Here is a 56,583-nt window from a genome sequence, read left to right on the forward strand (position 1 = left end):
GGCCCGAGAGCTTCGCGACCGTCGTCCCGTGCCCCGCAAAGCCTCGAAGGGCCCGTTCCCAGCGAACCATCTCCCGCGCATCACCCAGCGGCGGCTTGCCGAGGTGATCGAGCACCACGACCAGACCCTCGATCTCGCCGGAGAGACAGGTCGCCTGGTCGAGATGCCGGGGGAAGGCATCCGGGACATCCAGCGGAAGGCCTCGGCCGGCGAGCAGCGCCAGGCTCTCCCGGACCTCGGGCCGGTCGAGGAACCCCGGATCCGGATCGTCGTGGACCAGGTGGCGCACGCCCACCACCCGGCGCATCGCCGCGACGTCGTCCAGCAGCGTCGCGGTGCGCACGGGATCGTCGAGTGGCAGCCAGGCGACGATGTCGACCCGGCACACACTCCCCTGCTGTGCCTCGAAGAGCGCCTCGATACGCTCTGCGGAAACGTGCATCGCGCGGGTGTCCTCGAGCGTGTCGTCGGCCTGCACCAGCACGACGCGGGTGGTGCCGAGTGCGCCATGCTGCTGCTCTACGTCCTCCCAGCGGGCGTCGCGACGCAGCCCCTCAGATGCGCTGTCGAGCCATCGGTACCCACCGCCGGAGCGGTCCCACAGGTGCAGGTGGGTGTCGGTGATATGGGGCTTCGTGAGAGGGGTGACCGTACGACGAAACGCTCCCGCCTCAGGCATCGATCTGCTCCCACAGCTCCTCGGGAATGTCCTGGCCGATGCGCTCGATGTTCTGCCGGACCTGGTCGGCCGTACGCATACCGAGCACGACCGAGGAGATCGCCGGGTGCCGCAGCGGGTACCGGATCGCGAGATCGGGCAGTTCGACCCCGTTCTCCTGTGCGAGCCCGGCCAGTTCGCGAGCTCGCTCCAGGGATCTCTCCGGGGCGTCGCCGTACTCGTACATCGCCGTATCGGGCACCACGGAGCGCGAGAGGATTCCGGAGTTGAACACCGAGACCGCCACGACCTCGACACCGTGCTCGAGGCAGGCGGGCAGCAGTTCGGCGGCAGCCGGCTGCTCGAGCACGGTGTAGCGACCCGACATCATGACCACGTCGATCAGGTCTGTGCGGACCGCACGGGAGAGCACGTCGGCGTCCTTGGAGCCGACGCCGATGCGACTGACGAGCCCTTCGTCCCGCATCGCGACGAGTGCGGCGAGCGCCTCGTCCATCGAGTGCCCCTCGGGCGCCTCCTCGGGGTCGTGCAGATAGAGGATGTCCACGCGGTCCAGGCCCAGGCGCTCGAGCGACTCCGCATGGCTGCGTCGGATGCCCTCCTCGGTCATGTCCCAGCGGCGCACGAAGTCGTCCGGCACCGCGAACGCGTTCGCCATGTCGTCACCGTCACCGGGCCCGGGAACCAGGAGCCGGCCCACCTTCGTCGAGATCAGGTACTCCTCGCGCGGGTAGTCCGCGAGCAGCGCTCCGAGACGCCGTTCGCTGGTGCCGACCCCGTAGTGGGGCGCCGTGTCGTACATGCGGATGCCGCCCTCCCAGGCAGCCTCGACGGCTCCGCGGGCCTCCTCCTCGGTGGTGACCCGGAAGATGTTCCCGAGCTGGGCCGCACCGAAGCCGAGCTCCGGCAGGCGTGCCGGTCCGGGACGGCGGTGGCGGTGGCGGTGGCGGTGGCGGTGGCGGGCGGACCCTACGGGGTCGGGAGTTGCGGACTCCATGAGTTTCACTCCTCGAAGATGGTGCCCGGCGGGCTGCTCTGCGCACCGCATGTCTCGCCGAGCCGGAGCTCGATCACCGGCAGCAGGACGTCGGGCCGTCGGATCGGCAGGGTGACGGTCAGCACATCCGGCCCCAGACCGGCCGGGGTCATGTTCATGGCCTGCTGGTCGGGATCGATCGTGCTCAGGACGACCTCGGACCCATCATGCAGGAATCGTGCGAAGCGCACCCGCCCCGACAGGCCGGGAAGGTGGAGGTGCTGCATCGGCCAGGTCGTCAGGTGCACGTACACCCGATCACCACGTCGGGTCAGCACCGTGCCCTGCGGCGCCTCCATGCCCTCGGCGGGCCCGGCGCCGTGGACCGATGCGGCGTGCAGCTCCATCCAGTGCCCGATCCGACGCAGGACCTCGCGATCGGCGGTCGAGATTGCGCCGCGGCCGTCGGGACCGACATTCAACAGCAGGTTCCCGCCCTTGGCCACGGAGTCCACGAGCATCCTCACCAGGAGGTCGGGGCTCTTGTGGTCGTGATTGTCGCGGTCGTACCCCCAGGAGCCGTTGGTGGTCTGGCAGGCCTCCCAGCGCACAGGGTCGCCGTCCGCCGTGGTCATCGGCGCCGCGGGCTGGTACTGCTCCGGGGTGACGAGGTCACCAGGGATCCCGAGCCGGTCGTTGACCACGCAGGTGGGCTGCAGCTCGCGCACCATCGCCAGCAGCACCTCGGCGTCCCAGTCCTCGGGCCCCTTGCCGTCCCGTTCAGGGTTGGTGAAGTCGAAGAAGAGGTAGTCGATCCTCCCGTAGTTCGTGAGCAGCTCGCGCACCTGGGCATGGAGGTACTCGCGATAGCGGGCCATGTCCCGACGGGAGTTCAGCTCCTGGACGTCCTCCCGGTCGCGCAGCGGATGGCTGACATCGATCGTGAAGTCCGGATGCGCCCAGTCCAGCAGGGAGTGGTAGAACCCGACGTGGAGACCTTCGGCGCGCAGGGCGTCGACGAACTCGCGCACCAGGTCACGACCGCAGACGTCCGGCGCCGAGTAGTCCGTGTGCTCCGTCTCGAACAGGCAGAAGCCCTCATGGTGCTTGGTCGTGAGCACGGCGTATCGCATCCCGGCCTCGCGGGCCCGGCGGGCGATGTCCGGGGCGTCGAAGCGGTCAGGGTCGAAGAACTCCGCATAGCTGCTGTAGTCCTCGAGGGTGCGATGCTCGCGTGTCATCGACCATTCGTGGCGCGCCGGGATCGCGTAGAGGCCGAAGTGGACGAACAGCCCGAACCGGGCCTCGTCGAACCAGGAGTGGGGGTCCCCGCCGCCGTCACCGGGGCGGGACGCTGTTGAGGGTGCATCGATGCTGTTCACGGGACGAGCTCCTTCCAGACCGGGCCGTCCGGGAAGCGGTGATCCGCGATCGATCCGGCATGCATACGGGCTCCGATGCCGGGCTTCTCCGGCGGGAGATATCGGCCGCGCTCCAGCCTCACGGGTTCGACGAAGTGCTCGTGGAGGTGGTCGACATGCTCGATACGGCGATCCTCGAGGGAACCGCTGATGGCGACGAAGTCGACCATCGACAGGTGCTGGACCATCTCGCACAGCCCCACTCCTCCTGCGTGAGGGCACACAGGCACCCCGAACTTGGCGGCCAGCAGCAGGATCGCGAGGTTCTCGTGGACTCCCCCGACCCGCGTCGCGTCGATCTGGACGATGTCCACCGCCCCGGCCTGGAGCAGCTGCTTGAACATGACGCGATTGTGCACGTGCTCGCCGGTCGCCACCCGGATCGGCGCGATGCGCCGGCGGATCTCGGCGTGCGCAAGGATGTCATCCGGGCTGGTCGGCTCCTCGATCCAATACGGATCCTGGGGACGGAGGGCATTCATCCAGTGCTCGGCTTCGTCGACCCCCCAGCGCTGGTTGGCGTCCGCCGCGATGGGGAAGCCCTCCCCCAGCACCTCGCGGGCGATCGAGAAGCGCCGGATGTCGTCCTCGAGATCCGCGCCGACCTTCAGCTTGACCATCTCGAAGCCACCGTCCACGGCTTCTCGGAGGAGCCGCTCGAGCTTCTGGTCGTCGTACCCCAGCCACCCGGGGGTCGTCGTGTAGGCCGGGAAACCCTGTGCCTCGAGCTCTGCGATCCTTTCCTGGCGACCGGGAACTGCGCGCTCGAGGATCTCCAGCGCCTCCTCTCGCGTGAGGGCGTCCTCGAGATACCGGAAGTCGACGAGACCGACGAGCTCGCGGGGAGACAGATCCGCCAACAGCCTCCAGAGCGGCTTCCCCTCGCGTTCGCAGCGCAGATCCCAGAGGGCGTTGACGACCGCACCGATCGCCATCTGCATCACACCCTTCTCCGGCCCCAACCAGCGGAGCTGGGAATCGGCAGTCATCGCCGCCCCGGCAGCTCCGAGATCCTCGAGGACGTCGTCGACGTCCCGGCCGAGCAGATGATGGGACAACGCACGGATTGCCGTCGCCTGCACGTCGTTCCCCCGGCCGATCGTGAAGACCAGGCTCACGCCGCTCTCGCCGTCGGAGGTCCTGACCTCGAGATAGGCGGCCGAATAGTCAGGGTCCTTGTTCATGGCGTCGGAGCCGGCGAGCGAGGTCGACGTCGGGAACCGGACGTCGGTGACGTCGAGGGTCGTGAACGTGGGCATCGATAACTTCCTTGCAGGATGTGGGCCCTGCACGTCCGCGACACGAACGCCACCAAGACCTCGGATGTCTACCGAGGCTACCGCAGCACGCCACATCGACCCAAGCTTTCAGGAAACCGCCCCCTTCTGTCAGATTTCCAGGTCACGACACTTTCGTGCGGTGTTTCGTAGATCTAGGCGAAAAACAGGGCCCCAATAATCGGAAACTCTTGCCGCACCCATCGGGCCTATGCCATAGTCCGTGTGTCCCACTCCACAATCGATCAGCGCCGACCGAGGAGCCCTCGTGAACGATCCCGACCGCACCGATCACCCTTCGAGCCCGCCCTCCCTCGTGGGAGACACGGGCACGGACGACCGCGCGGGGAGCGTGGCCCGCCGGACCTTCCTGGGTCGCTCCGCGGCGCTGGGCGGCGCCGCGATGATCACGCCCGCAGCGCTCGTGGGCTGCGGCAGCGAGGACAGCGCCGGCCAGGTCACCGGCGGAGACGACTACACCCCCGGCAGCGCCGACCTCCAGGTGGAGATCGCTCCGGAGATCGACGGGATCCTCTACCCGGACGACTACGTCGGTCCGCGTGCCCGCGAGCTCGAGCCGTTCGGCGACGGGACGATCGACTTCACGATCCTCAGCCAGACCGATCCCGAGCTCGATCTCGCCACGAACTACTACTCGACCCTCCTCGAGCAGACGACCGGGGTGAAAGCGTCGTACGTGACGGTCCCCGCCGGCGAGGACGGCAAGACGAAGGTCAACGCGATCGTTGCCGGCGGCGAACTCCCCCACGCGCTGATGGTCGGGCAAGACATCTTCAACCCGTCGGAGATCAGCATCTACGGCCAGCAGGGGCTTTTCATCCCCTTGGACAAGCTCATCGACGAGAACGCGCCGCACATCCTGGACATGTTCGACTCGTTCCCGAACATGCGTCAGCAGTACACGGCACCTGACGGAAAGCTCTACGGCGTGCCGTCGATGAACGACTGCTATCACTGCAAGAGCGCGAACGTCCGCACGTGGATCAACCAGGACTGGTTGAAAGGGATCGGGGCGAGCTCGCCCGAGACTCTCGAGGAGTACGTCTCCGTGATGGACGAGTTCCGTGCGTTCTCCGGCAGGCCCGACGCCTCAGTGCTGACCACAGCCGATGCGGACACGATGCTCCAGCTGTTCCAGTTCTTCCTGGGGTCGTTCCTCGAGATCCCCGACCTCTGGCTCCGGCGCACCGGATCGACTCTCGAATGGCATCACCGGGATCCCGCCTTCCGCGCCGGGATCGTCTGGATCCAGGAGCAGTTCGCTGCCGGGAACTTCGATCCCGGGATCTTCTCGAACACGGCTGAGCAGTACCAGAAGCTCGGCGACGGACCCGACGGTCCCCGCTTCGGCGTCGGCTACGGGTACTCCACCTACCAATTCAGCGCCGCTGCCGACTACACCGATCCCGACAGCGCCGCCCTGATCATGACACCGCTCGCACCGATGGCCGGTCCTGACGGGGTTCGCACGGCTCAGTGGGATCACTTCTCCTACGGGTACCTCAACTACGTCATCACCCCGGAGTGCCCGGACCCGGTGCAGCTGATCCGGTGGGCCGATTACCAGTTCGAGCTCGGCCTGACCATTTCTGGAGGGCGCGGCGAGCAGGGAGTCGGATGGGACTTCGCCTCCGAGGGGCAGATGGGCATCGACGGCCAGCAGGCGGTCTACGAGGTGCTTCCGACGCCGGAGGACCTCAAGAACACTGCCTGGCGCGAATGGGGTCCTCTGTACAAGTCGATGTCGCAGCGCCATGGCGAGGTGGTCCAGGAGTCCAACCCCTCCGTCGAGCCGATCCTCTTCCGTGCCGCCGAGCTCTACGAGCCCTTCGCCACGCCCGAGGAATCCGGGGTCCCCCCTCTGGTCCTGGACATGGACCAGTCCGCCCAGATCGGCGAGATCACCACCAACCTCGAGAGTCATCTGAAGCAGGCCATGGCGGCCTTCGGGACGGGCGCCAAGGACGCGAGCGACGACGCCGACTGGGACGAGTACATCGCCACGGCGTCCTCGATCGGCATCGACACCTACACCGAGATCCATCAGGCGGCGTACGACGCCCAGAACGGATGAGACCGCTCCGAGCCCCCGCCCTTCCTTCCCCTGCAGATCCCGGCAGAGAGGTTCCCTCACCATGACAGTTCACGCCACCGCAGAGGTGCGCGCCCACCGGCACATCAAGGACCCGCGGTCCGACCGCATCCTGAACGTCGTGCTCCTGGTGCTCCTGACCCTGTTCACGCTGACGATTGTCTATCCCTTCGTGTACATCATCAGCGCCTCGCTCTCGAGCCCGACCGCCGTGTCCTCCGGCGAGATGTGGCTGTGGCCGGTCGGCTTCAGCCTGGACGCGTACCAGGCCGTCCTGGACTATCCGGCCATCACCCGCGGCTTCCTCAACTCCCTGCTGTACTCCGGAGCCGCCATGCTGATCGGCACCGCGGCCACGGTGATGGGCGGCTACGCGTTATCGCGGTCGGATCTCGTGGGCCGGAATGCCTTCACCCTTGTCTTCGTGCTGACGATGATGTTCTCCGGCGGCATGATCCCCACCTACCTCGTGGTGAGGGACCTGGGAATGCTCAACACGATCTGGGCGATGATCCTGCCCGCCGCCGTGAGCGTGTGGCAGCTGATCGTGACCCGCACCTTCTTCCAGACCACGATCCCCCACGAGCTGCTCGAGTGCTCTCGGATCGACGGCGCGAGCGATCTGCGGTTCTTCGCCAGGATCGTGCTGCCGCTGTCCAAGCCGATCCTCGCGGTGAACCTGCTGCTCTACGGCGTGGCCACCTGGAACGCCTACTTCAACGGCCTGATCTACCTCACCGACGAGGACCTCTACCCGTTGCAGCTCGTCATGCGGAACATCCTCCTGGAGAACACCTTCGACCCCTCGAAGATGGCCGGCGCCAACCCCGATCGCATCGCGGAGATGCAGCAGTTGGCCGACAAGCTCAAGTACGCCCTCATCATCATCGCGTCCGTCCCCCCGCTCATCGCCTATCCGTTCGTGCAGAAGCACTTCGTCAAGGGCATGATGATCGGTTCCCTGAAGGGTTGAGAACATGAGCACGGACCAGCAGACATTCGTCGACCAGCTCCGGGTCGAGGACACCCCCTCCGGACGCAGGAAGCACTCGGCGTCCCCGATCGCCGGCCAACGCACCACCCCTCTGTCGAAGAAGCTGAAACGCTCCTGGCAGCTGTACCTGCTTCTCCTGCCTGCAGTGATATGGGTGGTCCTGTTCGCGTACTGGCCGATGTACGGCATCCAGATCGCGTTCCGTGACTTCACCCCGGTCGGAGGCATCACGGGATCGGACTGGGTCGGGCTGAAGCACATCGAGAAGTTCGTGACCAGCTACAACTTCTGGCCGCTGCTGAGCAACACGCTCATCCTGGCCTTCTACGAGCTGATCGCGGGGTTCCCGATCCCGATCATCCTGGCTCTCGCCCTGAATGCGGTGCGGCAGAAATACTTCTCGCGGATCGTGCAGCTGATCACCTACGCCCCGAACTTCATCTCGATCGTGGTCGTCGTCGGCATCCTCGTCATGCTGCTGGATCCGCAGATGGGCATCGTCCCCCACGCCTTCGAGTTGCTGGGGCTGACCCCGCCCGCGTTCCTCACCGATCCCGGATGGTTCCGACACACCTACGTGTGGTCGGGGATCTGGCAGACCGCAGGATTCAGCGCCATCATCTATCTTGCCGCACTGACATCCGTGCCGCCCGAGCTGCATGAGGCGGCCAAGGTCGACGGGGCCACGCACGTCCGCCGCATGTGGCACATCGATGTGCCGGCGATCCTCCCGATCGCCATCGTCCTGATGATCCTCAACGTCGGATCGATCATGAGCGTCGGTTTCGAGAAGGTCCTCTTGATGCAGAACCCCCTGAACCTCGTCACCTCCCAGGTGATCGACACCTACGTCTACGAGGTCGGGCTGAAGAGCCCGATCCCCCAGTACAGCTACGCGACCGCCATCGGACTCTTCCGTAGCGTGATCGGCCTGATCCTGCTGGTCACGGTGAACTCTTTGGCCAAGCGCGTGACGAAGGCCGGCCTGTTCTGACCTCCGCACCAGCCGTCGCCACCCATTGTCACCACCACCACTCCGCTCGACGAGACAAGGAACCATCATGCCCGCCAATCCGCTCCACGTCCCTGACGACGCACTCCATGACCATCCCCTCCGCCGACGCTCTGTCCTCGCCGGGCTCGGTGCCGGGCCTGCCTTGGCTCTGCTCGCGGGGTGCTCGACGGACAGCGGCGAGGGCCCCAGCGAGGTACCGCAGGTCGAGTACGAACAGGGCTCCTCGACGCTCTCGGTCGAACTTGGTCCGGAGATCGACGGGGTTCCCTATCCCGAGGGATATGTGGGACCCAAGGCGCGAGAGTCCGAGCCGTTCGGTGACGGGTCCACGGAATTCACCGTGCTCGCCCGCAGCGAAGCCGGGCTGGATCTCGCGACCAACGCCCATTCCCTGCACCTCGAGGAGAAGACCGGGGTGCGCATCACCTATCAGACGGTCCCACCGGGCGAGGAGGGGTCCCCGAAGGTCAATGCGATCATTTCCAGCGGGGATCTACCCGACGCGATGATGCTGGGGCCGGAATGGATGGGCGGATTCACGAAGAGCCAGCTCTACGTCTACGGCTCGCAGGGGCTCTTCCAGCCTCTCGACAAGTTGATCGACGAGGTCGCTCCCCAGCTGCAGGAGCTCTTCGAGCAGAACCCGGACTTGCGCGCTTCCTGGACGGCTCCCGACGGTGCGATGTATGGGATCCCTGCGGTCAACCAGTGCTACCACTGCGCAGCGTCAGCCTCGCGCACCTTCGTCCACCAACCGAGCTTGGAGGCCGCCGGATGGACCGAGCAGCCGACCACGCTCGACGAGTTCGAGCAGATGCTGCGCGACATGAAGTCCGCGAAACCGGACATCCTGCCGTTGAGCGGCGACAAGGACAATATTCCGTTCGCGCTCATCAGTGCCGCCCACCTCGATCTGGGTATCGATCGGCTCCGCAAGGACGGCGACACCATCGTCTATACCCCGTCGGACGAGAAGTTCCGCGAGGTGCTCGCGGTGGCGGCCCGACTGGTTCGTGACGGCCTCCTGGACCCCAACACGTTCACTCGCGACAATGAGCAGTTCAAGCGCCTCACGATGGATCCGGCCGGTTCGCGTGTCGGGGTGGCACAGATGCCGCACCATCACGCACTGATGGACGTGGACTACTACGACCCGAAGTCCCTCTGGTACGAATTCGTCGCCCTGGCGCCGTTCAGCGGCCCTGGTGGCGACCCTGTCATCCCCTGGAACGAGACCCATGGTGATGCCGTCGGGCTGGTGGTCACAAGCGCCTGCTCCGACCCGGAGACCATGGTGCGATGGGCGGACCATCAGCTCGGTCTCCTGCCGACTCTGGAGTTCGGCCATGGGCGGCAGGGGGAGCAGTGGGACTGGGCCGGCACCGATGAGATCGGGATCGACGGCCGCGCAGCCATGTATGCGACGATTCCCCAGAAAGATGGTGAGGCCGAGAACGTGACCTGGCCGGAGTTCCATCCCCACAACTCCAGCATGGATGTGCGCAACGGGCTGGGAGTGGACGAGAAGACCTCGATCGAGCCCGCGCTCTACAGAGCTGGGAAACTGTACGAGCCCTATCGGAACTCGCTCGAGTCGCTCTTCGCTCCCCCGTTCTTCAGCGCGGATCAGGCGGCGGAGATCGGCGAGCTGCGCGCGAACCTGGACAGCCTGTTCGCCCAGAACTCGACGAAGATGTGCCTCGGGGAGCTGGACCCCACTGACGATGCGGACTGGGAGTCCTATCTCGCATCCTTCGAGGCCGCGGGACTCGACCGATACCTCGAGGTGCTGACCGAGGCTGACTCGGAACGCGCCTGAGCGTAACGACGACGACGAGATGGTGCGCTGGCCGATCTCCTGTCCAGCGGGGAGCCCTGAGAGGGATCGGGCTCTGAACAGCCATGGAGTTCAGAGCCCGGTCGTCGTGTCTCGGGACCGACCACGGGACGACGCAGGCCGTCTCGGTCCCGAGCTCCGCTTCCACCGGGTAGCTACAGCGCCCTCCGAGCGTCCCGGCGATCTCGCGCATCTGCGCGGCGGCGGCCAAAACGCTGCGGTCCCGGCGACCTGGCGGCACGAGGATCATCGGGCACGGCGCCTCAGACGTCCGGACGCTCCGTCGTCGCGCGGTAGGCGATATCAGGATCCGGGGTCGGGGCACCCGTCGCGTCGTGGACGGATGCCGCCACGAGGGCTGCGCCCTCACCGCTGAGCTCGACCACGAGCCCCGACGCCCGCACGGCCTGCTCGAGCCGGTGGATGCGTCGCACGCCGATGGTTCCCCCGGAGGCGAGCACGGTGCCATCCTCCAGGAGGATCCGGTGGCCCGTGACGCGCTGGCCCTCCGCGAGCCGCTCGACGAGCTCGATGTGGTCGAAGTCCGTCTCCGCACCCAGATCGATACGAGCACTCGACCCGGAGGCTGAGAGGGCACCCGAGTGAGGGGAGCCGAAGCGCTGCGCGAGCGCCTCTGCGAACTCGTGCACCCGCGCGGCATCGGCCGGATCGATGCGACCCCGGCGGTCCGGCGGAATGTTCAGGAGCAGGTTGGCGCCGAGCCCGATCGAGCGGTCATGGATCGCCAGCAGATGCGACAGCGACTTGGGCTCCTCCCCCGGCTGCCAGAACCATCCCTTGCGCAGGGAGACATCGCACTCCGGCGGCAGATAGACCGCCTCACCGGACTCGACGACGTCGACGTCGTAATTGTTGAGATCCGTCGAGGTCGTCACGTACTCCACGGGGTCGGCGGCCAGGCCGTCCTCGTTGCCCACCCAGCGAATGGTCGCCGGGCCCATGTTAAAGACCATCGCCTGCGGCTGCAGCTCGGCGGCGAGCGCGCCGATGGCGTCCCAGTCGTATTCGCGACCTGCGGAACCCGCGCCGTCGAACCACAGCTCGCTCAGCTCCCCATAGTTCGTGCACAGCTCCCGCAACTGGGCGAGGTAGAACTCGTCGTAAGCGGCGGGCTCCTCGTACTGCGGGGCGTTGCGGTCCCAGGGCGAGGCGTACAGGCCGAGCTTCATCCCGGAGCGGGCGCAGGCGTCGGCGACCTCGCGCACCACGTCACCCGTGCCGCCCTTCCAGGGCGAGGACGCCACGGAGTAGTCGGTGGTGGCGGTGGGCCAGAGGCAGAACCCGTCGTGGTGCTTGGCCGTGAGCACCACGTACTTCGCGCCGAGCTCGTGCGCAGTGCGGATCCATTCGTCGGCATCCAGCTCGCTCGGATCGAAGCTCTCCGGCGTCAGGGTGCCGTCGCTCCACTCCTTCCCGGCGAAGGTGTTGACCCCGAAGTGGAAGAACACCCCCAGTCCGTCGCGCTGCCACGCCAGCTGGGCGGTGCTCGGGACGAGCGGTCCCTGCTGAGCCTGCTGTGTCTCTGGGTCCTGCGAGACAGGTGTCGTCGCACGAGTGGGCTGCGCGTCGTCGCGCGGAGTCGATGCCATACGCCCAGTCAATCAAAGATCGGGCCTTTGCAGGAGGATCCGGTGGCCATGTCTCGCAGTCGATGCCGGAGCTCGGAAGAATACCGGTCCTCTGCGCCCAGACATCGGGCCTCTTGCGCGGCGCACGGTGGAACAGCTCACAGCTGCGCCCGCTACCCTTTCGTCCATGAGTCGATCCGGAGCGCCCGCGGGCCCGACGCATGTCCCCGCGTGGGTCATGCATATGAACGAGATGATCGAGCACGTCTATCTGGTGCTGCGGATCAACATCGTCTGGACCCTGCTCAGCCTCCTGGGTCTGATCGTCGCGGGCATCGCACCGGCCGGGGCCGCCGCAGCCGACGCCTTCATCGCCTCGCGGCATGGAGCCTCGGTGAAGGTGCTGCCGCTGATGTGGGAGAGCTACCGCCGTCAGTTCGTCAGCGCCAACATCCGGATGCTGCCGCTCATGGTGGTCCAGCTCGGCTCGGCATCGATGATCTGGATCCTGCTGGGCGGGGGCACCGCGGACTCGACGACGGCGGTCGTCCTGTCCGGGATCGCCGTCGTGAGCGCCGCCTGGTCCACGGTCAGCGTCGCCCTGCTGATGACGGTTCCGCGGGTCCGCCGCCAGGACCTCGTGGTGGCGTGGCGGCTGGCGATCCTCCTCCCCGGCGCCCTGCCCCCGCGCTTCATCGCCCTGATCCTCCTGCTGGCCGTGTGGATCACCCTGTGCACGTTCCTCTGGCCGATCGCCCTGCTGGTGGGCGCGGCCACGGGGATCGACATCGCCACGACCCTGCTGAGCCGGCGGGTCGAGCTGCTGCTGGAGGATCTCGAGGCCTCCCGCGCCGTCACGGCCTGACGCCTCCCGGAGTCGGCAGACGGGCAGGGGTGCGCCCTCTCGCCCGGTCAACAAGGGATACCCTGGACGCCACGGCCGCCCCGTCGCGCGCGAGAGTTCACGCAGCGCTCCACGGGTGCGCCTCCCGAGCTAGCTGGAACGGAGAGACATGGCAGACCTGGATGTGACCCGTGCGGATGCGGTGCTGATCGGTGGCGGGATCGCGAGTGCCACCATGGCCGCGATGCTCACCGAACTCGAGCCCGACTGGAACATCGTGGTGCTGGAGAAGCTCGATGCGCTGGGACAGGAGTCCAGTGACGGCTGGAACAACGCCGGCACTGGTCACAGCGCCCTGTGCGAGCTGAACTACACCCCGCAGGATGTCGACGGGTCGGTCAGCCCCGCCAAGGCGACCACCATCAATGAGCAGTTCCAGGTCTCCCGGCAGTTCTGGGCCCACCTGGTCGAGAACGAGCGGATCGGCGACCCCGCCTCCTTCATCCATTCGGTACCGCACATGAGCTTCGTGCACGGGATGGAGAACGTCGACTACCTGCGTCGTCGCCACGAGGCGCTGTCCGTGAGCCCTCTGTTCGACCGCATGGAGTTCACCACCGATCATGCTCAGCTGTCCGAGTGGTCCCCACTGGTCACCGAGGGGCGACCGGTCACCGAGACGATCGCCGCGACCTACTCCCCCGACGGGACCGACGTCGACTTCGGGGCGCTGACCAACCAGATGCTCGACTATTCCGGCCGCGTCGGCACCACCGTCTCCACCGGGTCCGAGGTCATCGACCTGCGCCGGATGGGCAAGGACTGGGGCGTCATGGTCCGCTCCACGGCCGATGGCTCGATCCAGGTCCTGCGCACCCCCATGGTCTTCGTCGGCGCCGGCGGTGCGGCCCTCCCGCTGCTGCAGAAGTCCGGCATCGAGGAGATCCGCGGATTCGGCGGGTTCCCGATCTCGGGGCAGTGGTTGCGCTGCACCGATCCCGAGACCATCGCCCGCCACGATGCGAAGGTGTACGGCAAGGCTGCCGTCGGCGCCCCACCGATGAGCGTTCCGCACCTCGATACCCGCTACGTCGGAGGCCAGCGCTCGCTGATGTTCGGCCCCTACGCCGGCTGGTCCCCGAAGTTCCTCAAGAGCGGCAAGTACTCGGACCTGTTCGCCTCGATGAAACCGTCGAACCTCACGCAGATGCTCGCTGTCGCCCCGCCCAACCTCGACCTCATGGTCTACCTGGCATCCCAGCTGGCCGCGACCCGTCACCAGCGCTTCGAGGCGCTGCGGGAGTACATGCCCGCCGCCCGCGAATCGGAATGGGAGGAGGTCACCGCCGGACAGCGCGTCCAGGTGATCGCCCCCGACGCCGCCAAGCACGGCGTGCTGCAGTTCGGCACCCAGGTGATCACTGCGGCCGACGGCTCCATCGGCGGCATGCTGGGCGCCTCGCCTGGTGCCTCCACCGCCACCAGCATCATGCTGGGCATGCTCGAGCGCATGTTCCCCGATCGCATCGAGGGCTGGCGCTCGACCATCACCCAGATGGTGCCGAGCTGGGGCACCAACCTCTCCGACGACCCCGCGGCCGCGCACCGCTCCCTCGAGCTCACTGCCGCGTCGCTGGGTCTCGAGAAGCACTGAATCGCCCCGGACGTGGGGCGGATCGTCCTCGCCCCACTCCGGAAGTCCTCGAAGACCCCGAAGACCAGGAAGAAGGCCGTCGGATGCGGATCTCGCTGATGACCACATGCTTGGTGGATGTCATGACGCCGGACGTCGCCCGGGCCACCGTCACCCTGTTGGAGCGGCTCGGACATCAGGTCGTGTTCGACAAACGTCAGACCTGCTGCGGGCAGATGCACACCAACACGGGGTACTACTCCGAGGCCGCTCCGGTGGTGCGCAGCTTCGTGGACACCTACGAGCCGGCCCTGGAGTCGATCGACGCGATCGTGATGCCCTCGGGATCCTGCGCCGGATGCGTGCGAGAGCAGCACCAGCTGGTTGCGCAGCACGAGGAGGACAGCGAGCTCGAGGAGCGGGCGGCGGCCGTCTCGGCGAAGACGTACGAGCTCTCCGAGCTCCTGGTCGACGTGCTCAAGGTGACCGACGTCGGCGCGTACTTCCCGCACAGCGTCACCTACCACCCCACCTGTCATTCGATGCGCGTTCTCAAGGTCGGAGCGCGCCCCGTGAAGCTGCTGCGCGGCGTCGAGGGCATCGAGGTCAGGAACCTCCCGGAGTCCGATACCTGCTGCGGCTTCGGCGGCACCTTCTCGGTGAAGAACGACGCCACCTCCGACGCGATGGTCACCGACAAGGCGGCCAACGTGGTCTCCACCGGTGCCGAGTTCGTGGTCGCCGGGGACTCCTCCTGCCTGATGAACATCGGTGGCAAGCTGCGCCGCATCGACGCCGCCCCGCGTTCCATCCATCTCGCCCAAGTGCTCGCCTCCACCCGTGAAGAGCCCTTCCTCCCGTCCGAGACCATCCTGGGGAGGGCCTCATGAGCACCGTCGACCTCGGTATCCCATCCGTCCGCCCGCAGCATGCCTCCCCGTCCTCGAACCTGCGCGGGGAGCAGTCCTTCCCCGACGCCGCGCGTGACGAGCTCGGCAACGAGGTCCTGCGCGGAAACCTCCGTCACGCCACCGCCACCATCAACGGCAAACGCGCCTCGGCGGTGCGCGAGGTGCGCGACTGGCAGAAACTGCGCAACGCGGGCAGTGCCCTGAAATGGCAGGTCACCGATCATCTCCCGGAGCTGCTCGAGCAGCTCGAGGAGTCGGTGACCGCGGCCGGTGGCGTGGTCCACTGGGCCCGCGACGGCGACGAGGCCGGGGAGATCATCACCCGTCTGGCCCTGGAGCGCGGGGCCGAGGAGGTCCTCAAGGTCAAGTCGATGGCCACCCAGGAGATCGACCTCAACGAGACCCTCGCCCACGCCGGGATCCGGGCCATCGAGTCCGACCTCGCCGAGCTCATCGTGCAGCTGGCCGAGGACACCCCGAGCCACATCCTGGTACCCGCCATCCACCGCAACCGGGCCCAGATCCGTGAGATCTTCCTGGCTGCGATGCCGGATCTGGATCCCTCGATCACCGACGACCCGCCGGAGCTCGCCGACGCCGCCCGACGCTTCCTGCGCGAGAAGTTCCTCGACATGCCCGGGTCCGTCGCGATCTCCGGGGCGAACTTCGCCGTCGCCGACACCGGCACCCTGGTGGTCGTCGAGTCCGAGGGCAACGGCAGGATGTGCCTCACCCTGCCCAAGACGCTGATCTCCGTGGTCGGGATCGAGAAGATCATCCCGTCCTTCCAGGACCTCGAAGTGTTCCTGCAGCTGCTGCCGCGCTCGTCGACCGGGGAGCGGATGAATCCGTACACGACGCTGTTCTCGGGCGTCACCCCCGGAGACGGTCCCGAGGAGTTCCATCTCGTCCTGCTCGACAACGGTCGCAGTGCGGTGCTCGAGGATCCCGAGGGCCGCAGCGCACTGCATTGCATCCGTTGTTCGGCCTGCCTGAACGTGTGCCCGGTGTACACCCGCACCGGGGGCCACGCGTACGGCTCCACCTACCCCGGCCCCATCGGTGCGATCCTCTCGCCGCAGATGACCGGTATGGACGGGCCGGACGACCCGAACACTTCGCTCCCGTATGCCTCGAGCCTGTGCGGTGCCTGCTATGACGTGTGCCCGGTGAAGATCGACATTCCCAAGATTCTCGTGCACCTGCGCGCCGAGGACGTCGACCAGCGCCGCGAGACCAAGGGCGAGTACCACGGCACCTGGGACATGGCGATGAAGGGCGCGAGCAAGCTCATGTCCTCGCCGCGCGCCTACGATGCTGCGGTGCGATCTGCCGGGCCGCTGTCGAAGGTGCTGCCGGGCGCGAACATCGGCAAGCTTCCCGGCATCCTGCCGCTGGTGCCCGGGTGGACCGACCATCGCGACCTGCCCAAGCCAGGGCAGTCCTTCCGCAGCTGGTGGGATGCTCGCGAGAAGGATGCTGCGATGCAGCCGGGCTCCGACGACGACGCCACCGCCCCAGGTGCCGGCCCCGCGTCCTCCACCACCGAGGAGCAGTCATGAGCGAGTGGGCCGACCAGCGTCCCGCCCACACGCCCGGGATGAGCGCGAAGGACGAGATCCTGGCTCGTGTGCGCGCGGCGCTGGATGTCCCGCGCCGCGACGAGATCACCGAGGCGCAGGACGTGCCCCGCGCCTATCAACGCGCCGACGACAAGCAGGAGATCTCCACGGATCGGGCGAAAGTGCGTGACGTGCTCGTCCAGCGGCTCGAGGACTACACCGCCGTCGTCCACCGGACCACCTTCGACGGCGCCCCTGCAGCCATCGCGGCAGCCCTGGGCGAGGCCGCACGCGTCATCGTGCCCCCCGGCGTCCCCGCATCCTGGACCGATGATCTCGATCCTGAGGTCACCCGGGACGACGGCACGCTCTCGCCCCGCGGGCTCGATGCGATCGACGCAGTCCTCACCGGCTGCCACACCGCGATCGCTCTGACCGGCACGATCGTGCTGCGGGGCGACGACCTCGGGGGGCGTCGCGCCGTCTCCCTGGTCCCGGACCATCACGTCGTGGTGGTCGAGGCGGAGCAGGTGGTGCTCGGCGTGCCCAAGGGCATCGAGCGTATGGGCACCGATCCCGGCGCCGCCTGGACGATGATCTCCGGTCCGAGCGCCACCAGCGACATCGAACTCAGTCGGGTCGAGGGCGTGCACGGGCCGCGTCGACTCGACGTCGTGCTCATCGAACCCGCCCCGGAGCCGACCCCCGAGCAGGACACCGATCCACGAGCCCAGGAGCAGACTGCATGAGCGAGCACGCACCCACCGACAGCACCAGCACGCCGGACCCCGGTGCCGCGCGGGACCGTGGCGACCTGTTCACCCTGGTCGCCGGTCCCTATCAGGCCGAGGTCTCCGTCGTGGGCGCGATCCTCGAGTCGCTCACGATCGCCGGCCGCGATCTGCTCGTGCGCAATCCTGCCCAGGGACCCATGCAGTTCTATCGGGGTGCTGTCGTCGCTCCCTGGCCCAACCGCATCGGGGACGGGGCCTACACGTGGGACGGCCAGGAGATCCAGGCCGCCCTCACCGAGCCCGAGCGAGGAAACGCCCTGCACGGCTTGGTCTCCTTCGCACCGTTCACCCCGGTCTCCATCGCCGCGGACGAGATCACCCTGCGCCTCGAACTCTTCCCGAGCCCCGGATACCCGTTCCACCTCCTGTTGACGGTCCACCACGCGCTGCACCCGGACTCCGGGCTCACCACCACCGTCGCAGCGCGCAACATCGGCCGCCAGGACGCCCCGTACGGAGTGTGCCCGCATCCGTATCTCGTGGCCGGACCGGAGCCCTTGGACGAGTGGTCGCTGCAGGTCGACGCGGGCACCGTGCTCACCGTCACCGAGGACCGCCTGCTGCCCACAGGAACCGAGCCCATCGCACCCGGCAGTGCCTTCGACTTCCGCTCGGCCCGCGTCATCGGCTCGCTGTTCATCGATCATGCCTTCACCGACCTCGGCCGGGACCGGCACGACCAGCTGTCGGTCGCCGTCACCGCCCCTGGCGGCACCGGTGTGGAGCTCACGGCCGGTGACAAGTGCGGCTGGCTGCAGGTGCATACCGGAGATCGGCCGGAGCCGGAGAACAACCGCCTCGGTCTCGCCGTCGAGCCGATGACCTGTCCCCCGGATGCGTTCCGCAGCGGCACCGACGTGGTGCGCCTGGCCCCCGGACAGGACCATGAGGTGGCCTGGTCGATCCGGGGCTGGTGAGCCGCCGCCGAGCCTGAGACCGGCTCCTTCCGGACAGCGTCGCAGCCGGGCCGCGCGCCGAATCCCGTGCTCGTGCCCCTGCCCCAGCACACGCGAAAGCCCGTCGCCAGCAGTGGCGACGGGCTTTCGTCATACCGGGGATCGGCCCCGGGAACGCTGCGCGATCAGTTCGCGTGGGCGTCCTCATAGGCCTTGCGGATGGTGCCCGAGATACGGCCACGGTCCGGAACCTCGTAGCCGGCCTCACGGGCCCACTCGCGGATGCGCGCGGAATCGTTCGAACCGCCCGCGCGAGCCCCCGAGGTGCCACGGCTGCGACGGCCACCGACGCGGCGTGCCTTGCGGACCCAGCTGCCGAAGTCCTCACGGAGCTTCTGCGCGTTGTCCTCGGACAGATCGATCTCGTAGGCGACGCCGTCCACGGCGAAGCTCACGGTCTCGACGGCCTTGTCGCCATCGAGATCGTCGACGAGCTCCACATAAGTCTTCCGTGCCATAGGGGTACTCCCTCGCTGGTCTGGGTATTTCACGTGTGCGATGTCGGAGTGGCATCGCAGGCTTCACCTAGTATCAGGTGTGCACGCGAGAATATCAATCAGGAACACACAATCAGTTCCGGACGGTGATCCTATTCATCCGCAGCATGCGCTTCTCGATAATCCTGTTCTGCCTGTCGCTGGGCCTCACGTTCACGTCGATCCGCGCGCAGAATGGCGCGCATCGCGAACCAGAACAGCAGCCCCACTCCGATCGACGGCAGCAGCGATCCTGCCTCGTAGAAGAATCCACTGTCCATGTCAGGCCTCCGGCTTCACGAACGGGAACAGGATGGTCTCCCGGATACCGAGACCGGTCAGCGCCATGAGCAGACGGTCCACGCCCATGCCCATGCCGCCCGTGGGCGGGAGCGCGTACTCCATCGCCTCGAGGAAGTCCTCGTCCAGGCGCATCGCCTCGTCGTCGCCCTGCGCGGCGAGGGCCGCCTGCTGGGCGAAGCGCTCCCGCTGGATCACGGGGTCCACGAGCTCGGAGTAGCCGGTGCCCAGCTCGAAGCCGCGCACGTACAGGTCCCACTTCTCGACCACACCTGGAGTGGAACGATGGGCCCGCACCAGGGGGCTGGTCTCGACCGGGAAGTCACGCACGAAGGTCGGCTCGTAGAGGTGATCGCCCACCTGGTGCTCGAACAGCTCCTCGATGAGCTTGCCGTGCCCGAATCGAGGGTGATCCAGATCCAGGTCCAGGGAGCGCGCGATCTCCCGCAGGCGCTCCGGGGTGGTCTCCGGGGTGATCTCCTCACCGAGCGCCTCGGAGAGGGAGCCGTAGACGGTGATCTGCGCCCACTCGCCGGAGAAGTCATATTCCGTCCCGTCGGCGAGAGTGACGATCTGAGATCCGGTGGCGTGTTCTGCGGCTTCCTGCACGAGAGCCTGGGTGAGATCTCCGATCGTGTCGTAATCCCCGTACGCCTGATACGCCTCGAGCATCGCGAACTCGGGCGAATGAGTGGAGTCGGCACCTTCGTTGCGGAAGTTCCGGTTGATCTCGAAGACCCGCTCGAGACCGCCCACGGCCGCCCGCTTCATGTACAGCTCGGGCGCGATCCGCAGATATACATCGAGGTCGAACGCATTCATATGGGTGACGAACGGGCGCGCCGCGGCGCCCGAAGGGATCACCTGCAGCATCGGAGTCTCGATCTCGAGAAAGTCCCGTTCGTGGAATGAGGCACGCAGGGCATGCATCACAGCGGCTCGCTGACGCACACTGTCCCGGGCCTGCTGACGCACGATCAGATCGACATATCGACGACGGACCCGCGACTCCTCGGACAGCTCCGCGTGGAGCACCGGCAGCGGGCGCACGGCCTTCGCGGCCATCTGCCAGATGGACGCGAACACGCTGAGCTCTCCGCGGCGGGAGGCGCCGACCCGGCCCTGGAAGAAGACGTGGTCGCCGAGGTCGACGTCGGCCTTCAGGTCGCTCAGGCGCTGCTCGCCGATCTCCGCGAGGGAGGCCATGATCTGGAGGCGCTGGCCGGCACCGTCCTGGATGGTGATGAAGGCGAGCTTGCCGGTGTTGCGCTGGAATACGACACGACCTGCCACACCGACGACGTCCGCGGTCTCCTGGCCTGCCTCGAGATGGCCATAGGTCGAGCGCACCGCAGCGATGGAGGTGGTCACCGGGACCGAGACCGGATAGGCCTCCTCCCCGCGTTCGAGCAGTCGCTCCCGCTTGGACTTGCGGACCGCGACCTGGTCGGAGGCGTCCGTCGGGTCGAAGGCAGGTTCGTTCTCACTCATGGGTGCATTCTCGCATCACTGCCCAGCAAATCGTCCGTCCCCTCAGGGGGCTGTCGCCACCACCACAGCTGCGTCCAGCAGACGGGTGCCCTCGACGCGACCGGCGAGGGCCACGAGCACCTCGCCGCGATGGTCCGGCCCGATCTCCTCGAGCGTGGTCGGATCCAGGGCCAGCGCGTAGGACCACTCGATCTCGGCGCGGGTGAGGGCGTCCGTGAGGGCTGCCTGGATCGCCCCGCGCGAGGGTGCCGCCGCCTCGACCGCGGCGAGGGTGCGGGACAGGGCCAGCGCCTGCTCGCGGCCCGAGTCGGTGAGATACGCATTGCGACTGGATCGAGCCAGCCCCGTGGGCTCGCGCTGGATCTCGACGGGCTCGATCCGAACCGGGAGGTCGAGGTCCGAGACCAGGCTCTGGATGATCGCGAGCTGCTGGGCGTCCTTGCGCCCGAACACCGTCAGATGAGGGTCGGTCAGCTGCAGCAGCTTGGTGACCACCGTGACCACACCGTCGAAGTGCCCGGGACGGTCCGCCCCTTCGAGGATCGTGCCCGCGCGGCCTGCGGTCACGGAGACCGTCGGGGGGAGCACGGGGTACATCTGCGCCGTCGACGGGGCGAAGACGAGGTCCACGTGACCGTCCACGAGGGCGAGATCCTCCTCCAGCACCCGTGGGTAGGCCTCGAAGTCCTCGCCGGGCCCGAACTGCAGGGGATTGACGAAGACCGACAGGATCACGTGGTCGGCGAGTTCGCGGGCGCGGGCGATCAGGGTCAGGTGCCCTTCGTGCAGGGCGCCCATCGTGAACACCGCCGCGACGGTGCCGACCATCTCGGCCCGGCGCGCCCGCAGCTGCGCCTTGGTGGTCACCAGCGTGGTGCGTCCCTGTGCACCGTGCTCACCGGCGACGGCCAGGGCGGGGTCGGTCCCACGATCGTGGTTCTGGGTCATGCGTCCTCCGTCGTCGGGCGGTCCTCGAGCAGGTCTCGGATCTGTGCCCGGGTGCTCTCGGGGAGTGTGGCACGGGACAGGGCGGCCAGGGCCAGCGCGCGGTAGGTGTCGCCGGTATCGCCCCGCTCCCCCGCGACCCCGGTCAGGTCGAGGTCGTCGAGCGCCTCCAGGTGCGCGGTCACAGTCCCGGCGTCCCCCCTCATCACCGGGCCGGTCAGGGCCTTCGACCCGTGGCGCAGGGACTCCTCGAGCGCCGCCTCCAGCAGGGGGCGGAGGTAGGCGCCGGGATCGTCGATGCCGAGGCGGCCGAGCGCCTCGCGGGCCTGGTCGACGAGCACCACGAGGTGGTTCGCCGCGTGGGCGAGGGAGGCGTGGTAGAGCGGCCTGTCCCCCTCGGCGAGTACGACGGCCTCTCCTCCGAGCTCGACCACGAGCGCTCCGGCGACCGGCAGGAACGTCGGCGCTGCGGTGATCGCCATCGGGCAGCCGATCAGCCGGGACAGGTCCGCGCGGGTGCCGGTGAACGTCATGGCGGGGTGGATGGCGAGGGTCGCGCTCCCGGAGTCGGCCAGCGGCGCGAGCACCTCCGTGCCGAAGCGACCCGAGGTGTGGACGACGAGCTGGCCACCCGGGGCGAGCCCGGTGGAGGCGATGCCGGCCGCGAGAGGGCCCAGCTGGTCATCGGGGACGGCGAGCAGCAGCATCTCGCTGCGCTCCACGATCGCGGGGAGGTCCAGGAGGGGAACGCCGGGCAGCAGCTCCTCGGCGCGCTCGCGGGAGGCGTCGGAGACCGCGTAGGCGCCGGTGATGGCATGCCCCTGAGCACGCAGGGCGGCGCCGAGGACGGCGCCCACCCGCCCGGCGCCGATCACGCCGATGCCGAGCCGGGGCGGGGTCATCGAACCTCCTGGGAGTCGGCTCCCGTGGAGTTCGTCGTCTCGCTGCCGAGGAGCCGCAGCGCGGGCTGCGGCCAGTGCTCGCGGTCCTGGTAGCGGCGCAGTCGACGGGCGTCCCGTGCGAGCACTCCGTGCAGAGCGAGCGCGTCTTCGCGGGCGAGGCTCCCCAACGCCAAGGTGTACCCGGCGATCCCGACTTTCAGGTCGAGCACGCCGAGCTTGCGACCGAAGGGATCGTCCTCGAGCGTGAGCTCCTGGATCCGTTCACGGGGCACGATCTGCACAGTCCTGCTGACGATGCCGCTGCGGTGGATCAGAGCGCCGGGCAGCAGCACGGTCACCTGGGTGCGGCGTGCGATCCACCAGGCCCTGATCGGGGTCCTGACCCCGGTGATCTCCCGGGCCGGCGCCGTGAGGAGATGCTCGAGGGTTGCGAGATCGTCGGCCGTGCCCAGCGGCGCGGCGAGGTGACCGAGCGTCGACCACAGCTCCTCGCGGGTGCCGACCGGCAGGGCGCTCTGGGCCCCGTTCTCGCTGTCGTCATCGATGCCGGCGACGGTCACCGAGACCGCCGTCCAGTCGGGCGTGCGCCACAGCAGGGGGCGGCGCAGTTCGAAGCGCTGGATGCGCCCGGAGGCGATGTTGTCGGTGCGGGTGTTCGCCAGCCCGCGGCGCATCCGCAGCCCCCTGTCGGTGATGCGCGAGATGAACCCCCACCCGGACTCGATACGCCCGAACACATACTTCGGAACGGCGATCGCCGTGGGCAGCAGAGCGATGATGACGGCGAAGGAGAGTCCGTCCTGCCAGATCGCGAGGATGATCGCGACCGCGACGCCGACGATGCTCACGACGATCCCGAGCAGGAAGCCGACGTCGCGCAGCAGCGAGCGCACGAGGCGCTCCGTGGGGATCTTCGCGATCAGCTCGCCATCGGTGACACCGTCGTAGAGGACCTCCTGGAGGGTTCCTCCGCTCGTGCTGGTCGCGGTGTTCCCCGCACCGTCCGAGCTCGCCGCGCCGGTGGCGCCTCGCGCGGTGTCGACGGATTCGTCGACGTCCGCCTCCTGGGCGCGGTCTCCTGCGCCTACAGCACCAGCACCTCCGGCGACGGCCGTGCTGGTCGACGTGGCGACTCCGAGGATCCGTCGGCGCAGGTCCTCGGCGTCGGCGGATTTCACGTACTCGATGTCGAGGTAGGACTCGCCGCCCCCGGCGACTTCGACCCGCACCTTTGCCAGTCCCAGGATCCGCGCGAGCAATGGGCGTTCGACCGAGACGGATTCGATGCGGGCGCGCGGGGCGTACTCGCGGGACTTGCTGATGACCCCCATGTGCAGGGACACCCCGTCCTCGTCGACCATGTAGGTGGTGAACCACCAGACCAGCGCGGAGAAGGCGATCGCCACCACGATCGCGGCCACCAGCACACCGGCGCCGATGAGGGCGCGGGTCACCGTGAAGTCGTCGATCAGTCGGGCGATGTTCTGCGCAGAGATCACCGCGACGACGCCGATCACGATCTTCCACCCGGTCACCAGCGGGGTGATGGGGTGCGTGCGACGGCGCTGCTCGGACGGGGCGACCGAGCCCGTTTCCGCGGGCGAGGCGTCGGCGTCAGGCACCGCGGGCGAGGGGGCGGGACCGAGCGCCTGCGACGTCGCATCGACGTCCGGCGCCGTCTCGGGGCGCTGCTCCGGCGTGCTCATAGGGCGGCCATGGTCGAGATGCCGCGGTCGGTCAGCAGTGCACGCAGCCGCTCCGCTTCCTGTTTGGGCAGGCCCGGCAGCACGACGGTGGATCCGTCGGCGGCGGTGCTCACCGTGAGCTTGGCGAGTCCGTAGCGGCGGTCCACGGGGCCCTCGTCGATCTTCACGGACTGCACGCGGCCGTACGGGATCGTGTGGACCGAGCGGAACATGATGCCGCTGGCGATCGTGAGGTCCTCCTCGGCATCGAGGTAGCCGATCGCGCGCACCCGGCGCGGGGTGAAGGCGAGGCTCTGCAGCAGGATGAGCAGCGGCAGCACGCCGATCGCCGCCATCCACCACCAACCGGTCAGCACGGCCACGACGATCGCACCGGCGATCATCAGCACCCAGATGACATAGGCGACGATGCTCGCCACGTAGCGCGCTCGGATCAGCGTCGCGGAGACAGGGCGCAGCGCGTCGGCGCCGAGGAGTCCGTCCCGGTCGTCGTGGAGCGTGGATCCGGTGGGTTCGATGTGCGCCGCCGTCGCGGAGCGCTCAGCGGGATCAGGATCGGATGTCATGGTCACCATCGTGTCACCTCGACGGCCCGACGCGCTCCGACGAGAGTGGGCGGCGCCAGCGCCGAAAGTCGGGCACCCCGGGCGCGGATCGAGATCTGCTCTCCGTGCGCCCTCTCCGCGCCTGCTCCCGGGGCACAGATTCCCTATCGGGTCTCAGGGCCCCGAGTGTCCTGGCTCGGCGCCTTCGGTCGCGCCGTCGCCATCGTCCGGGGGCAGCTGGCCCCAGCGTTCGACGAGCACGCCGAGCACGCCGAGCACGATCCCGGCCAGCGCCGCCGCGCCCGTGGGCAGGATCCCGCGGAGGGGGTCCCCGGTTCCCGAGAGGATCAGGAACAGTGTCTGACCCAGGAAGATTCCACCCACCACGGCGCCGGTGTAGGCGCAGGCCCGGGCCAGCAGCACCGTGCGGAACGCCGTGGGCAGGTCGATCTGGTGCCGTCGCGGGGCGAGGCTCGGATGGACCCGGCGTTCCTCGGACTCGTTCATGTATCGGCGCAGCGAGAGCCCATAGGTCAGCAGCACCGCTGCCAGGACCAGCAGCACCACCGTGGTGAGCCAGCCGGCGATCGGCAGGGAGTGACCGCGGGCGGCAAGCGTCTCCAGCATCTGCGCCCCGAACCCTGCACCGACCACGAGGATCAGCAGCAGGACCGGCAGATTGAGCGGTTTCACGGGCGATCGAATCCCGGGATGCTCGGTCCTGACCGCAGACCGTCACGATCCTCGGCGCCACCCAGCAGCGCGGCGATGGGGCCGTGACCGGGAAGTTCTGCGCCGGGACGGGCCGCGTGCCACGGACCGAGCACGAAGGCGCGCTCGTGGGCGCGCGGGTGCGGGAGAGTGAGCTCCTCGTCCTCGCTCGTGTACCGGCCGTAGGTGATGAGGTCGACGTCGAGGGTGCGCGGGCCCCAGCGGACCACTCGCTCGCGTCGGGCGTCACGCTCGGCGCGGCGTGCGACCTCGAGCAGGTCGAAGGGCCCCAGGACGGTGGCCACCTCGACCACGGAGTTCAGGAAGGCCTCCTGACCTCCCGGGCCGCCGATCGGAGCGGTCTCCAGGACCGGGCCGGTCCATTCCACCTCGACCCCCTCGGTCCGCGCGAGCTGGTCGAGGGCGCGCGCGAGGTGCGCCTCCCGATCGCCGAGGTTCGTCCCCAGGGCGAGGACGGCCCGCACGGGGGGTGCGTCGCGTTCGATGCTGATCACGACGTCCGCCACGGGCAGGCCGACCGGCGCCGAGGGCTTGTGCACCCTCACGCCGATCCGGCGCACCAGCGGATATCCGACGTCCTCGAGGATGCGGCGCGCGATCTGCTCGGCCAGCGCCTCCACCAGATCGTGGGCACCGGTGCCGATCTCCTCGTGCACCGCCGCGGCGACCACGGCGTAGTTCACGGTGCGCGAGAGGGCATCGGTGCGCCCGGCCGGCGCGGTCGACAGATGCAGCGTCACGTCGACGAGGAACTGCTGACCGAGCTCCTTCTCCTGGGTGAGCACTCCATGGCGCCCCCAGGCACGGATCCCGGCGACCTCGATGCGGTCCAGCCGCCCGATCGGGCGGAGGACGGCGTCAGCGGGGTCGAGGTGTCGCGGTGCGGCGTCGGGGGTGGTCATCGGCGAGCATTCCCCCGCAGGCGGTCCCCGACGCGCACGGCGGCGAGGGAGGAGGGGACATCGTGCACCCGCACGGCCCAGGCGCCGTGCTCGGCGCTGTACGCGCTGATGGCGGCCGTGGCGGCGTCGCGATCGACCCCCAGGGAGCTGACGAACCGCTTGCGGGAGGCCCCGATGAGGATCGGCAGCCCGTGGGAGGCGATCCCCTCCCAGTCCGCGAGCACGTCCCAGTTCTGCTCTCCGGTCTTGGAGAAGCCGAGACCGGGGTCTGCCACCAGGAAACGGTCCTCGACCCCGGCCTCGCGCAGCGCGGTCAGCCGGTCCTCGAGCTCCGTCGCGCTGTCGCGCGCGGCGTCCTCGTAGACCGCCAGCTCGTTCATGACGTCGCTGTGTCCGCGCCAGTGCATGGCGATGAACACCGGCGGGGTGCCCAGGCGGGTCCGCAGTCGTGCGGCCTCGCCGCCCATGTCGATATCCGCGCGACCGGCGGAGACATCGTTGACGATCAGGGCGCCGGCCGCGACGCTGGCGACCGCCACCGAGGACCTCATGGTGTCCACGCTGATCACGACGCCCTCGGCGGCGAGGGCTTCTATCACGGGGATCACCCGCCGCAGCTCTTCGTCCTCGTCGACCCGGGGTGCGCCGGGGCGAGTGGACTCCCCGCCGACGTCGACGATCGCGGCTCCCTGCTGGGAGAGCAGACGGCCGTGCGCGACGGCATCCGCGGTGTCGAAGTGCTCACCACCGTCGGAGAACGAGTCGGGGGTGACGTTCAGGACGCCGATCACCAAGGTGCCCTCCCCGGCGAGACGCTCGGGGAGTCCGTCCGGGCGGGGCCGCGTCGTGATGCTCACGTGCTCACGCCCGGTGGATGAGGCTCATGGCCTCGGCCCGGGTGGTCGAGCTCTCGCGCAGCATGCCGCGCACGGCGCTGGTGACGGTTCGAGCGCCCTCGGCGCGCACCCCGCGCATGGACATGCACATGTGCTCAGCCTCGATCACGACGATCGCCCCGGCGGCGCCGAGCTCGCTCATCAGCGCGTCGGCGATCTCGAAGGTGAGTCGCTCCTGCACCTGCGGTCGACGGGCGTACACGTTCACCAATCGCGCCAGCTTGCTGAGTCCGGTCACGGCACCGCCGTTGGGGATGTACCCCACGTGGGCGACGCCGACGAACGGCAGCAGGTGGTGCTCGCACATCGAGTGGACCCTGATGTCGCGCACCAGGACCAGCTCCTGATGGTCGATGTCGAACGTGGTCGACAGCGGCTCGCGTGCATCCTGTCCGAGTCCTTCGAAGACTTCGTCGTACATGCGCGCGACCCGGGCGGGGGTCTCCTGCAGCCCGTCCCGGTCGGGGTCCTCGCCGATCCCGGCGAGGATCTCCCGGACCGCGGCCTCGACCCGCGCGTGATCGACCGTCATGTCAGCGGCCCGTCCCGTCGTCGTGCGGGGAGCTGTCGTGGCCGGGGTAGCCGTAGCCGTCGTTCCCGCTCTGGCTGTCGGTCGAGCCGTAGCCGCCGGACCCGTAGTTGCCGGACCCGTAGTTGCCGGGTCCATAGCCGCCGCTGCCGCCCGGGGCGTCGCCGTGCGGCGCTCCCGGGATCGAGGGCCCGTCACCGCCGGGATGCGGGAGCTCCGGGGCGCCGGGGCTGAGCGGCTCCCCCGCATCGGAGGACTCCGCCCCCGTCGCGGTGGTGGTGGCGCCGGCCTGCGGCGCCGCCAGGGAGGGACGCTCATGGCTGGACTGCCACACCTCGCGCAGCGGGCGCTTGGTGACATCGGTGAAGAGAGCGGCGAGCTCGTGCTCGTTCAGGGTCTCCTTCTCGAGCAGCTCCTCCACCAGACGGTCGAGCACGTGGCGGTTCTCCACGATCACGGACCAGGCCTCGTCCAGGGCGGTGTCCAGAAGGACGCGCACCTCCTGGTCGATGATGCTCGCGGTCTCGGCGCTGAAGCGGGGGGCCTGCCCCTGCTGCATGCCCACGAACACTTCGTCCTGCTCGCCGGCGAGGGCGACCTGGCCCACGGCCCCGCTCATGCCGAGCTGCATGACCATGGTGCGCGCGATCTTGGTGGCGTTCTGCAGATCGGAGCTGGGGCCGGTGGTGACGTCGTGGAAGATGCTCTCCTCCACGGCGTATCCACCCATCGCGTAGGCGAGTCGGTCCAGCAGCTCGTTGCGCGACTGGTAGTTGCGGTCCTGGGTGGGGACGACCATCGTGTACCCGCCCGCACGGCCGCGCGGCAGGATCGTCACCTTCGTGACCGGCGCCGAGTTGTTCATCGCCGCGGCCACCAGGGCGTGGCCGCCCTCGTGGTACGCCGTCATCTGGCGCTCGCGGTCGGTCATCACCTTCGAATAGCGCTGCGGGCCCATCGAGACGCGGTCGACCGCCTCGTCCAGGGCCCGGTTGTCGATGATCTGGTTGCCGCTGCGGGCGGTCAGCAGGGCCGCCTCGTTGAGCACGTTGGCGAGGTCCGCACCGGACATGCCGATGGTGCGCTTGGCGACGGCCTCGAGGTCGACGTCATGGGCCAGCGGCTTGCCCTTGGCGTGGACGCCGAGGATGTGCAGGCGTCCCTTGAGATCCGGGGCCTCGACCCCGATCTGGCGGTCGAAGCGACCTGGGCGCAGCAGGGCCGGGTCCAGGATGTCCACGCGGTTCGTCGCGGCGATGAGGATGACGTTCTGGTTCTCCTCGAACCCGTCCATCTCCACCAGCATCTGGTTCAGGGTCTGCTCGCGCTCATCGTGACCGCCGCCCATGCCTGCACCGCGGTGGCGGCCCACGGCGTCGATCTCATCGATGAAGATGATCGCCGGAGCGTTCTCCTTCGCGGTGGAGAACAGATCGCGCACGCGGCTCGCACCGACGCCCACGAACATCTCCACGAAGTCCGAACCGGAGATCGAGTAGAAGGGCACGTTGGCCTCGCCGGCCACCGCGCGGGCGAGCAGGGTCTTGCCGGTGCCGGGAGGCCCGTACAGCAGCACGCCCTTGGGGATCTTCGCGCCGACGGCCTGGTACCGCTCGGGGGCGATCAGGAACTGCTTGATCTCGTCGAGCTCCTCGACGGCCTCCTCGGCGCCGGCGACGTCGGCGAAGGTGACCTTCGGCTGCTCCTTGTTGAACAGCTTGGCCTTGGACTTGCCGAACTGCATGGCCTTGCCGCCGCCACCCTGCGCGTTCATGATGAGGAACCAGAACAGGCCGATGAAGATCAGCAGCGGCAGGAACGACAGCAGCAGCGTCGACCACCAGGAGCTGGAGGCGATCTCGTCGGTGTATCCCTTCTCGGGCGCGGCCTCCTCGACGGCTGTGACCACGTCCGCACCGCGGGCGTCGACGTAGGAGAAGCGCACCTGCGTGCCCTTGTCCTCCTCGCCGTCGACGAAGTCCTCGGTCAGCACCAGGTCGACCCGCTGCTGGTTGCCGTCGATGATCTTGGCCTGCTCGACGGTGCCGCCCTCGAGCAGCTCGAGACCCTGCTGGGTGTCGATCTGCTGGTAGCCGTCGCGCCCGAACAGGGAGAACAGCGCCATGCCCAGGAGCAGGGCGACGAGGATCCAGATCGCGACCCCGGCGAGCGGCCGGCGCTTCTTGCTGGAGTTCTTGTTCTTGTTCTTGCTCTTGTTCTTGGGGGAGGAATCCGCCATGTTCAGACCTCGTAGACCGAGCGCTTGAGAACGCCCACGTAAGGGAGGTTCCGGTAGTCCTCCGAGTAGTCGAGTCCGTAGCCGATCACGAACTCGTTGGGGATCTCGAAACCGATGTATTTGACGTCGATCTCCACCCGCGCGGCCTCGGGCTTGCGCAGCAGGGTGCAGATCTCGACGCTCTTGGGCCCGCGCGAGCGCAGGTTGGACAGCAGCCACTTCAAGGTCAGGCCCGAGTCGATGATGTCTTCGACGACGAGCACATTGCGCCCGGAGATATCGGCGGAGAGGTCCTTGAGGATCCGCACGACGCCGGAGGACTTGGTGCCTGAACCGTAGGAGGAGACGGCCATCCAGTCCATCTCGACCTTGAGGTCGATCGAGCGCGCGAGGTCTGCCATCACCATCACCGCGCCCTTGAGCACGCCCACCAGGATCGGTGGCTCGTCGGCGTAGTCCGCGGCGATCTGCTCACCGATCTCGGTGATGCGCTCGCGGATCTGCTGCTCATCCAGCAGCACGCGTTCGACATCGGGGTGGGGGTGCGTCTGGGGCACGCGGATCTCCTCCAGGGAACGTGATGGGAGTGCGTCCGCCGCGGCTCACGGATCCGTACGGCGCCACACCAACAGGCCGTCGCGGCGAGCGACCTCGATCCTACCCGGAACGGGTACCGAAGCCTGACCGTGCCATGAGACGACCAGGGCGTCGATCGCCAGGACCTGACGGCGCAGCAGGGACTTCGTCGATCCGGGGCCGTTCGGGACCCTGACTGCGCTCTCGGCGGAACGTGAGGCATCGCGCAGTACACGGGTCCGCAGGGGCGCCGCCGTGGCCGCGAGTGCATGCACGTCCAGCAGCAGCAGGTCCCCCTCTTCGCGACTTTCCCCCCCGTCGCGGCGCAGGGCCTCGAGCACCGCGCGGGCCTCGGTGTCGAGGTGGTCGGAGTCCGGGCGCACGAGGTCGGCGGTGCGGGCGAGGTTCTCGTCGATCTGCTCGCCCAGCACCTCTCGCAGCAGGGGCAGCGCCCGGTGGCGCACCCGGGCACGCAGCATCGATTCGTCCGCATTCATCGGGTCTTCCCACCACTGGAGGTCGTGGAGGCGGCAGATCTCTTCGGTGTCTGCGCGACGCAGCGCAGTGGTCTCATCGCGGCCGGTGCCCAGGAAGGGGCGCAGGAGGGCACCCCGAGAACGCGGGATCCCGGCCAGAGCGCGCGGTCCGGCACCCCGTGCGAGCGCCATCAGAACTTGCTCCGCCTGGTCATCGAGGGTGTGTCCCATCAACAGCGCGAGAGCGCCGCGATCGGTCAGCAGGTGGTCCAGGGCACGATGGCGGGCCGCGCGAGCGGCGTTCTCCACTCCCCCGGCCGCGTCGATCTCGACGCGGGCGCGCACCACGTGCGCGGTGGCCCCGAGCCGCTCCGCCTGGGCGGCGGCGCGCTCGGCGACGCCGTCGGAGCCCTCCTGCAAGCCGTGGTCGACGATCGCCGCTTCGGTCTGCAACCCCATGCGTGACCCCACCCACACGGTGGTCGCCAGCAGCGCCAGGGAATCCGCGCCCCCGCTGAGCCCGACGAGCAATCGAGGCGAGAGGCGCCCGGCGGCGGTGTCGTCGGCCAGGTCCTCGAGGCGCGCGGTGAGAGCGGCGCGCATCGCCGTCCGGGCGCGGGCGACGACACGCGGGGGGCCGGCCATCACTGGTCCTGCACCATCTCGACAGCGACCGCGTCGACCGCAGCGCGCGCGGCATCGGCGTCGGCTCCGTCGAAACCGTGCACCACGATCGAGTAGCCGGCCGTGCGGCCGTCGGCCAGGACCACGACGCCCGCGAGAGTGGCGGCGCCTCCGAGGTAACCGGTCTTCCCGCGCACCAGCCCGCGAGCATCCGCGGAGTCACCGGCTTCGAAGCGCTCACCCAGAGTCCCGGTCAAACCTGCGACCGGCACGTCGAACAGGATCTGCTGCAGCGCGGGGGTCGCCCCGGAGGAGACCTCGGCGAGCACCGCGGCCAGCAGCGCGGGAGGGACCCGGTTCTCGCGCGAGAGGCCGGAGCCGTCGCGGATGTCGAGCGCCTCGAGATCGGTCTCGGACACGCCGATCTCGGTGGCGAGCTCCCTGATCTCGGCTTCGACGGCGGCCGCGGCCGCCTCGGGAGTGGTCTCCTCCCCGCGCGCATCGGCCACCAGGTGGGCGAGCAGTTCGGCGGTGGTGTTGTCGGAGATCAGCAAGGTATGGCGCACGATCTCGGAGAGGGGCTCGGAGTGCACCTGTGCCGAGGGCGCGCCGGCGGGGGCCTGAGCCGGGGTGATCTCACCGGTCACCTCCAGGCCCTCGTCCGCCAGCAGCTCGGCGAATCGGCGGGCGGCGTCACCGGCCGGGTCGGAGGACTTCGGTCCGTACTGCTCACCGTCGAGCCATCCCTCCTCCAGTGCGAGCGAGGCCGTGGGGGCCACCCAGCCGCCGGCGGTGCCGTTGTTCCCCCAGGCAGGGTTCTGACCCCCCGCGAGGTAGGAGTCGTCCAGCGCCACGGCGACCTCGGCGGAACCCTGCTCTCGCGCGAGATCCGCGGTCAGGCCGGCGAGCTCCCCCAGGTCCTCGTCGCTGAGAGTCATGTCACCGCCCCCCTGCAGGGTCACCACGCCGTCCACCACGGTGGCGCGAGTGGTGAGCACCTCGTCCCCCGAATACAGACGCAGCACCGCGGCAGCGGTCAGGAGCTTGAGGGTCGAGGCCGGGACGCGGGCGGTGTCGGCGTCCCGCTCAGCGATGATCTGCCCGGTTTCGGCGTCGACCACGCTGAAGGCCAGGCCACCGTCGACGACGGGCAGGGCTGCCGGTGCGGACATCCGTTCTGCCAGGTCAGCGCTCGCATCCGGGTCCGGAGAGGGGGCGACTTCGGCGTCCGGCACCGCCGCCGAGACCCGCTCCCATCCCTCGGCCTGGGCCTGCGGGCCCGCCTCGGGCCCCTCGGTCGAGGACTGCACCGTCAGCACGCCCGGGAAGGCGTCGGTCAGATCGCCGAGCAGGTAGAAGCTCGCAGGGACCGCCGCACACAGAACTATGGCGCTCACACGCCAGACTCGCTCGGATGCTCTTCCCACCATGGGCACCACGATATGGTGTCCCGGTCAGAACCAGTGCCCACAGGGCCGGAGCAACGGAGCGGCTGTCGTGGAATTCGACGTGACCATCGAGATCCCTCGCGGGAACCGGAACAAGTACGAGGTGGACCACCACAATGGGCGGATCCGCCTGGATCGGATGCTGTTCACCGCCACCCGCTACCCCGACGACTACGGGTTCATCGAGGGGACCCTCGGCGAGGACGACGACCCCCTGGACTGTCTGGTCCTGCTCGAGGAACCGACGTTCCCGGGGTGCCTGATCCGCTGCCGCGCGCTGGGCATGTTCCGCATGCGCGACGAGGCCGGGGGCGACGACAAGATCATCGCGGTCCCTGTCGGGGACCGTCGTCAGGTGCGACGACAGGAGCTCACCGACGTCTCGGAGTTCCACCGCCTGGAGATCCAGCACTTCTTCGAGGTCTACAAGGATCTCGAGCCGGGAAAGAGCGTCGAGGGCGCCCACTGGGAGGGGCGGTCCGACGCCGAGGCGGAGATCCGCCAGTCCTACGCCCGCGCGGTCGGTACCGAGCACGCCAACGACTTCACGCAGGACGTGTGATCCCGCGGCGGACCGCCTGAGCGGTCCGCGCCCCGTGGGACGACGAGAGGGCCGACCCCGCCGGGTCGGCCCTCTCGTCGCGTTCTCGTCGCGTTCGGAGCTCAGCTCAGCGATCGAGGTGCGGGCGCGCGGGCGCGAGCTCCCCATCGATGGTGGGGGCCTGGGAGAAGATCTCCAGCAGTGCCTCCACGACCGACTTCGAGACCGCGCGGGCGCCGAAGCCGCCGATGAAGGCTCCGACGCCGAAGGGCAGGAGCCGACCGAGCCACAGCTTGCTGGTGCGGGCGATGACGCGGCGGCGCACGTAGCGGGTGACCTGCTTGCTCACCAGGCCCGGCAGGAATCCACTGCCGCCGCCGAGCACTGCATTCCACTGCAGCCCCTGCTTGCCCATGGCCTTGGCGATGATCTCCGTGCCGCGCTCACCGCTGAGGACTCCCATGAGCACCAGGCGCCGGGTGCTCCCGTCGGACATGTCCACGTCGTAGATGTCCGCGGCCGCCAGGGTCAGGAAGGCGCAGGACTCCGCGAAGGACACGCCTTCGCCGACGGTCAGACCGAGAGCCACGGCGGTGCCGACCCCGGGGAGGGCGGCGACGCCGCCGATCCCGGCACCGGTCGCGGTCATCAGGCCGGTGAAACGGCCCGTGACCTTCTCCAGCAGCTGGCGCTGGGTCGCCTCCGGGTGCTTGGCGCGAAGGCGCTCCACATAGGAGTGCGCCAGCGGCGTCTGTATCTTCAGCGCGGCATCGATCACAGAGAGCCAGCGCTCATCGAGCTCTTCGCGGAACTCACCGCTGTCATCCTGCTCGGTCTCGGGGGTGTTCTGATCGCTCGTGCTCACCATCGGCTCCGTTCTGTCTCGGGTCGTGAACAGGGCCAAACTACCGTCCCTGTCTGGAGGGGCGCCGACCACAGCCCGTGAACGGCGACCGTCGCCGCGCAGGAACGCCCAGGCTGCACCTGGGCTGCGCCGGGGCCGACCTGCCCGCTCCCGCGCAGCAGGGATCACCCGGCGATGATCTCACCCTCGCCCAAGGTGGCGATCTCCCCGCTCAGACCGAGCCGTCGCACGGCCTCGCTCAGATCCGAGTAGTGGACGGTGTAGCCGCCCTCGATGAACGAGCGCGGCACCATCAGGTCGTGGCACAGGGTCCCGTCCAGGTGGTCGGTCTCGTGCTGCAGGATCCGTGCGGGCCAGCCCACGTGCTCCTCGTCGACCTCGCGCAGCTCACCACCGGGCAGCAGCTCGGTCGCCCGCAGTCGCACACGCCGCGAACGGGGCACGATCGACTGCCATCCATCGACCGACAGGCATCCCTCCCAGGCGTAGACACGCTGGGTTCCCAGCAGCTCGATCTGCGAGTCCATCAGGGCACGCAAGGGGACCGGGCTGCGCTCGAGGAGGTCGTCGTCGCCGTCGTCGTCCCCGTCCTCGCCTGCGTCCTCGCTGGTCGGTTCGTCCGGCTGCGGATCCGGTTCGCTCCCGGCACGGTCCTCGATCACGTACAGCGACAGGGGCAGTCCGATCTGCGGTGCAGCCAGGCCGACGCCCGGTGCGTCGCGCATCGTGAGTGTCATGGCGTCGACCAGCTCCAGCAGCAGCTCTGTCCGGAGGCGGCCATGGGCCGAGACTGCTGTCCGCCGCAGGGCAGGGTGGCCTGACTGCACGATCCGCAGGGGATCGCCCTCCTTCGCACGGCGGTCGAGGATCTTCCGGGTCAGTTCATTGGTGTCCACGCCCCCAGTATCCCGCAGCCGCCCGGGGCGCACCCTCTGGCTGCCGTTGCCGCGACGTCGGCGGCGATCACGGGGCCTGCGGCACCGGAGGGACACCACCAGGAACGCGACCAGGGACACGACCAGGGACAGGGTTTTCCTGTTCGATGAGACCTGGGATACACTCGCCCGAACCGGTGCAAGGGAGCACCTCTTCGCGAGAGCGACCGAGACCGGTGAACTGCACACTTCACAACGGACCGTCCGGCACGTACCTGCCGGTGAAGGAGTACCACCATGGCAACAGTCACGTTCGACAACGCGTCACGTGTCTACCCGGGCCAGGAGCGCCCGGCCGTCGACAACCTGAACATCGAGGTCGGAGACAGCGAGTTCCTCGTCCTCGTCGGCCCTTCGGGCTCCGGCAAGTCAACTGCTCTGCGCATGCTCGCCGGTCTCGAGGAGATCGACGCCGGCCGCATCATGATCGGCGACCGTGATGTCACCGACGTCCCGCCGAAGGATCGCGACATTGCGATGGTGTTCCAGAACTACGCGCTGTACCCGCACATGTCGGTGGCCGACAACATGGGCTTCGCCCTGAAGATCGCCGGCAAGCCGAAGGCCGAGATCCGCAAGCGCGTCGAGGATGCCGCCGAGATCCTGGACCTGTCCGAGTACCTCGACCGCAAGCCGAAGGCACTCTCGGGCGGTCAGCGTCAGCGTGTCGCCATGGGTCGCGCGATCGTGCGCTCGCCGCAGGTGTTCCTCATGGACGAGCCGCTGTCGAACCTCGACGCCAAGCTGCGTGTGGCCACCCGTACCCAGATCGCATCGCTGCAGCGTCGACTGGGCGTCACCACGGTCTACGTGACCCACGACCAGACCGAGGCCATGACCATGGGCGATCGCGTCGCGGTGCTCGACCACGGAGTCCTTCAGCAGTTGGACGCCCCGCGCCGCATGTACGACCACCCGAACAACGTCTTCGTCGCCGGCTTCATCGGCTCCCCCGCCATGAACCTGTTCGACACCAAGCTCACCGACCAGGGAGTCGAGTTCGGCGGGGCCGTGCTGCCCGTGGATCGCTCCACCCTCTCCGAGACCGATGAGACCTCGGTCACCGTGGGTGTGCGTCCCGAGGACCTGGAGCTGGTCTCCGACAACCAGGGCATCGCCATCGAGGTCGATCTCGTCGAGGAGCTCGGCGCCGACGCCTTCATCTACGGTCGCCGCGCCGGGGCCGAGGAGACGGACAAGCCGTTCATCGCACGGGTCGACGCCCGCAATCCCCCGGCCAAGGGCGATACGGTCTACTTCCGTCCCAGCGAGGGCCATGTGCACCTCTTCGATGCGAAGAACGGTCAGCGCCTGGGCGACTGACCTCCCCCTCAGTATCACTCGACGGGCGTCCGGCAGCAGCCGGGCGCCCGTCGTCCTTCGTCAGGACCCGGCGTGAGGTTTCTGTTGTCATGTGGTGAAAACGGGTCGAAGAGTGGGCACGGGACCCCCGTTCGGGAGAGAATGGAGCAATGGCACCCCTGGAGATCACCGCGTCCCGGGCAGATCCGGCCCTGTTCGACCTGCCCTGGGACCAGCCGCTGGAGGACTGGCCCGAGGAGAGACTCGCCGCCCTCCCCCGCGGCATCTCCCGGCACGTGGTGCGATTCGTGCGGGTCTCCGGGCGCGTCCTGGCCCTGAAGGAGATCAACCACGACCTCGCCAAGCGGGAGTACGAGATGCTCCGACTGCTGGGTCGCCTCGGTGTTCCCTCTGTCGTGCCCTTCGCCGTGATCTCCGGTCGCACCACTGCCGCCGGGGAACCGCTGGACGCCATGCTCATCACCCGCCATCTGCAGTTCTCCCTGCCTTACCGAGCAGTGTTCAGCCAGGTCTCGCGGGAGGACACCGCGCACCGCCTCCTCGACGCCCTCGCCGTGCTGCTTGTCCATCTCCACATCGAAGGCTTCTACTGGGGTGACGTCTCGCTGTCCAACACGCTGTTCCGCCGGGACGCCGGAGCCTTCGCCGCGTACATCGTCGACGTCGAGACGGGCAGCCTCCACGAGAGGCTCTCGAACGGCCAACGCCACTACGACCTCGACCTCGCGCGCACCAACATCATCGGCGAGCTGATGGATCTGCAGGCCGGTGACCTGTTCGACCCCGAGGCGGATCCGGTCCAGGTGGGCGACGACCTGGTGCGCCGCTACGACAGCCTGTGGTCCGCCCTCACCGAACGCGAAGCGTTCTCGGTCGACGAACGGTGGCGGGTCTCGGCCCGTATCGAGAGGCTCAACACGCTCGGATTCGACGTGGGCGAGCTCGAGATCACCACCGACCTCGACGGCACCTCCCTCTCGATCCTCCCGAAGGTCGTCGACGCGGGCCACCACTCCCGGCGACTGCTGCGGCTCACGGGCATCGACGCCCAGGAGAACCAGGCCCGACGACTGCTCAACGATCTCGATCAGTACCGCGCGTCCACCGAGCAGCAGGCCGAGGAGGAGGAGTTCGTCGCCCACGAGTGGCTGCAGCACCAGTACGAACCCGTGGTGCGCGCCATCCCTCGGTCGATGCGGTCGAAGCTCGAGCCACCGGAGTTCTATCACGAGGTGCTCGAGCACAAGTGGTTCCTGTCCGAGCAGGCCGGGACCGACGTCAGCCTCGACGAGACGGTGCGGCACTACATCCTCAACGTCCTGATCCACCGACCGGACGAGAAGTCCCTGGTGACGACCGAGACCTCGGCCCTGCCGATCTTCGACATCTGAGAGGCCCGACCTCGACATGGCCGAGCCTCCCCGTTCGCTGTCCAATCTCTCGCTGCGCGACCAGCTCCGGGTGGATCGCCTCCCCCTTCGCCTGATTCAGATGATGGTGGGACTGACCGGCTTCGGCCTGTCGCTGGCGATGCTGCTGCGGTCGGGGCTCGGCGGGGCACCCTGGGACGTGCTCCATGCAGCGATCGCGGACCGAGCCGGCCTGAGCGTCGGCACCGTGAGCATCGCCGTGAGCTTCGTGCTGCTGCTGGCGTGGATACCGCTCCGGGAACAGCCGGGGATCGGCACGATCGCCAACGCCATCTGGGTGGGCACGAGCCTCGATGTGGGCATGATGCTCCTGCCTCCGGTGCAGAGCCTGCCCCTCGCCGCGGTCCTGATGGTCATGGGCGTCCTGCTCAACGGCCTCAGCGCCGCCGTGTACATCGGGGCCCAGCTGGGCCCCGGCCCGCGCGACGGACTGATGACCGGCTTGGGCCGACGGCTGCGCCGCCCCGTCGGCCCGGTGCGCATCGGATTGGAGGTGCTCGTGCTGGGTACCGGATGGGCACTCGGCGGACCGATCGGCGTGGGCACGATCGTCTATGCGGTCGGCCTCGGACCGGTGATCCAGCTGGCCCTGCCGTCCGTGATCATCCCCGTGCACCGTCCGGGCGGCGCAGCGGCGGGCGGCGCGGTGGAACCGGAGACGCCGGCAAACCCCGCTTGAGCGATCGGGTGCGCCGGTGGTTCGGGCTCACCCACCATTCCACTGCGCCTCTGGTTCAGGCGGGCCCTTGCGCCTCGCGGACCCCGGAGATCTCGTAGAGCGCGATGGCCGCGGCCACCGAGGCGTTCAACGACTCGGTGCCCCCGGTCATCGGGATCGACACCACCTGGTCGCTGATCTCTCGGGCGAGCCGGGACAGGCCCTTGCCCTCCGCGCCGACGACCAGCACGGTCGGCTGCGTGCCGAGCTCGAGCTCGCGTGAGGTGACGTCACCGCCCGCGTCGAGGCCGAGCACGAAGACACCATCCTCCTTGAGGGCGGTGAGGGTGCGGTTGAGGTTCGTCACCTGGGCGACGCGGACCCGCCCTGCCGCCCCGGCGGCGACCTTCCACACGCTGGCGGTCATCGAGACGCTGCGACGCTCGGGCAGGATGACGCCGTGGGCACCGAAGGCGTCCGCCGAGCGCAGGATCGCTCCGAGATTGCGGGGGTCGGTGATGGAGTCCAGGGCGATCAGCAGCGGCGGCTCGAAGCGGTCCGAGGCGATCTCCAGGAGGTCATCGATCTCGGCGTATGCGTAGGGCGGCATGGTGAGCGCGACGCCCTGGTGCACGGCGTGGTCGGTCATCCGGTCCAGGTCGGTCCGGGAGGCCTCCGCGACCGGCATGCCCTGGGCCTGGGCCAAGCGCATGATCTCGCCCACGCGCTCGTCGGAGTCCAGACGGACCATCACGGTCAGCTGGGTCGCCGGCACGTTCTCCTGCAGGGCCTCGAGCACAGCGTTGCGGCCGGCGACCTGATCGCTGCCCGGCGCCTTCCGCGCACCCTTGCCCCCGGGGCCCCCGCGACGCGCCGCGGAGCTTGTCCCGGACGAGGACGAGCCCGCGAACTTCTTGTGCGCCGGTCGGTCCTCGGCCCGGGGCGTGGGCCCCTTGCCTTCGAGCGCGCGGCGACGTACGCCGCCGGAGCCGACGGTCGCGCCCTTCTTGCCCTTGCGCACCGCGCCTCGACGCGAGCTGTTTCCTGCCATGGGTGTTCTCCTCAGTCTGTGGTCTCGAGTGTCCAGCGTGCGCCGTCCTGGCCGTCCTCGACGCGGATGCCGGCGGCGCTCAGCGCGTCCCGCAGAGCATCTGCCCGGGCCCAGTCCTTCTCGGCGCGGGCTGCCTCACGGGCAGTCAGCTGGGTGGTGATCAGGGCGTCCAGCGCCTCGTGCTCGGCGCCGGACGCTGCGCCGGTGCTCGCCCACTGCGGGGCCAGCGGGTCCAGGCCCAGCACGTCGAGCATGGCGCGCAGGCGGCCGAGCCCTGTGGCGATCTCGACGCTCTCCGCGCCGCCGACGGCGAGGAGGGTGTTCAGCGCGGACTGCTCGCGGTGGATGACCGCGAGCGCCTCGGGGACCGCGAGGTCGTCGTCCAGTGCCGCCGTGAACTCGGCGGGCAGCTCGAGGGCACCGAGATCCGCCTCTGCTGCGCTCAGCGGGGCCTCACCCAGGATCTCGGCTGCGCGGCGGGCGGTCGCGGTGAAACGCTCCCACACCACCTCGGCCTCCTGCATCGCCGTCGCGTTGTACTCGACCGTCGCCCGGTAGTGCCCACTGATCAGGGCGAGACGGACCGCAGGGGTGGGGTGATCCGCCAGCGCGCCGGCAGCGGTGACGAAGTTGTCCAGGCTCTTGCCCATCTTCAATCCGTCCACGGTGAGCACTCCGGCGTGCATCCACCGCTTCGCGAAGCCGAACCCGGCGGCGTGGGACTGCGCCTGCTCGTTCTCATGGTGCGGGAAGCGCAGGTCGAGACCGCCGGCATGGATGTCGAAGGTCTCCCCGAGGTACTTGCGGCTCATCGCGGAGCACTCGAGGTGCCAGCCCGGGCGGCCGCGACCGAAGGGGGTGTCCCAGGAGGCAGTCTCGGGCTCGCCGGACTTGGCGGCCTTCCAGAGCGCGAAATCGCGGCGATCACGTTTGCCCGGCGCCATCTCCTCGCCCGCATCCTGCATGTCCTCGAGGGCCTGCTTGGTCAGCGAGCCGTAGGTCGGGAGGGACGTGACGGAGAAGTACACGGAGCCGTCGCCGTCGGCATAGGCGTGGCCGCGTTCGATGAGCAGCTGCATCAGCTCGATCATCTCCGGCACGTGCCCGGTGGCACGGGGCTCGTAGTCGGGGCGGCGGTTCCCGATGCGATCCAGGACGTCCTGGAATTCTCGCTCGAAGCGCAGGGACCACGCCCACCACTGGGCGCCGGTCTCTGCGGACTTGGAGAGGATCTTGTCGTCGATATCGGTGACATTGCGGATGTGGGTGACGTCGTACCCGCTGCGCTCCAGCCAGCGCACCAGCACATCGAAGGCGAGGAAGGTGCGCAGGTGGCCGAGGTGCGGGGCCCCTTGAGTGGTGGGACCGCAGACGTACAGCGACACCGCCCCCTCCCGCACCGGGATGAACGGTGCGTCGGTACGGGTGGCGGTGTCGTGCAGGTGAAGAGTCACGCGCACCAGGGTACTGCCCTGGCACCAGCGCGATCGCCTGCGGCTCGCACGGGATCGCGAGGATCACCCCACGACGATCACTCGGTGCGGGCGCTGACCTTCTTGCCGTAGAGCTCCTCGAAGGTGTCGTCGTAGGAGACGGCGTTCTGGCGACGCTTGCCCTGGACCGCGCCGACCGCGGCCTGCGCGGTCTCGATGGTGGTCTCGGGCGCCTTGAGCTTCTTGGAGACGAGGAAGGCGACCAGCCCGGCGATCGCGCCCACCAGGATGAACACACCGGCCACGATGAGGAAGGCAGCCCAGTAGGGAAGCCCCAGGGCCTGCAGCCCGGTGGCCGCGGCGAACAGCAGCATCACCCAGGCCGAGAGCAGCAGGAACAGCAGCACGGCGGCGCAGGCGGCGATGATGCCTGCCTTGATCGCGAGCGCAGTGACTTCCTTCTTGGCGATGTCGATCTCGTGGTGGACGACACCGAGGAGCTCGTCACGGATGGACTGGACGAGTTCACCGATGGACCGCTGGGTAGGCGGTGTGCTCGGATCGTTCGTGGTGTTGATCATGGTCGGAGCCTATCTCAGGGATTCGGGGGTTCGCAGGTCGGGTGCGTGGTCGATGTCGGGCTCTCGTGGTCGTCGAGCCAGACCCTGCCGGTCGGGCCGGACGTCAGTCCACTGAGATCCGCTTGCGCTTGGTGGTCTCCGGGCGCGGTCCGGCCGAGCTCGAGCGACGCACCACGACGGACGGGGCGACCGCCACGTCGCGCGGCGCGGTCTCCAGGCCGGAGACGCGCTCGACGAGGAACTGCGCGGCCAGCGCGCCCAGACGGTCCGAGTTGGGATCGACACTGGTGATCTGAGAGATCCCGGAGGATGCGAGGGAGGTGTTGCCGTAACCGGCGACGGCGAGCTCCTCGGGAACCGACAAACCGGCCTCGCGCGCCGCCGAGAGCACTCCGACCGCTGTGACGTCGTTGGCGCAGGTGACAGCGGTCGGAACCCGGCTGCCGCGCAGCAGCATCGAGCCGGCGGTCTGCCCGACCTGCTCGGTGAAGTCGCCGGGCTCGACGCGGGCGTACTCGCCGAGTCCGTGGCGTTCCATGGCCTGCCGGAACGCGTCGGCGCGCTCGCGGGCAACGGCTGCTCCGACTCCGCCCACATGGGCGATCTCACGATGTCCGAGGCCCACCAGGTGGTCGACCAGCAGGCCCTGCCCGACCTCGTCATCGATACGCACCGTATCGATCCGGCCGACGAACTCCTTCGAGCAGCCGATGCCCACGAAGGGGCGGTCTCCTGTGGCGGCGAAGACGCTGTCCATGTCGGCCAGATCCGAGACCATGAGGAAGCCGTCCACGCCGAGCTGGACCAGGGATTCTATGGCTTCGGTATCTGCGGCGACCGGGTATTCGGGCACGCGACGACGAGTGGGGACCACGATGGCGGACCGACCGGTCGCGGTCAGTTCGATGCGGATGGCACGCACCAGGTCCGAGATCCAGGTGTTGCGCATCGTGTTGACGAGGATGGCGACGACACCGCGGTGATCGGCCTCGTCGCTCAGCTCCTCGAGCGGGAAATGCAGACGCACCGCGGCCTCCCGGACGCGTGTGGCCATCAGGGGCTTGATCTCGTCGGCGCCGCGCAGGGCGCGCAGGGCGACCGCGCTGGAGATCCCCAGGGAGTCCGCGACGTCACGCAGGGTGCCCCGCTCCTGGCCGCTGTCGGCGAGTTCGGAGGCGGTCTGCTCGACGTTCTCGACCATCTGGCCGGTCTCGCCCTTCTCCTCGGGTCGCGACCGCTCGGTGTCGGAGGCGTGGTCGATGGTCTCGTCGCTGGAAGCGCTCGCGTCACTGCTCATGCCCCCATTGAACCGCATTTCGGGTCCGGATCCGGGCCGCCGGGGCCGGGACGTGCCCCAGCGCATCTCCCGACCGGGGGTTTTCCCCCACGCGAGAGGCAGGAGGTCCCGGTGGGAAGCGGGCTCCGCCGCGAATACTGTCTGGGGCATGGACGACACCACTACGCCTCCTGCGGCAGTCAGGCGCTCCCGGCTCGACGCCGCAGCGCTCGCCTCCGTGATCATCGGGGGACTTCTCTTCTGCTCCTGGTTCTGGATCAGCCTGACACTGCTCGTCTCCGGCTTCGCCTCTCTCCCCGCCCTGGGGACCGGCCTGCTGCTGCTGATCCCCTGGCTCCTGGTCATGCAGGCGGCGGTTCGCCTCGAGCGCCGCCGGGTGGTGGCCGTCCACGGGATCTCCGTGATCCTGCCTCCCCGCCGGCGCTCCCGGCGCACGGGAGCAGCCGGGTGGATCCACAACCGATGGCTCGAGCTCGGCACCGGCGCGTTCTGGCGGGGCGCGCTGCACCACCATCTCGCGATGCTCGTCACCGGTGTCTTCTTCCTCGTCTTCCTGGCCCTGGTGTGGCTGGGGTGGACCGCCGCGGACATCGCCCTGCGCCACGGTCCCGTGGAGATCGGGACGCTCGAACTGTCCCGATGGATGCTCGGCCTCATCGCCACCGCGAGCATCGTGCTGTCCGCCGTGATGCTGATCCTCGGCGCCCTCGCCGATCGGGGTCTCGCCCGTGGGCTCATCTCCGGGTCCGAGGACGATCTGCGCGAACAGGTCGCCGAGCTCGCCGAGCGCCGTCAGGGCGCCGTCGATTCCGCCGCCCAGGAGCGGCGGCGCATCGAGCGCGATCTCCACGACGGCGTCCAACCGCGGCTGGTGAACCTCGCGATGACCCTGGGCATCGCCAAGAACGCCATCCATACGGACCCCGACCGGGCAGGAGAGCTCGTCGGCCAGGCTCACTCGGAGGCGAAGGCCGTGATGACGGACCTGCGCCAGCTGGCGCGAGGGATCCACCCGGCCGTGCTCACCGATCGCGGCCTCGACGCGGCGCTGTCCGCGCTGGCCGCCCGTTCCCGGGTGCCGGTGGACCTCGAGGTCCACCTCGCATCGGGCGAGCTGCCGGGGCTCGACCGCGAACGCGAGGCGGTGGCCTACTTCGTGGTCTCCGAGGCGCTGACGAACATCGCCAAGCACTCCGAGGCGTCCCAGGCGAGCGTGTCCGTCACCCAGACCTCCGAGGTGCTGCAGGTGCGGATCCAGGACAACGGTCGCGGTGGTGCCCAGGTGCGCCGCGACGGCCGGTCCACCGGCCTCGCCGGACTGACCGACCGGGTCCGAGCCACCGGCGGTCGGCTCGAGCTGATACGTCCCGACGGCGGGGGCACGGCCCTGATCGCCGTGATCCCGCTCGGTGCCCGCCCTGCCGGGCCCGCCACCCCCACCGCTCGCCCCGCCATCCAGGAGGCCCTCTGATGAGGATCGTGATCGCCGACGACGCCGTACTGCTGCGCGCAGGCGTCGAGCGACTGCTCACCGACGCCGGCCACGAGGTGGTCGCGGCCGTCGGCGACGCCACCGCCCTGCTCAGCGCCGTCTCGCACCACGAGCCGGATCTCGCGGTGATCGATGTGCGGATGCCCCCGACCTTCACCGATGAGGGGATCCGCGCGGCGATGCTGATCCGTCAGCAGAACCCGGACGTCGCACTGCTGGTGCTCTCGCAGTACGTCGAGGAGCGCTATGCCTCGGATCTGATCGCCGACTCCTCCCACGGTCTGGGCTACGTGCTCAAGGATCGTGTCGCCGACGTCGACGACTTCCTCTCCGTGATCGCGGACGTCGGGGCCGGCGGCACCTACCTGGACCCCGAGGTGGTCCAGCAGATCTTCGTGCGCTCCCGACGCCGGCGCACGCTGGAGGGGCTCAGCCCCCGCGAACGAGAAGTGCTCTCGCTGATGGCCCAGGGCCGCGCCAACCAGTCCATCGCCGAAACCCTGTTCGTCTCCGCCGGCAGCGTCGAGAAGCACATCTCCTCGCTGCTGACCAAACTCGACCTTCCGCCCGTTGACGGGGAGAACCGCCGGGTCATGGCCGTACTGCGCTACCTGGAATCCGAGGACCGATGATGACCACCACCCTGCCTGATCCTCGCGCCGACGGCGAGCATTCCCTTGCGCCGCTGCCCCCCGGCTCTCCGGGCTCGCTGCTGGAGCCCGGCCGCCGCCTCTCCCCCGACCCAAGGGACGACCGACCCTGGCGCATCGCACTCACCGTGCTGGGTGCCGCCTTCCTGGTCGTGCTCCTGCTGTTCCTGGCCGCCATCACCGCGACGAGCTGGATCACGGGTCGAAGCTACTCCGAGGTGCCGGCCACCGTGCACCTCGGAGCTCCCGACTCCCTCGCCCTGACCAGCGAGATCGGGAACGTACGCGTCCTGCACTCCGCCGACGTCGATCAGGTCACCGTGGCTCTCGTCGAGAACGAGGCCACCACCCCACCGCCGGCGGGGACCGAGGTCCGCGCCCGCGTCGAGCAACAAGGCAGCGCCCAGGCACGGGTCGTGGACGTGGACCAGCCCGATGGCTACGGCCCCGTGCCCTGGCAGCACGACGCGTACGACGTGCTCGTCCTGGTGCCGGAGGGGCACGAGCTCGCCCTGGAACTGACGTCGTCGGTGGGCAACATCCGCGCCGACGGGGAGTTCTCCGCGCTCGACATCACTGCACATGTGGGCGATGTCCAGCTGGCTCCTGTGGCCGCCCCCGAGGGTCTGCGTGTCTCGAGCGATCTCGGGCACATCGAGATGGAGCTCGTCGGCACACCACCGGCGGCGATCGACGTCACCAGCTCCGTGGGCGACATCGACCTGCTGCTGCCCTCCGATGCCGGCGGCGATGTCCATGTCGCCTCCGACCTCGGCAGCATCGGCGTGTCCGCCCCCGGCAGCGGTCGCTGGAACGTTGATGCCACGTCGGAGCTCGGGGGGCTGAATGTCGACCCGAGCCTCACCGGAGCCTCCGGGCCCGCGCTGGGCACCCTCACGGTGACCTCCGAGGTCGGCGACGTCGCCATCACGCGCTGAGGCCGCTGCTGCCTCTGCTGCCGTTGGCCGTGGCGGCCTCGTCCAGCTCGGGACACGATACGGGCGGGAACCCCGGTCTGTGACCGGCGCTCCCGCCCGTGCTCTGGGCCCGCGCTCAGCCTCGGCGCGGGGCGGGGATCAGCTCCCCTTCCCGCTCAGTCCCTTCTGGATGAGGTCCATGACCGAGGCGTCGGCGAGGGTCTGGGTATCGCCGATCGTGCGGTTCTCGGCGACGTCCCGCAGCAGGCGACGCATGATCTTGCCGGAGCGGGTCTTGGGCAGCTCCGAGACCACCAGCACCTTCTTGGGCCGGGCGATCGGACCGATCTCCTTACCCACGTGCTTGCGCAGGATCTCGGCGGCCGCGTCCTCGCCGCCGGCGGCCTCGACCTCCTCGGCGGAGGAACCGCGCAGGATGACGAACGCGACCGGTGCCTGACCGGTGGTCTCGTCGTTCGCCCCCACGACAGCAGCCTCGGCGACCCAGTCATGACTGACCAGCGCGGATTCGATCTCCATGGTCGACAGCCGATGCCCGGAGACGTTCATGACATCATCCACACGCCCGAGCAGCCAGATGTCGCCGTCCTCGTCCCGCTTGGCACCATCACCGGCGAAGTAGCGCCCCTCGAAGCGTGACCAGTAGGTCTCCTTGAAGCGCTCCGGATCGCCCCAGATGCCTCGCAGCATCGCCGGCCACGGCTTGTCGAGCACCAGATATCCGCCCTCGCCGTTTGCCACGGGCTTCCCTGCCTCATCGAGGACGTCCGCGCTGATGCCCGGGAGCGCGACCTGGGCCGAGCCGGGCTTGGTGCCGGTGATGCCGGGCAGCGGCGAGATCATGATCGCCCCGGTCTCCGTCTGCCACCAGGTGTCCACGATCGGGCAGCGATCCCCGCCGATGACCCGGCGGTACCACATCCACGCCTCGGGGTTGATGGCCTCACCGACGCTGCCGAGCAGGCGCAGCGAGGACAGGTCGAACTTCCCCGGGATCTCCTCGCCCCACTTCATGGCGGTACGGATCGCGGTGGGCGAGGAGTAGAACTGCGTGACCTTGTACTTCTCGATGACCTCCCACCAGCGGCCCTGGTGCGGGGTGTCCGGGGTGCCCTCGTAGATCACCTGGGTGGTGCGGTTGGCCATGGGACCGTAGACCACGTAGGTATGACCGGTGACCCAGCCGACGTCCGCGGTGCACCAGAAGACGTCCGTGGACGGCTTGAGGTCGAAGACGTTGCGATGGGTGTACGCGGCCTGGGTGAGGTAACCACCTGTGGTGTGGACGATGCCCTTGGGCTTTCCGGTGGTGCCCGAGGTGTACAGGATGTACAGCGGGTGCTCGGCCTCGACCCAGACGGGCTCATGCTGCGGCGAGGCGTTCTCGCGGGCCTCGTGCCACCACACATCGCGACCCTCCGTCCACTGGACGTCGCCGCCGGTGCGACGGACCACGAGGACCTTCTCGATCGACTTCCCGCCCGCGGCGAGCGCCTCGTCCACGGCGGGCTTCAAGGGCAGCTGCTTGCCGCGACGGTTCTGACCGTCGGCGGTGATCACCACGCGCGCCTCGGCATCCTCGATACGGGAGCGCAGAGCGTCGGCGCTGAAGCCGCCGAACACCACCGAGTGCGGGGCGCCGATACGGGCGCAGGCCAGCATCGCGAACACAGCCTCGGGAATCATCGGCAGATATATGACGACCCGGTCGCCGGTCTTCACACCGAGGTCCGTCAGGACGTTCGCCATACGGCTGATCTCGTCCTTGACGTCGGCGTAGGTGAACTTCGCGTCGGAACCGTCCTCGTACTCGGCGAACAGGGCGACCTGGTCGCCGTGTCCGGACTCCACGTGGCGGTCCACGCAGTTGTAAGCCGCGTTCAACGTCCCGTCGGCGAACCAACGGGCGAAGGGCGGGTTGGACCAGTCCAGAGTCTCGGTGAACGGGGTCTTCCAGCTCAGCCCGCTGGCCCGCGCCCGCCAGAACGCCTCGGGGTCCCGCTCGGCCTCCTCGTAGAGAGACGGGCGCGCGACCGCGTTCTGGACGAACTCGGAGGACGGGGAGAACGTACGGGTCTCCTGCGAAAGATTCTCGATCCCGGTGACGGCGTCGTCAGACATCAGCGCTCCTGCTACACGGGCCCCGGGCGACCGGGGCGGAATGGACGCGTTCACCGTATCGCAGGAGATGCACGTCACGCGCACCGTCCACCGCGTGAGCACGGTGCTCGGCCACCCCGGTGCCCGGTCCCGTGCCGTCAGCGCCAAGAACGGGAGTGGATCTCCACGTGCTCGCCGTCGGGGTCACTCACGTGCACGCTGCGCACACCGTCGCGGGCGACGACGCGGGCCGGATACCCGGCGGCGCTGAGCCGCTCGGCGAGCGCCTCGAGGTCCTCCGTGGTCTCGAAGCCGATCCGGACCAGCGAGACCTGCAGCTCCGGGTGCCCTGGGTCGCCGCCGGGCCGATGGGCCGCCTCGCCGTCAGCCGGTTCGTGCAGTCCGATGGCGCCGTGCCCGGGGTTCGCGAGCGCGCGGTACCAGTGGTTTCCCTCGTCGACCGGGGTAAAGCCGAGCGCGCCGAAGAACTCGACGTCGCACTCCCGCTGGGGACCGTCGGCGCTCGCGCGCACGGCGGTGACCGAGAGGCGCTCATCGGCACCTGCCCCGCTGTGGGCGAGGTAGCCGTAGTGGTCCTCCTGATCCTCGTTGATCCCGATGGCCTCGCCGTGAGGTCCGGTGATGTTCCCCTGGAGGCCGTAGCTCTCGTCCCAGACGGCGACCTCGAGACCGGCACTTCGGAGTTGCTCGGCGGCAGAGCCGGCTGCGGTCACAGCCATGCTCAATTGGGTCTCGCCCGCTGGGGCGCCGGTGGCAGAGGCTGCGCCGGCGGCGTGCACCATCACCCGACCGCCCCCACCGGCCACGAGGTCGGCGAAGCCGTCGCCCTCAGTGGTGATCAGCGGCGCCATACCGAGGGTTCGCAGGAAGGTGATCAAGGCGGCCGGATCGGCGGTGAAGCGCAAGGGGAAGACGGTGAAAGCGGCGGGCTCCGTCGTCGAGCGCTCGGACGAGGTGTCGGGCTGGGCGGGAACGGTGTGCTCGGTCATCGTGGGCTCCTCAGGCATCGTTGCGGTGGGAATCGGACGGGGTCGAGAGGTACTGCGACAGAGCTCGCTCGACGAGGGCGCTGAGGCTGGTGGACTCGTCGATCGCGCGGTGCTTGACCGCGACCACGAGGTCCTTGGGCAAGTACACGTTGAATTGCGACTTGGGCGGAGGGACGGACGGAATCGAGCTTTCTACCATGACTGCATGCTAGCTCTTGTGGCATCAAGATCAACGGGGTCGAAGCACCGAACTTCCTCCATCAGGGTCCAGGGGTTCACAGAAGAAGTGAGTCCCATCGGATCGATAGACCCCCGCACCGGAAAGACCGTCCTGCGCGCCGGTCCGAGATTCGGATTGTCGATATGGCGATTCATGTCGAACTCCTTGAGTGATGCCGCTCTGTGGATTGAAGAGCGGATGGCGAGGCGTCCGGGCTGTGCGCACATCGAACCGCCCCGAGACACGAACACCTCATCATCCCTCGACATGACAGCATGCTAGCAATCTAGACACTGTTGTCAAGGGAGCCCCGTACGAAGCGCTCTTCGTGGTCACGGACGCTCCGTCAACGCAAAGGGGACTATCGTGCGATGGCATGGCCCGTGACCTCGATCCGACGACGCAGCTCACCGGCACGAGCACGCACTTCCTCGACGGGCGCCGATACCCCAGGCCGGCCGCGGTGCGCACAGGGCGGCGGCGCCGATGATCGTCCTCACCGGAGCCACGGGTGGAATCGGCACAGCTGTGGCGACTGCTCTCGCGGACCGCGGCGAGCACCTCGTGCTGACCGCGCGCGACGAACCACGACTCCAAGCTCTGGCCGAGCGGGTCCGCGCCCTTGGCGGCAGCGCTGTCGTCCGTCCCTGCGATCTGCGGGACCAGGACGCCGTCGCGGAGCTCGCCGCGTACATCCTCGCGGAGGACGGTGTCCCCGAGGCCGTGCTCTCCCTGGCTGGGCACTCCATCCACCGCGGGCTCACGGCGAGCTTCGGGCGCCCCCACGATCTGGTGCGGCTCAGTGGCACGAACATGCTGGGACCGGCCACGTTGATCCTCGCAGTGCTCGAGCCGATGTGCGCGGCAGGGCACGGTCGTATCGTCGCCGTCACCAGTGCCGCAACTCGCATCCCGACGCCCGCCTGGGCTGCCTATGGGTCCTCGAAGGCGGGCCTGGACACCTGGCTGCGCGCCATCCGACCTGACGCTGCTGCTCACGGCGTGGGCGTGGCGATCGTGGAGATGCCGCTGGTGGCGACCACGATGGCTGCACCGACCTACGGCGCCGCGCCGCGCGGCGCGCTCACTGCGCACCAGGCCGCCCAGCGAGTGCTGCGCGCCCTGGACTCCCGGCGCAGTCTGATCTCCCCGGGGTGGGCCCGCCTCGGCGCTGTCCTGTCCCAGGCTGCTCCGACTCTCGCAGCTCGGGCCGCGGGAGCCGGGGGCCGGGCCGCGCAGAGACTGTCGCGCCGCACTCGGCAGCACCGACAAGGACAGGTGCGATGAGACTGCTCCAGGCATCCACCGCCCTGCGTGCGCGGGCCGCGCTGCGCCCGCATTCGGTCGTGATCACTGATCGTTTCGGGACGTTGAGCGCAGCCGAGCTGCTCGCGCAGGCGCAGCTGCACGGTCACCGCGGCGGTCGCGATCCGCGCGGCGCCGGCGGCCCGCGGTGGGATCTGCTCCCGCCTGACGCCCCGATGCGGCAGGTCCTGGTGACCGCGCTCGCCTCGCACGGCGCGCTGGAGCTGCGCTCCAGCGGCAGCACCGGCCGGGCGCGCAGTCAGCGACGTGGCCCCCTCTCCGCCACCCAGCTCTCCTGCCTTGCGGATCTCGCCCGTCGCATCGGTCTGCGTCCGGGCCGACGGGTGGCGAGCGCCGCACCGGGTGTCCACGGGCACGGATTGCTGGTGGCACTCGGTGCGCTCGCTCTCGGTGCTCCGCTGGTCGACCTCTCCCACCTGCCGGCTGCATCGAAGGTGGCCCTGCTGCATCGCACCGAGGTCGCCGTCCTGACCGGTGTGCCCGTGCACCTGGTGGATCTGATGGAGGCGGATCAGGAGCTCGGCGCCAACCGCCCACTGCGGATCCCGCGAATCGTCTCCGGTTCGGACCAGCTCCAGCCCACTCTGCAGGCGGACCTCGCCCGGCACTTCCAGTCCCGGGTCCACGACGTCTACGGCACCACGGAGACGGGACCTCTCGCCGTCGACGGGCGCCCGTTGCGGGGCGTGCATCTGCAGGAGCGGGATGGCCTGCTGCTCGCTCGTACCCCGTTCACCGGCGGCCGCACCCTGACCACCGACCGCGGCCGGATCGACCCTGACGGCACGATCGAGGTGACCGGACGAGCGGACGGCACGATCTCCTCAGGGGGGATGCTGCATGATCCCGCTGCGGTGGTGCGGCTGCTGCGCTCCCGCCCCGGGATCACCGCGGTGCAGCTGCGCGTGGTGCCCGACGAACGCTTCGGCTCCCGCACGATCGCCGAGGTCACCTGCGCGGACGTGCCTCCCGCAGGCGGGGCTCCGCGCCCTGAGGAGCTGCGTGCTCTGGTGCGGGACCGCCTCGGTGCGGCAGCGGTGCCGCGCGAGGTGCGCTTCAGCAGTCGGGAACGCTGACGGGCACCGCGGTGACCGCGAGCCCGCCCATCGCGGTCTCCTTGTATCGGGCGTTCATGTCCCTGCCGGTCTGGCGCATGGTCTCGATGACCGTGTCCAGGGAGATGAAGTGCTCTCCGGTGCCGCGCAGCGCGAAGCGAGCGGCGGTGATCGCTTTGACCGCGGCCATGGCATTGCGCTCGATGCAGGGGACCTGCACCAGGCCCCCCACCGGATCGCAGGTCAGGCCGAGGTTGTGCTCCATGGCGATCTCCGCGGCGTTCTCCACCTGGGCGGGCTTGCCCCCCATCGCCTCGCACAGCGCGGCAGCGGCCATGGAGCAGGCAGAGCCGACCTCGCCCTGGCAGCCGACCTCCGCACCGGAGATCGAGGCGTGCTCCTTGTACAGGGACCCGATCGCGCCGGCGGTCAGCAGGAAGCGCACGGCGATCTCGTCAGGATCGACGCCCTCGATATACGTGGTCGCGAAGTACAGGACGGCGGGAATGATGCCGGCGGCGCCATTGGTGGGGGCGGTGACGACCCGACCGCCGGCGGCGTTCTCCTCGTTCACCGCGAGTGCCGCGAGCGAGACCCACTCGAAGGCATTCATCGGCAGCCGCACCGGGTCCTCGGCGCTCAGCGAGTCGTACCAGGAGGCGGCGCGGCGTTTGACCTCGAGACCGCCGGGCAGGGTCCCGCCGGTACGGGTGCCCAGCTCGATGCAGTCGCTCATCGCCTGCCAGATGGCGAGGGCCCCGGCGCGGATGTCCTCGTCGCTGCGCCATTGGCGCTCACGCAGGAGCATCGCCTCGGAGACGGAGATCCCCCGGTCCTCGCACACCCGCAGCAGCTCGTCGCCGGTGGTGAAGATCGCGCGACCCTCGCCTTCGGCCGCGACCTCGGCGATCGACTGGTCCATATCGGCCTCGTCGACGACGAAACCGCCGCCGACGGAGAACATCGGCCGTCGCACCAGCTCCTGGCCCTGCGCGTCCAGCGCCAGGAAGGTCATGCCGTTGGAGTGCTGGGGCAGGAAGGTCAGGGGGTGCAGAACGATCGAGGAGGGGCGCAGGCTGACCGGCAGGGTTCCGTCGAGCAGCAGGCCGCCCTCGGCCTCGATCCGTGCCACCCGTGCGCGACCGGCGATCGGGTCGACCTTCTCGGGGTCGGCGCCCTCCAGGCCCATGACCACGGCATCCAAGGTCCCGTGCCCCTCCCCGGTGGCGGCCAGCGAGCCGTACAGGTGCACCTCGACATCGACCACACGCGGGCCCGTCGCCGGACCTCCGAGGACCTCGTGGGCGAACTGCGCCGCAGCCCGCATGGGCCCCACGGTGTGGGAGCTCGAGGGGCCGATCCCGATCTTGAACAGGTCGAACGTACTGATACTCACCGGGAGCCGCCCCGTCGCGGGGGTTGGGACTGGCCACCGGAGCGACCCCGAGCCCCTCCAGTGTCGGCGCCGCCCTTGCCCTTCTTCCCGGGCCGTCCCGCAGTCTCACTCCGGCTGCCCTTGCCGCTGCGTGCGCCGGGACCGCGGCTCTGATCCTCACGGCCCTGGCTGTCGCGACCCTGACCCTCTCGCCCCGGACGACCTCCGGACCGCTCCTCGCTGCGCTGGGCGCGTCGGCCACCTCCGTCACGGCCTCCCGCATCACGACCTCCCGCGGCGCGGGAGCCCCCGGAGCGGCCGCTTCCGCCCTGGCCGCCGCGACCGCGAGCACCCCCGGTCGGCGTGCCGGCGCCACGGCCCCGACCGCCTCGGGCACCGCCGCGACCACTGCCGGGTTCGCGCTCGGGCTCCTCCTCCCAGGAGGCTCGACGCTCCTCATTGGAGCGTCGCTCCTCGGCACGACGGGAGTCAGCGCCGCTGGTGCGCTTGATGTCGAGCTTGCGCGGTGCGCCCTTGTACTTCACGAGTGCCGGGTCCTCGGTGGGGACTCCGGCGGGGGCACGCCCGCCGAGCGGAGCGAGCGCCGGTTCCTCGGCACTGGCGACGTCGGCCCAGGTCGCCTCGACGTCGGCCTCTGCCACGATGCGTCGGGTCTTGGATTTCTGGTGCGGCAGAGCGAGGGTGACCACGGCGCCCGTCGCGCCCGCGCGAGCGGTGCGGCCGGAACGATGGACGTATTCCTTGAGGTCATCGGACGGGTCGACATGGACGACCATGGTCACGTCATCGATGTGGAGACCACGAGCGGCGACGTCGGTCGCGACCAGCACCGGGTAGGCGCCCTGGCGGAATCCGGCCAGCACATTGGTGCGCAGGCCCTGCTGCTTGTTGCCGTGCAGGGCCGCCGCGGCGACCCCGACCTCGACCAGCTCCTGCGCGACGCGTTCGGCGCCGAGCTGGGTGCGGGTGAACATCAGCGTGCGCCCCTTGCGCGCCCCGAGCTGTGCGGTGACCTCGCGCTTCGCGGACGGCTCGATGGCGAGCACATGGTGATCCATCGTCGTCACCGCGGCGGAGACCGGGGTGGTCTCGTGGGTCACGGGGTCGACCAGGAACGCATCGACGATGTCTTCGACCTGACCATCGAGCGTGGCCGAGAACAGCATCTTCTGGGTGCCCATCGGGATGGCCGCGAGGATGTCGCGCACGTCGGGCAGGAAGCCGAGGTCCGCCATGTGGTCGGCCTCGTCGATGACCGTGGTCTCCACCAGGTCCAGCTGCAGCGCACCGCGCTGGACGAGATCGATCAGACGACCCGGCGTGGCCACGACGATCGAGACCCCGCGCGAGACCGCATCGGCCTGCTTCTCGATGTTCATGCCGCCGGAGACCAGCTGCGCCTTGAGACCCACTGCGCGGGCGAACGGGTGGATGGTGTCGACGACCTGCACGGCGAGTTCGCGGGTAGGCACCAGCACCACGCCCAGAGGCCGCTTGCGGTGCACCTTGCGACCGCGGAATCGGGAGGCCATCGCGAGGGTGAAGGCGAGGGTCTTGCCCGAGCCGGTCTCGGCTCGGGCGAGCACGTCACGACCGGCGAGCGCATCGGGCAGGATCACGGACTGGATCTCGAAGGCACGCTCGAACCCCTGGTCGGCGAGTACGCCGATCAGCTCATCGGGCAGAGCCATGTCCTCGAATCGCTCCAGAGAAGTGGTGGAGCGACGACGGGACTTGGGCATGGGGTGATCCTCCTGACGATACGGACACGACCATCATCGCGCATAGGCGACTCATGGGAGACTGGACCCACGATGTTGCGCACTCTCATGACTTCGAAGATCCACCGGGCCACGGTCACGCAGGCGGACCTGCATTACGTGGGCTCGGTGACGATCGACCCCGACCTCACCGAGGCCGCCGGCATGGTCGAGAACGAGCAGGTCACGATTGTGGACATCACCAATGGTCAGCGCCTGATCACCTATGTGATCGACGGTGAGCGCGGCAGCGGCGTGATCGGCATCAACGGTGCGGCGGCCCATCTGGTCGGTCCCGGCGATCTCGTGATCCTCATGGCCTACGGGCAGCTCGACGAGACCGAAGTCTCCACCCACCGCCCCCGCGTGGTGCACGTGGATGAGAGCAACCGCATCGTCGCGACCGGCGATGACGGTGCCGAGCCCGTCCCCGGCATGCCCGATCAGATCTGCGGTCGCGAGTCCCACGGACTTCGCTGAGGATCTGTGCCGCGCACTGGACGCGGGAAGCCCCTTTCCCAGCTGCGGTCTAGTATTGCGCAGGTGACCACGCCCCTGCCCCGTTCCCTGCCGTGACCGGGGTCCTCGCCGGATTCTTCATCGTCTGGTCCCTCATCGCCGTGGGATGGGTGGCCGGCCGCGCCGGCGTCCTCGGGCCGCACGGGCGCTACGTCCTGAATCGGGCGACCTTCTTCATCGCCTCACCCGCGCTGGTCCTCGTGGGCCTGTTGAGCTCGGACGTGCGCGACGTCTTCTCGGTCCCGATGGCAGTCGCCGGGATCTCCGGGCTCGCCACCGGCGGCCTGCTGCTCCTCGCAGTACGCCTGTTCACCAGGCGCCGCGGGACCGAGCTCGTCGTGGCGGCGATCAGCGGCTCCGTGGTCAACGGCGCGAACATGGGCTTCCCCATCGCGGCCTATGTGCTCGGGGACATCTCCCATGCTCTTCCGGTGATCCTCTTCCAGCAGGCGGTCTACAACCCCCTGTATCTGTTCGTCCTGCACCAGATCACCGAGAAGGAATCGCTCGGCCCGGCCGGCGTGGCGCGCAGCATCGCCGCGAATCCCACGATCATCGCCGGCGCCGTGGGCATGGTGCTCGCCCTGCTGCGGGTGCAGGTCCCGCCGGTCATGC

The 56,583-nt window shown here is 69.0% G+C and carries 52 protein-coding genes (2 of these 52 running past the window's edge); 21 read left to right on the plus strand and 31 right to left on the minus strand.

Annotation, left to right across the window (positions count from 1 at the left end):
* The 4 genes in view from INT51_RS15335 to INT51_RS15350 are tightly spaced (at most 5 nt apart) and all read right to left on the minus strand, a layout consistent with a single transcriptional unit that may run on beyond the window.
* Positions 1 to 679 carry the 5' portion of an amidohydrolase gene (locus INT51_RS15335; RefSeq protein WP_193106207.1) on the minus strand. It extends 254 nt beyond the left edge of the window, so the window shows 679 of its 933 coding nt (coding positions 1-679); the start codon lies at positions 677 to 679; the stop codon falls past the left edge of the window.
* Positions 672 to 1,676, minus strand: a complete 1,005-nt coding sequence (locus INT51_RS15340) for an aldo/keto reductase (protein WP_193106208.1) — start codon at positions 1,674 to 1,676, stop codon at positions 672 to 674. Before INT51_RS15340 ends, INT51_RS15335 begins: the two co-directional genes overlap by 8 nt.
* 5 nt (positions 1,677 to 1,681) lie before the next feature.
* Entirely contained in the window at positions 1,682 to 3,028 is a 1,347-nt protein-coding gene (locus tag INT51_RS15345; protein ID WP_193106267.1) for an alpha-L-fucosidase, read from the minus strand.
* Positions 3,029 to 3,033: 5 nt separating this feature from the next.
* The gene (locus tag INT51_RS15350) at positions 3,034 to 4,335 is read right to left on the minus strand and encodes an enolase C-terminal domain-like protein (protein ID WP_193106209.1); all 1,302 of its coding nucleotides are present in this window, start codon (positions 4,333 to 4,335) and stop codon (positions 3,034 to 3,036) included.
* Between the two features lie 286 nt (positions 4,336 to 4,621).
* Between INT51_RS15350 and INT51_RS15355 the strand changes: the two genes are divergently transcribed.
* The 4 genes from INT51_RS15355 (at position 4,622) to INT51_RS15370 (ending at position 10,294) form a co-directional block, all read left to right on the plus strand.
* Positions 4,622 to 6,448, plus strand: coding sequence for a hypothetical protein (locus INT51_RS15355; RefSeq protein WP_193106210.1), 1,827 nt, complete (start codon positions 4,622 to 4,624; stop codon positions 6,446 to 6,448).
* Between the two features lie 61 nt (positions 6,449 to 6,509).
* Entirely contained in the window at positions 6,510 to 7,439 is a 930-nt protein-coding gene (locus tag INT51_RS15360) for a carbohydrate ABC transporter permease (RefSeq protein WP_193106211.1), read from the plus strand.
* 4 nt (positions 7,440 to 7,443) lie between these two features.
* On the plus strand, positions 7,444 to 8,454 hold the full coding sequence (locus tag INT51_RS15365) for a sugar ABC transporter permease (protein WP_193106212.1): 1,011 nt from the start codon (positions 7,444 to 7,446) through the stop codon (positions 8,452 to 8,454).
* 67 nt (positions 8,455 to 8,521) lie between these two features.
* On the plus strand, positions 8,522 to 10,294 hold the full coding sequence (locus INT51_RS15370) for an extracellular solute-binding protein (RefSeq protein ID WP_193106213.1): 1,773 nt from the start codon (positions 8,522 to 8,524) through the stop codon (positions 10,292 to 10,294).
* A gap of 281 nt (positions 10,295 to 10,575) precedes the next feature.
* On the opposite strand, the gene INT51_RS15375 is transcribed toward INT51_RS15370, so the two are convergent.
* Complete coding sequence (locus tag INT51_RS15375) at positions 10,576 to 11,922, minus strand: alpha-L-fucosidase (RefSeq protein WP_193106214.1); 1,347 nt, start codon at positions 11,920 to 11,922, stop codon at positions 10,576 to 10,578.
* A 166-nt stretch (positions 11,923 to 12,088) separates the two neighbouring features.
* On the opposite strand from INT51_RS15375, the gene INT51_RS15380 reads away from it, so the two are divergent.
* The 6 genes from INT51_RS15380 to INT51_RS15405 all read left to right on the plus strand — a co-directional run bounded on the left by INT51_RS15380 (position 12,089) and on the right by INT51_RS15405 (position 18,562).
* Positions 12,089 to 12,766 carry a DUF624 domain-containing protein gene (locus INT51_RS15380; protein WP_193106215.1) on the plus strand — a complete coding sequence of 226 codons (678 nt, stop codon included), beginning with the start codon at positions 12,089 to 12,091 and terminating at the stop codon, positions 12,764 to 12,766.
* A gap of 148 nt (positions 12,767 to 12,914) precedes the next feature.
* On the plus strand, positions 12,915 to 14,399 hold the full coding sequence (locus INT51_RS15385) for a malate:quinone oxidoreductase (protein WP_193106216.1): 1,485 nt from the start codon (positions 12,915 to 12,917) through the stop codon (positions 14,397 to 14,399).
* 83 nt (positions 14,400 to 14,482) lie between these two features.
* The gene (locus INT51_RS15390) at positions 14,483 to 15,268 is read left to right on the plus strand and encodes a (Fe-S)-binding protein (RefSeq protein ID WP_193106217.1); all 786 of its coding nucleotides are present in this window, start codon (positions 14,483 to 14,485) and stop codon (positions 15,266 to 15,268) included.
* Positions 15,265 to 16,851, plus strand: coding sequence for a lactate utilization protein B (locus INT51_RS15395; protein ID WP_193106218.1), 1,587 nt, complete (start codon positions 15,265 to 15,267; stop codon positions 16,849 to 16,851). Before INT51_RS15390 ends, INT51_RS15395 begins: the two co-directional genes overlap by 4 nt.
* Entirely contained in the window at positions 16,848 to 17,600 is a 753-nt protein-coding gene (locus INT51_RS15400; protein ID WP_193106219.1) for an LUD domain-containing protein, read from the plus strand. Before INT51_RS15395 ends, INT51_RS15400 begins: the two co-directional genes overlap by 4 nt.
* Positions 17,597 to 18,562 carry an aldose 1-epimerase family protein gene (locus INT51_RS15405; protein WP_193106220.1) on the plus strand — a complete coding sequence of 322 codons (966 nt, stop codon included), beginning with the start codon at positions 17,597 to 17,599 and terminating at the stop codon, positions 18,560 to 18,562. The genes INT51_RS15400 and INT51_RS15405 overlap by 4 nt, the downstream gene beginning before the upstream one ends.
* Before the next feature lie 164 nt (positions 18,563 to 18,726).
* Here the strand turns inward: INT51_RS15405 and INT51_RS15410 are convergent, their stop codons facing one another.
* From INT51_RS15410 to INT51_RS15480, 15 genes are all read right to left on the minus strand, one after another.
* Positions 18,727 to 19,059 (minus strand): Lsr2 family protein, encoded by a 333-nt coding sequence (locus tag INT51_RS15410; protein ID WP_193106221.1) that lies wholly within the window; start codon positions 19,057 to 19,059, stop codon positions 18,727 to 18,729.
* Positions 19,060 to 19,190: 131 nt separating this feature from the next.
* Positions 19,191 to 19,358 carry a hypothetical protein gene (locus INT51_RS15415; protein WP_193106222.1) on the minus strand — a complete coding sequence of 56 codons (168 nt, stop codon included), beginning with the start codon at positions 19,356 to 19,358 and terminating at the stop codon, positions 19,191 to 19,193.
* Position 19,359: 1 nt separating this feature from the next.
* Positions 19,360 to 20,868, minus strand: coding sequence for a lysine--tRNA ligase (gene lysS, locus INT51_RS15420; RefSeq protein ID WP_193106223.1), 1,509 nt, complete (start codon positions 20,866 to 20,868; stop codon positions 19,360 to 19,362).
* A 42-nt stretch (positions 20,869 to 20,910) separates the two neighbouring features.
* Positions 20,911 to 21,816, minus strand: coding sequence for a pantoate--beta-alanine ligase (gene panC / locus INT51_RS15425; RefSeq protein ID WP_193106224.1), 906 nt, complete (start codon positions 21,814 to 21,816; stop codon positions 20,911 to 20,913).
* Positions 21,813 to 22,715 (minus strand): Rossmann-like and DUF2520 domain-containing protein, encoded by a 903-nt coding sequence (locus tag INT51_RS15430; RefSeq protein ID WP_193106225.1) that lies wholly within the window; start codon positions 22,713 to 22,715, stop codon positions 21,813 to 21,815. The genes panC and INT51_RS15430 overlap by 4 nt, the downstream gene beginning before the upstream one ends.
* Positions 22,712 to 24,421 (minus strand): PH domain-containing protein, encoded by a 1,710-nt coding sequence (locus tag INT51_RS15435; protein WP_193106226.1) that lies wholly within the window; start codon positions 24,419 to 24,421, stop codon positions 22,712 to 22,714. The genes INT51_RS15430 and INT51_RS15435 overlap by 4 nt, the downstream gene beginning before the upstream one ends.
* Positions 24,418 to 24,987 carry a PH domain-containing protein gene (locus tag INT51_RS15440; RefSeq protein WP_193106227.1) on the minus strand — a complete coding sequence of 190 codons (570 nt, stop codon included), beginning with the start codon at positions 24,985 to 24,987 and terminating at the stop codon, positions 24,418 to 24,420. The genes INT51_RS15435 and INT51_RS15440 overlap by 4 nt, the downstream gene beginning before the upstream one ends.
* A 153-nt stretch (positions 24,988 to 25,140) precedes the next feature.
* Positions 25,141 to 25,659, minus strand: coding sequence for a DUF3180 domain-containing protein (locus tag INT51_RS15445; RefSeq protein ID WP_193106228.1), 519 nt, complete (start codon positions 25,657 to 25,659; stop codon positions 25,141 to 25,143).
* The gene (gene folK / locus INT51_RS15450) at positions 25,656 to 26,600 is read right to left on the minus strand and encodes a 2-amino-4-hydroxy-6-hydroxymethyldihydropteridine diphosphokinase (RefSeq protein ID WP_193106229.1); all 945 of its coding nucleotides are present in this window, start codon (positions 26,598 to 26,600) and stop codon (positions 25,656 to 25,658) included. Before folK ends, INT51_RS15445 begins: the two co-directional genes overlap by 4 nt.
* Complete coding sequence (gene folP / locus INT51_RS15455) at positions 26,597 to 27,451, minus strand: dihydropteroate synthase (protein ID WP_193106268.1); 855 nt, start codon at positions 27,449 to 27,451, stop codon at positions 26,597 to 26,599. The genes folK and folP overlap by 4 nt, the downstream gene beginning before the upstream one ends.
* Before the next feature lie 10 nt (positions 27,452 to 27,461).
* On the minus strand, positions 27,462 to 28,028 hold the full coding sequence (gene folE, locus INT51_RS15460) for a GTP cyclohydrolase I FolE (protein WP_193106230.1): 567 nt from the start codon (positions 28,026 to 28,028) through the stop codon (positions 27,462 to 27,464).
* 1 nt (position 28,029) lies between these two features.
* Positions 28,030 to 30,264, minus strand: a complete 2,235-nt coding sequence (gene ftsH / locus INT51_RS15465; RefSeq protein WP_193106231.1) for an ATP-dependent zinc metalloprotease FtsH — start codon at positions 30,262 to 30,264, stop codon at positions 28,030 to 28,032.
* Positions 30,265 to 30,266: 2 nt separating this feature from the next.
* The gene (gene hpt, locus INT51_RS15470; RefSeq protein ID WP_193106232.1) at positions 30,267 to 30,821 is read right to left on the minus strand and encodes a hypoxanthine phosphoribosyltransferase; all 555 of its coding nucleotides are present in this window, start codon (positions 30,819 to 30,821) and stop codon (positions 30,267 to 30,269) included.
* Positions 30,822 to 30,866: 45 nt separating this feature from the next.
* Positions 30,867 to 31,961 (minus strand): tRNA lysidine(34) synthetase TilS, encoded by a 1,095-nt coding sequence (gene tilS, locus INT51_RS15475; protein WP_193106233.1) that lies wholly within the window; start codon positions 31,959 to 31,961, stop codon positions 30,867 to 30,869.
* Positions 31,961 to 33,337: a D-alanyl-D-alanine carboxypeptidase/D-alanyl-D-alanine-endopeptidase gene (locus tag INT51_RS15480; protein ID WP_304502215.1), complete on the minus strand. Its 1,377-nt coding sequence runs from the start codon at positions 33,335 to 33,337 to the stop codon at positions 31,961 to 31,963. The genes tilS and INT51_RS15480 overlap by 1 nt, the downstream gene beginning before the upstream one ends.
* A 100-nt stretch (positions 33,338 to 33,437) precedes the next feature.
* Between INT51_RS15480 and INT51_RS15485 the strand changes: the two genes are divergently transcribed.
* Complete coding sequence (locus INT51_RS15485) at positions 33,438 to 33,950, plus strand: inorganic diphosphatase (protein WP_193106235.1); 513 nt, start codon at positions 33,438 to 33,440, stop codon at positions 33,948 to 33,950.
* Positions 33,951 to 34,056: 106 nt separating this feature from the next.
* Here the strand turns inward: INT51_RS15485 and INT51_RS15490 are convergent, their stop codons facing one another.
* Both INT51_RS15490 and INT51_RS15495 read right to left on the minus strand, forming a co-directional pair.
* A complete protein-coding gene (locus INT51_RS15490) occupies positions 34,057 to 34,794 on the minus strand; it encodes a hypothetical protein (RefSeq protein WP_226985771.1) in 738 nt (245 codons plus the stop codon).
* A gap of 164 nt (positions 34,795 to 34,958) precedes the next feature.
* Positions 34,959 to 35,690, minus strand: a complete 732-nt coding sequence (locus INT51_RS15495) for a peptide deformylase (protein WP_193106237.1) — start codon at positions 35,688 to 35,690, stop codon at positions 34,959 to 34,961.
* A 276-nt stretch (positions 35,691 to 35,966) separates the two neighbouring features.
* On the opposite strand from INT51_RS15495, the gene INT51_RS15500 reads away from it, so the two are divergent.
* From INT51_RS15500 to INT51_RS15510, 3 genes are all read left to right on the plus strand, one after another.
* Positions 35,967 to 37,052, plus strand: a complete 1,086-nt coding sequence (locus INT51_RS15500) for an ABC transporter ATP-binding protein (protein WP_193106238.1) — start codon at positions 35,967 to 35,969, stop codon at positions 37,050 to 37,052.
* A 149-nt stretch (positions 37,053 to 37,201) separates the two neighbouring features.
* Entirely contained in the window at positions 37,202 to 38,443 is a 1,242-nt protein-coding gene (locus INT51_RS15505; RefSeq protein ID WP_193106239.1) for a DUF4032 domain-containing protein, read from the plus strand.
* A 16-nt stretch (positions 38,444 to 38,459) separates the two neighbouring features.
* Positions 38,460 to 39,161 carry a YitT family protein gene (locus tag INT51_RS15510; protein ID WP_193106240.1) on the plus strand — a complete coding sequence of 234 codons (702 nt, stop codon included), beginning with the start codon at positions 38,460 to 38,462 and terminating at the stop codon, positions 39,159 to 39,161.
* Between the two features lie 55 nt (positions 39,162 to 39,216).
* Here INT51_RS15510 and rlmB read toward each other — a convergent pair whose 3' ends face one another.
* The 4 genes from rlmB to INT51_RS15530 form a co-directional block, all read right to left on the minus strand.
* Positions 39,217 to 40,191 carry a 23S rRNA (guanosine(2251)-2'-O)-methyltransferase RlmB gene (gene rlmB, locus INT51_RS15515; RefSeq protein ID WP_193106241.1) on the minus strand — a complete coding sequence of 325 codons (975 nt, stop codon included), beginning with the start codon at positions 40,189 to 40,191 and terminating at the stop codon, positions 39,217 to 39,219.
* Positions 40,192 to 40,202: 11 nt separating this feature from the next.
* Entirely contained in the window at positions 40,203 to 41,645 is a 1,443-nt protein-coding gene (cysS, locus tag INT51_RS15520; protein WP_193106242.1) for a cysteine--tRNA ligase, read from the minus strand.
* Positions 41,646 to 41,722: 77 nt separating this feature from the next.
* A complete protein-coding gene (locus INT51_RS15525; protein ID WP_193106243.1) occupies positions 41,723 to 42,205 on the minus strand; it encodes a phage holin family protein in 483 nt (160 codons plus the stop codon).
* A gap of 103 nt (positions 42,206 to 42,308) precedes the next feature.
* Positions 42,309 to 43,502, minus strand: coding sequence for a LacI family DNA-binding transcriptional regulator (locus INT51_RS15530; RefSeq protein WP_193106244.1), 1,194 nt, complete (start codon positions 43,500 to 43,502; stop codon positions 42,309 to 42,311).
* A 148-nt stretch (positions 43,503 to 43,650) separates the two neighbouring features.
* Here INT51_RS15530 and INT51_RS15535 point away from each other — a divergent pair, with 148 nt between their 5' ends.
* From INT51_RS15535 to INT51_RS15545, 3 genes are read left to right on the plus strand one after another with little or no spacing between them, the layout of a single operon-like run.
* Positions 43,651 to 44,973, plus strand: coding sequence for a sensor histidine kinase (locus tag INT51_RS15535; protein ID WP_193106245.1), 1,323 nt, complete (start codon positions 43,651 to 43,653; stop codon positions 44,971 to 44,973).
* Positions 44,973 to 45,626, plus strand: coding sequence for a response regulator transcription factor (locus INT51_RS15540; RefSeq protein ID WP_193106246.1), 654 nt, complete (start codon positions 44,973 to 44,975; stop codon positions 45,624 to 45,626). Before INT51_RS15535 ends, INT51_RS15540 begins: the two co-directional genes overlap by 1 nt.
* Entirely contained in the window at positions 45,626 to 46,582 is a 957-nt protein-coding gene (locus tag INT51_RS15545) for a DUF4097 family beta strand repeat-containing protein (RefSeq protein ID WP_193106247.1), read from the plus strand. Before INT51_RS15540 ends, INT51_RS15545 begins: the two co-directional genes overlap by 1 nt.
* 138 nt (positions 46,583 to 46,720) lie before the next feature.
* On the opposite strand, the gene acs is transcribed toward INT51_RS15545, so the two are convergent.
* The 3 genes from acs to INT51_RS15560 all read right to left on the minus strand — a co-directional run bounded on the left by acs (position 46,721) and on the right by INT51_RS15560 (position 49,891).
* Positions 46,721 to 48,703 carry an acetate--CoA ligase gene (gene acs, locus INT51_RS15550; RefSeq protein WP_193106248.1) on the minus strand — a complete coding sequence of 661 codons (1,983 nt, stop codon included), beginning with the start codon at positions 48,701 to 48,703 and terminating at the stop codon, positions 46,721 to 46,723.
* 137 nt (positions 48,704 to 48,840) lie between these two features.
* Positions 48,841 to 49,692 carry a VOC family protein gene (locus INT51_RS15555; RefSeq protein ID WP_193106249.1) on the minus strand — a complete coding sequence of 284 codons (852 nt, stop codon included), beginning with the start codon at positions 49,690 to 49,692 and terminating at the stop codon, positions 48,841 to 48,843.
* Between the two features lie 10 nt (positions 49,693 to 49,702).
* Positions 49,703 to 49,891, minus strand: a complete 189-nt coding sequence (locus tag INT51_RS15560) for a CopG family transcriptional regulator (RefSeq protein WP_193106250.1) — start codon at positions 49,889 to 49,891, stop codon at positions 49,703 to 49,705.
* A gap of 507 nt (positions 49,892 to 50,398) precedes the next feature.
* Between INT51_RS15560 and INT51_RS15565 the strand changes: the two genes are divergently transcribed.
* Complete coding sequence (locus tag INT51_RS15565) at positions 50,399 to 51,199, plus strand: SDR family oxidoreductase (RefSeq protein ID WP_193106251.1); 801 nt, start codon at positions 50,399 to 50,401, stop codon at positions 51,197 to 51,199.
* Positions 51,196 to 52,314, plus strand: a complete 1,119-nt coding sequence (locus INT51_RS15570; RefSeq protein ID WP_193106252.1) for an AMP-binding protein — start codon at positions 51,196 to 51,198, stop codon at positions 52,312 to 52,314. Before INT51_RS15565 ends, INT51_RS15570 begins: the two co-directional genes overlap by 4 nt.
* Here INT51_RS15570 and INT51_RS15575 read toward each other — a convergent pair.
* Positions 52,295 to 53,689 carry an L-serine ammonia-lyase gene (locus INT51_RS15575; RefSeq protein WP_193106253.1) on the minus strand — a complete coding sequence of 465 codons (1,395 nt, stop codon included), beginning with the start codon at positions 53,687 to 53,689 and terminating at the stop codon, positions 52,295 to 52,297. The two genes, INT51_RS15570 and INT51_RS15575, sit on opposite strands and share 20 nt — an antisense overlap.
* Positions 53,686 to 55,431, minus strand: coding sequence for a DEAD/DEAH box helicase (locus tag INT51_RS15580; protein WP_193106254.1), 1,746 nt, complete (start codon positions 55,429 to 55,431; stop codon positions 53,686 to 53,688). The genes INT51_RS15575 and INT51_RS15580 overlap by 4 nt, the downstream gene beginning before the upstream one ends.
* 72 nt (positions 55,432 to 55,503) lie before the next feature.
* On the opposite strand from INT51_RS15580, the gene panD reads away from it, so the two are divergent.
* Both panD and INT51_RS22735 read left to right on the plus strand, forming a co-directional pair.
* Positions 55,504 to 55,929, plus strand: a complete 426-nt coding sequence (panD, locus tag INT51_RS15585) for an aspartate 1-decarboxylase (protein ID WP_193106255.1) — start codon at positions 55,504 to 55,506, stop codon at positions 55,927 to 55,929.
* A gap of 92 nt (positions 55,930 to 56,021) precedes the next feature.
* A protein-coding gene (locus INT51_RS22735; RefSeq protein ID WP_193106256.1) for an AEC family transporter crosses the window boundary here: on the plus strand, positions 56,022 to 56,583 show its 5' portion. The gene runs 365 nt beyond the window's last position; only the first 562 of its 927 coding nucleotides appear in the window; it begins with the start codon at positions 56,022 to 56,024; its stop codon lies beyond the right edge, outside the window.

The organism is Brachybacterium sp. FME24, assembly GCF_014897705.1.
In the GTDB taxonomy this organism is placed as follows: Bacteria; Actinomycetota; Actinomycetes; order Actinomycetales; family Dermabacteraceae; genus Brachybacterium.

What these genes read in the sequence shown, in the direction of transcription:
- INT51_RS15570 (WP_193106252.1), top strand. Translation starts at nt 51,196, where the DNA reads ATGAGACTGCTCCAGGCATCCACCGCCCTGCGTGCGCGGGCCGCGCTG.
- INT51_RS15410 (WP_193106221.1), bottom strand. Translation starts at nt 19,059, where the DNA reads ATGGCACGGAAGACTTATGTGGAGCTCGTCGACGATCTCGATGGCGAC.
- INT51_RS15365 (WP_193106212.1), top strand. Translation starts at nt 7,444, where the DNA reads ATGAGCACGGACCAGCAGACATTCGTCGACCAGCTCCGGGTCGAGGAC.
- INT51_RS15380 (WP_193106215.1), top strand. Translation starts at nt 12,089, where the DNA reads ATGAGTCGATCCGGAGCGCCCGCGGGCCCGACGCATGTCCCCGCGTGG.
- INT51_RS15360 (WP_193106211.1), top strand. Translation starts at nt 6,510, where the DNA reads ATGACAGTTCACGCCACCGCAGAGGTGCGCGCCCACCGGCACATCAAG.
- INT51_RS15510 (WP_193106240.1), top strand. Translation starts at nt 38,460, where the DNA reads ATGGCCGAGCCTCCCCGTTCGCTGTCCAATCTCTCGCTGCGCGACCAG.
- INT51_RS15440 (WP_193106227.1), bottom strand. Translation starts at nt 24,987, where the DNA reads ATGACATCCGATCCTGATCCCGCTGAGCGCTCCGCGACGGCGGCGCAC.
- INT51_RS15540 (WP_193106246.1), top strand. Translation starts at nt 44,973, where the DNA reads ATGAGGATCGTGATCGCCGACGACGCCGTACTGCTGCGCGCAGGCGTC.
- INT51_RS15435 (WP_193106226.1), bottom strand. Translation starts at nt 24,421, where the DNA reads ATGAGCACGCCGGAGCAGCGCCCCGAGACGGCGCCGGACGTCGATGCG.
- INT51_RS15500 (WP_193106238.1), top strand. Translation starts at nt 35,967, where the DNA reads ATGGCAACAGTCACGTTCGACAACGCGTCACGTGTCTACCCGGGCCAG.
- INT51_RS15340 (WP_193106208.1), bottom strand. Translation starts at nt 1,676, where the DNA reads ATGGAGTCCGCAACTCCCGACCCCGTAGGGTCCGCCCGCCACCGCCAC.
- INT51_RS15565 (WP_193106251.1), top strand. Translation starts at nt 50,399, where the DNA reads ATGATCGTCCTCACCGGAGCCACGGGTGGAATCGGCACAGCTGTGGCG.
- folK (WP_193106229.1), bottom strand. Translation starts at nt 26,600, where the DNA reads ATGACCACCCCCGACGCCGCACCGCGACACCTCGACCCCGCTGACGCC.
- INT51_RS15370 (WP_193106213.1), top strand. Translation starts at nt 8,522, where the DNA reads ATGCCCGCCAATCCGCTCCACGTCCCTGACGACGCACTCCATGACCAT.
- INT51_RS15400 (WP_193106219.1), top strand. Translation starts at nt 16,848, where the DNA reads ATGAGCGAGTGGGCCGACCAGCGTCCCGCCCACACGCCCGGGATGAGC.
- INT51_RS15530 (WP_193106244.1), bottom strand. Translation starts at nt 43,502, where the DNA reads ATGAGCAGTGACGCGAGCGCTTCCAGCGACGAGACCATCGACCACGCC.
- lysS (WP_193106223.1), bottom strand. Translation starts at nt 20,868, where the DNA reads ATGAGTGAGAACGAACCTGCCTTCGACCCGACGGACGCCTCCGACCAG.
- folE (WP_193106230.1), bottom strand. Translation starts at nt 28,028, where the DNA reads ATGACGGTCGATCACGCGCGGGTCGAGGCCGCGGTCCGGGAGATCCTC.
- panC (WP_193106224.1), bottom strand. Translation starts at nt 21,816, where the DNA reads ATGACCCAGAACCACGATCGTGGGACCGACCCCGCCCTGGCCGTCGCC.
- INT51_RS15395 (WP_193106218.1), top strand. Translation starts at nt 15,265, where the DNA reads ATGAGCACCGTCGACCTCGGTATCCCATCCGTCCGCCCGCAGCATGCC.
- INT51_RS15560 (WP_193106250.1), bottom strand. Translation starts at nt 49,891, where the DNA reads ATGGTAGAAAGCTCGATTCCGTCCGTCCCTCCGCCCAAGTCGCAATTC.
- panD (WP_193106255.1), top strand. Translation starts at nt 55,504, where the DNA reads ATGTTGCGCACTCTCATGACTTCGAAGATCCACCGGGCCACGGTCACG.
- INT51_RS15375 (WP_193106214.1), bottom strand. Translation starts at nt 11,922, where the DNA reads ATGGCATCGACTCCGCGCGACGACGCGCAGCCCACTCGTGCGACGACA.
- INT51_RS15535 (WP_193106245.1), top strand. Translation starts at nt 43,651, where the DNA reads ATGGACGACACCACTACGCCTCCTGCGGCAGTCAGGCGCTCCCGGCTC.
- INT51_RS15385 (WP_193106216.1), top strand. Translation starts at nt 12,915, where the DNA reads ATGGCAGACCTGGATGTGACCCGTGCGGATGCGGTGCTGATCGGTGGC.
- INT51_RS15415 (WP_193106222.1), bottom strand. Translation starts at nt 19,358, where the DNA reads ATGGACAGTGGATTCTTCTACGAGGCAGGATCGCTGCTGCCGTCGATC.
- acs (WP_193106248.1), bottom strand. Translation starts at nt 48,703, where the DNA reads ATGTCTGACGACGCCGTCACCGGGATCGAGAATCTTTCGCAGGAGACC.
- INT51_RS15525 (WP_193106243.1), bottom strand. Translation starts at nt 42,205, where the DNA reads ATGATCAACACCACGAACGATCCGAGCACACCGCCTACCCAGCGGTCC.
- INT51_RS15405 (WP_193106220.1), top strand. Translation starts at nt 17,597, where the DNA reads ATGAGCGAGCACGCACCCACCGACAGCACCAGCACGCCGGACCCCGGT.
- INT51_RS15430 (WP_193106225.1), bottom strand. Translation starts at nt 22,715, where the DNA reads ATGACCCCGCCCCGGCTCGGCATCGGCGTGATCGGCGCCGGGCGGGTG.
- ftsH (WP_193106231.1), bottom strand. Translation starts at nt 30,264, where the DNA reads ATGGCGGATTCCTCCCCCAAGAACAAGAGCAAGAACAAGAACAAGAAC.
- INT51_RS15350 (WP_193106209.1), bottom strand. Translation starts at nt 4,335, where the DNA reads ATGCCCACGTTCACGACCCTCGACGTCACCGACGTCCGGTTCCCGACG.
- INT51_RS15580 (WP_193106254.1), bottom strand. Translation starts at nt 55,431, where the DNA reads ATGCCCAAGTCCCGTCGTCGCTCCACCACTTCTCTGGAGCGATTCGAG.
- INT51_RS15555 (WP_193106249.1), bottom strand. Translation starts at nt 49,692, where the DNA reads ATGACCGAGCACACCGTTCCCGCCCAGCCCGACACCTCGTCCGAGCGC.
- rlmB (WP_193106241.1), bottom strand. Translation starts at nt 40,191, where the DNA reads ATGGCAGGAAACAGCTCGCGTCGAGGCGCGGTGCGCAAGGGCAAGAAG.
- INT51_RS15390 (WP_193106217.1), top strand. Translation starts at nt 14,483, where the DNA reads ATGCGGATCTCGCTGATGACCACATGCTTGGTGGATGTCATGACGCCG.
- INT51_RS15545 (WP_193106247.1), top strand. Translation starts at nt 45,626, where the DNA reads ATGACCACCACCCTGCCTGATCCTCGCGCCGACGGCGAGCATTCCCTT.
- tilS (WP_193106233.1), bottom strand. Translation starts at nt 31,961, where the DNA reads ATGGCCGGCCCCCCGCGTGTCGTCGCCCGCGCCCGGACGGCGATGCGC.
- INT51_RS15505 (WP_193106239.1), top strand. Translation starts at nt 37,202, where the DNA reads ATGGCACCCCTGGAGATCACCGCGTCCCGGGCAGATCCGGCCCTGTTC.